At 39.4% G+C, this 50,419-nt stretch carries 61 protein-coding genes; 21 read left to right on the top strand and 40 right to left on the bottom strand.

The annotated features are described in order from the left end of the window. On the top strand, window positions 1–308 hold a 308-nt coding region (locus CL181_RS15525; RefSeq protein WP_217993196.1), incomplete at its 5' end, for a hypothetical protein. A gap of 257 nt (window positions 309–565) precedes the next feature. On the opposite strand, the gene CL181_RS15520 is transcribed toward CL181_RS15525, so the two are convergent. The 7 genes from CL181_RS15520 to CL181_RS15490 form a co-directional block, all read right to left on the bottom strand. Beyond that, the gene (locus tag CL181_RS15520; RefSeq protein WP_097300232.1) at window positions 566–937 is read right to left on the bottom strand and encodes a VOC family protein; all 372 of its coding nucleotides are present in this window, start codon (window positions 935–937) and stop codon (window positions 566–568) included. A 336-nt stretch (window positions 938–1,273) separates the two neighbouring features. Then, window positions 1,274–2,869, bottom strand: coding sequence for an Eco57I restriction-modification methylase domain-containing protein (locus CL181_RS15515; RefSeq protein ID WP_097300231.1), 1,596 nt, complete (start codon window positions 2,867–2,869; stop codon window positions 1,274–1,276). A gap of 25 nt (window positions 2,870–2,894) precedes the next feature. Further along, window positions 2,895–3,488, bottom strand: a complete 594-nt coding sequence (locus CL181_RS15510; protein WP_097300230.1) for a hypothetical protein — start codon at window positions 3,486–3,488, stop codon at window positions 2,895–2,897. Window positions 3,489–3,503: 15 nt separating this feature from the next. Beyond that, window positions 3,504–4,580: a response regulator gene (locus tag CL181_RS15505; protein WP_097300229.1), complete on the bottom strand. Its 1,077-nt coding sequence runs from the start codon at window positions 4,578–4,580 to the stop codon at window positions 3,504–3,506. A 1-nt stretch (window position 4,581) separates the two neighbouring features. After that, window positions 4,582–7,116, bottom strand: coding sequence for a sensor histidine kinase (locus CL181_RS21385; RefSeq protein ID WP_097300228.1), 2,535 nt, complete (start codon window positions 7,114–7,116; stop codon window positions 4,582–4,584). A gap of 342 nt (window positions 7,117–7,458) precedes the next feature. Next, the gene (locus tag CL181_RS15495) at window positions 7,459–7,833 is read right to left on the bottom strand and encodes a type II toxin-antitoxin system VapC family toxin (RefSeq protein ID WP_097300227.1); all 375 of its coding nucleotides are present in this window, start codon (window positions 7,831–7,833) and stop codon (window positions 7,459–7,461) included. Beyond that, window positions 7,830–8,033, bottom strand: a complete 204-nt coding sequence (locus CL181_RS15490) for a hypothetical protein (RefSeq protein WP_097300226.1) — start codon at window positions 8,031–8,033, stop codon at window positions 7,830–7,832. The genes CL181_RS15495 and CL181_RS15490 overlap by 4 nt, the downstream gene beginning before the upstream one ends. 167 nt (window positions 8,034–8,200) lie before the next feature. On the opposite strand from CL181_RS15490, the gene CL181_RS15485 reads away from it, so the two are divergent. Continuing rightward, window positions 8,201–8,470 (top strand): AbrB/MazE/SpoVT family DNA-binding domain-containing protein, encoded by a 270-nt coding sequence (locus tag CL181_RS15485; RefSeq protein ID WP_097300225.1) that lies wholly within the window; start codon window positions 8,201–8,203, stop codon window positions 8,468–8,470. Beyond that, on the top strand, window positions 8,457–8,906 hold the full coding sequence (locus CL181_RS15480) for a PIN domain-containing protein (RefSeq protein WP_097300224.1): 450 nt from the start codon (window positions 8,457–8,459) through the stop codon (window positions 8,904–8,906). Before CL181_RS15485 ends, CL181_RS15480 begins: the two co-directional genes overlap by 14 nt. A gap of 71 nt (window positions 8,907–8,977) precedes the next feature. Here CL181_RS15480 and CL181_RS15475 read toward each other — a convergent pair whose 3' ends face one another. From CL181_RS15475 to CL181_RS15455, 5 genes are all read right to left on the bottom strand, one after another. Continuing rightward, complete coding sequence (locus CL181_RS15475; RefSeq protein WP_217993195.1) at window positions 8,978–9,772, bottom strand: NAD(P)H-dependent oxidoreductase; 795 nt, start codon at window positions 9,770–9,772, stop codon at window positions 8,978–8,980. Beyond that, window positions 9,759–9,986 carry a DUF2769 domain-containing protein gene (locus CL181_RS15470; RefSeq protein ID WP_097300223.1) on the bottom strand — a complete coding sequence of 76 codons (228 nt, stop codon included), beginning with the start codon at window positions 9,984–9,986 and terminating at the stop codon, window positions 9,759–9,761. The genes CL181_RS15475 and CL181_RS15470 overlap by 14 nt, the downstream gene beginning before the upstream one ends. Before the next feature lie 218 nt (window positions 9,987–10,204). Continuing rightward, window positions 10,205–11,374 (bottom strand): hypothetical protein, encoded by a 1,170-nt coding sequence (locus tag CL181_RS15465; protein WP_097300222.1) that lies wholly within the window; start codon window positions 11,372–11,374, stop codon window positions 10,205–10,207. Window positions 11,375–11,982: 608 nt separating this feature from the next. After that, window positions 11,983–13,110, bottom strand: a complete 1,128-nt coding sequence (locus tag CL181_RS15460) for an acyltransferase family protein (protein WP_097300221.1) — start codon at window positions 13,108–13,110, stop codon at window positions 11,983–11,985. 228 nt (window positions 13,111–13,338) lie between these two features. After that, entirely contained in the window at window positions 13,339–13,605 is a 267-nt protein-coding gene (locus tag CL181_RS15455) for a hypothetical protein (protein WP_097300220.1), read from the bottom strand. A 127-nt stretch (window positions 13,606–13,732) separates the two neighbouring features. Between CL181_RS15455 and CL181_RS15450 the strand changes: the two genes are divergently transcribed. The 5 genes from CL181_RS15450 to CL181_RS15440 all read left to right on the top strand — a co-directional run bounded on the left by CL181_RS15450 (window position 13,733) and on the right by CL181_RS15440 (window position 16,486). After that, on the top strand, window positions 13,733–14,470 hold the full coding sequence (locus CL181_RS15450) for an SIMPL domain-containing protein (RefSeq protein WP_097300219.1): 738 nt from the start codon (window positions 13,733–13,735) through the stop codon (window positions 14,468–14,470). Window positions 14,471–14,588: 118 nt separating this feature from the next. Next, the gene (locus tag CL181_RS20590) at window positions 14,589–14,726 is read left to right on the top strand and encodes a hypothetical protein (protein ID WP_176505263.1); all 138 of its coding nucleotides are present in this window, start codon (window positions 14,589–14,591) and stop codon (window positions 14,724–14,726) included. 156 nt (window positions 14,727–14,882) lie between these two features. Continuing rightward, a complete protein-coding gene (locus CL181_RS20585) occupies window positions 14,883–15,020 on the top strand; it encodes a DUF5371 family protein (RefSeq protein WP_176505262.1) in 138 nt (45 codons plus the stop codon). Window positions 15,021–15,175: 155 nt separating this feature from the next. After that, window positions 15,176–15,688 (top strand): DUF3106 domain-containing protein, encoded by a 513-nt coding sequence (locus tag CL181_RS15445; RefSeq protein ID WP_097300218.1) that lies wholly within the window; start codon window positions 15,176–15,178, stop codon window positions 15,686–15,688. A 12-nt stretch (window positions 15,689–15,700) separates the two neighbouring features. Beyond that, window positions 15,701–16,486: a DUF166 domain-containing protein gene (locus tag CL181_RS15440; RefSeq protein ID WP_097300217.1), complete on the top strand. Its 786-nt coding sequence runs from the start codon at window positions 15,701–15,703 to the stop codon at window positions 16,484–16,486. On the opposite strand, the gene CL181_RS15435 is transcribed toward CL181_RS15440, so the two are convergent. From CL181_RS15435 to CL181_RS15395, 11 genes are all read right to left on the bottom strand, one after another. Continuing rightward, window positions 16,476–16,913, bottom strand: coding sequence for a pyridoxamine 5'-phosphate oxidase family protein (locus tag CL181_RS15435; protein WP_097300216.1), 438 nt, complete (start codon window positions 16,911–16,913; stop codon window positions 16,476–16,478). The two genes, CL181_RS15440 and CL181_RS15435, sit on opposite strands and share 11 nt — an antisense overlap. A gap of 56 nt (window positions 16,914–16,969) precedes the next feature. Further along, window positions 16,970–17,962, bottom strand: a complete 993-nt coding sequence (locus CL181_RS15430) for a class I SAM-dependent methyltransferase family protein (RefSeq protein ID WP_097300215.1) — start codon at window positions 17,960–17,962, stop codon at window positions 16,970–16,972. Then, entirely contained in the window at window positions 17,959–18,951 is a 993-nt protein-coding gene (locus tag CL181_RS15425) for a homoserine dehydrogenase (RefSeq protein WP_097300214.1), read from the bottom strand. Before CL181_RS15425 ends, CL181_RS15430 begins: the two co-directional genes overlap by 4 nt. Continuing rightward, window positions 18,948–19,460 (bottom strand): amino acid-binding protein, encoded by a 513-nt coding sequence (locus CL181_RS15420; RefSeq protein WP_097300213.1) that lies wholly within the window; start codon window positions 19,458–19,460, stop codon window positions 18,948–18,950. Before CL181_RS15420 ends, CL181_RS15425 begins: the two co-directional genes overlap by 4 nt. Before the next feature lie 35 nt (window positions 19,461–19,495). Further along, complete coding sequence (locus CL181_RS21225; protein WP_255251601.1) at window positions 19,496–19,630, bottom strand: hypothetical protein; 135 nt, start codon at window positions 19,628–19,630, stop codon at window positions 19,496–19,498. Window positions 19,631–19,812: 182 nt separating this feature from the next. Next, window positions 19,813–20,289, bottom strand: a complete 477-nt coding sequence (locus CL181_RS15415; protein ID WP_097300212.1) for a hypothetical protein — start codon at window positions 20,287–20,289, stop codon at window positions 19,813–19,815. Between the two features lie 66 nt (window positions 20,290–20,355). Further along, the gene (locus CL181_RS20580; protein WP_176505261.1) at window positions 20,356–20,520 is read right to left on the bottom strand and encodes a hypothetical protein; all 165 of its coding nucleotides are present in this window, start codon (window positions 20,518–20,520) and stop codon (window positions 20,356–20,358) included. A 227-nt stretch (window positions 20,521–20,747) separates the two neighbouring features. Further along, window positions 20,748–21,494 (bottom strand): ABC transporter permease, encoded by a 747-nt coding sequence (locus CL181_RS15410; protein ID WP_097300211.1) that lies wholly within the window; start codon window positions 21,492–21,494, stop codon window positions 20,748–20,750. After that, entirely contained in the window at window positions 21,491–22,444 is a 954-nt protein-coding gene (locus CL181_RS15405) for an ATP-binding cassette domain-containing protein (protein WP_097300210.1), read from the bottom strand. Before CL181_RS15405 ends, CL181_RS15410 begins: the two co-directional genes overlap by 4 nt. A gap of 44 nt (window positions 22,445–22,488) precedes the next feature. Further along, window positions 22,489–22,851 carry an OB-fold nucleic acid binding domain-containing protein gene (locus CL181_RS15400; protein ID WP_097300209.1) on the bottom strand — a complete coding sequence of 121 codons (363 nt, stop codon included), beginning with the start codon at window positions 22,849–22,851 and terminating at the stop codon, window positions 22,489–22,491. 1 nt (window position 22,852) lies between these two features. Further along, the gene (locus tag CL181_RS15395; RefSeq protein WP_176505260.1) at window positions 22,853–23,725 is read right to left on the bottom strand and encodes an FKBP-type peptidyl-prolyl cis-trans isomerase; all 873 of its coding nucleotides are present in this window, start codon (window positions 23,723–23,725) and stop codon (window positions 22,853–22,855) included. A gap of 89 nt (window positions 23,726–23,814) precedes the next feature. On the opposite strand from CL181_RS15395, the gene CL181_RS15390 reads away from it, so the two are divergent. After that, the gene (locus CL181_RS15390) at window positions 23,815–24,843 is read left to right on the top strand and encodes a mechanosensitive ion channel family protein (protein ID WP_097300207.1); all 1,029 of its coding nucleotides are present in this window, start codon (window positions 23,815–23,817) and stop codon (window positions 24,841–24,843) included. Between the two features lie 73 nt (window positions 24,844–24,916). Here the strand turns inward: CL181_RS15390 and CL181_RS19845 are convergent, their stop codons facing one another. The 5 genes from CL181_RS19845 to CL181_RS15370 all read right to left on the bottom strand — a co-directional run bounded on the left by CL181_RS19845 (window position 24,917) and on the right by CL181_RS15370 (window position 30,261). Further along, window positions 24,917–25,291 (bottom strand): hypothetical protein, encoded by a 375-nt coding sequence (locus CL181_RS19845; RefSeq protein WP_141398941.1) that lies wholly within the window; start codon window positions 25,289–25,291, stop codon window positions 24,917–24,919. Between the two features lie 299 nt (window positions 25,292–25,590). Then, complete coding sequence (locus tag CL181_RS15385; RefSeq protein WP_217993194.1) at window positions 25,591–26,625, bottom strand: glycosyltransferase; 1,035 nt, start codon at window positions 26,623–26,625, stop codon at window positions 25,591–25,593. Between the two features lie 21 nt (window positions 26,626–26,646). Further along, window positions 26,647–28,086, bottom strand: a complete 1,440-nt coding sequence (locus tag CL181_RS15380; protein ID WP_097300206.1) for a lipopolysaccharide biosynthesis protein — start codon at window positions 28,084–28,086, stop codon at window positions 26,647–26,649. A 43-nt stretch (window positions 28,087–28,129) separates the two neighbouring features. Beyond that, window positions 28,130–29,188, bottom strand: a complete 1,059-nt coding sequence (locus tag CL181_RS15375) for a hypothetical protein (protein ID WP_097300205.1) — start codon at window positions 29,186–29,188, stop codon at window positions 28,130–28,132. Continuing rightward, complete coding sequence (locus CL181_RS15370; RefSeq protein WP_097300204.1) at window positions 29,185–30,261, bottom strand: DegT/DnrJ/EryC1/StrS aminotransferase family protein; 1,077 nt, start codon at window positions 30,259–30,261, stop codon at window positions 29,185–29,187. The genes CL181_RS15375 and CL181_RS15370 overlap by 4 nt, the downstream gene beginning before the upstream one ends. A 495-nt stretch (window positions 30,262–30,756) precedes the next feature. On the opposite strand from CL181_RS15370, the gene CL181_RS15365 reads away from it, so the two are divergent. Next, window positions 30,757–31,176, top strand: a complete 420-nt coding sequence (locus CL181_RS15365) for a hypothetical protein (protein WP_097300203.1) — start codon at window positions 30,757–30,759, stop codon at window positions 31,174–31,176. Between the two features lie 35 nt (window positions 31,177–31,211). Continuing rightward, window positions 31,212–31,553: a thioredoxin family protein gene (locus CL181_RS15360; protein WP_097300202.1), complete on the top strand. Its 342-nt coding sequence runs from the start codon at window positions 31,212–31,214 to the stop codon at window positions 31,551–31,553. On the opposite strand, the gene CL181_RS15355 is transcribed toward CL181_RS15360, so the two are convergent. The 5 genes from CL181_RS15355 to CL181_RS15340 all read right to left on the bottom strand — a co-directional run bounded on the left by CL181_RS15355 (window position 31,550) and on the right by CL181_RS15340 (window position 35,038). Further along, window positions 31,550–32,050, bottom strand: a complete 501-nt coding sequence (locus CL181_RS15355) for a hypothetical protein (protein WP_255251600.1) — start codon at window positions 32,048–32,050, stop codon at window positions 31,550–31,552. The genes CL181_RS15360 and CL181_RS15355 overlap by 4 nt on opposite strands. After that, window positions 32,008–32,169 (bottom strand): hypothetical protein, encoded by a 162-nt coding sequence (locus tag CL181_RS20575; RefSeq protein ID WP_176505259.1) that lies wholly within the window; start codon window positions 32,167–32,169, stop codon window positions 32,008–32,010. Before CL181_RS20575 ends, CL181_RS15355 begins: the two co-directional genes overlap by 43 nt. 46 nt (window positions 32,170–32,215) lie before the next feature. Beyond that, window positions 32,216–32,713: a hypothetical protein gene (locus tag CL181_RS15350; RefSeq protein WP_097300200.1), complete on the bottom strand. Its 498-nt coding sequence runs from the start codon at window positions 32,711–32,713 to the stop codon at window positions 32,216–32,218. Window positions 32,714–32,796: 83 nt separating this feature from the next. Further along, a complete protein-coding gene (locus CL181_RS15345) occupies window positions 32,797–34,230 on the bottom strand; it encodes a (Fe-S)-binding protein (RefSeq protein WP_097300199.1) in 1,434 nt (477 codons plus the stop codon). A gap of 1 nt (window position 34,231) precedes the next feature. Beyond that, window positions 34,232–35,038 carry a respiratory nitrate reductase subunit gamma gene (locus CL181_RS15340; RefSeq protein WP_097300198.1) on the bottom strand — a complete coding sequence of 269 codons (807 nt, stop codon included), beginning with the start codon at window positions 35,036–35,038 and terminating at the stop codon, window positions 34,232–34,234. A gap of 166 nt (window positions 35,039–35,204) precedes the next feature. Between CL181_RS15340 and cysS the strand changes: the two genes are divergently transcribed. Next, window positions 35,205–36,470, top strand: a complete 1,266-nt coding sequence (gene cysS / locus CL181_RS15335; RefSeq protein ID WP_097300197.1) for a cysteine--tRNA ligase — start codon at window positions 35,205–35,207, stop codon at window positions 36,468–36,470. On the opposite strand, the gene CL181_RS15330 is transcribed toward cysS, so the two are convergent. The 7 genes from CL181_RS15330 to CL181_RS15300 form a co-directional block, all read right to left on the bottom strand. Next, on the bottom strand, window positions 36,409–36,765 hold the full coding sequence (locus CL181_RS15330) for a DNA-binding protein (protein ID WP_394336514.1): 357 nt from the start codon (window positions 36,763–36,765) through the stop codon (window positions 36,409–36,411). The genes cysS and CL181_RS15330 overlap by 62 nt on opposite strands. 14 nt (window positions 36,766–36,779) lie before the next feature. Beyond that, window positions 36,780–37,229 carry a 30S ribosomal protein S19e gene (locus tag CL181_RS15325; RefSeq protein ID WP_097300195.1) on the bottom strand — a complete coding sequence of 150 codons (450 nt, stop codon included), beginning with the start codon at window positions 37,227–37,229 and terminating at the stop codon, window positions 36,780–36,782. 86 nt (window positions 37,230–37,315) lie between these two features. Next, window positions 37,316–37,570, bottom strand: a complete 255-nt coding sequence (locus CL181_RS15320) for a YhbY family RNA-binding protein (RefSeq protein WP_097300194.1) — start codon at window positions 37,568–37,570, stop codon at window positions 37,316–37,318. Then, window positions 37,567–37,935: a roadblock/LC7 domain-containing protein gene (locus CL181_RS15315; RefSeq protein WP_097300193.1), complete on the bottom strand. Its 369-nt coding sequence runs from the start codon at window positions 37,933–37,935 to the stop codon at window positions 37,567–37,569. Before CL181_RS15315 ends, CL181_RS15320 begins: the two co-directional genes overlap by 4 nt. After that, a complete protein-coding gene (locus CL181_RS15310) occupies window positions 37,936–39,105 on the bottom strand; it encodes an ATPase domain-containing protein (RefSeq protein WP_097300192.1) in 1,170 nt (389 codons plus the stop codon). 1 nt (window position 39,106) lies between these two features. After that, on the bottom strand, window positions 39,107–39,811 hold the full coding sequence (locus CL181_RS15305) for an RAD55 family ATPase (protein WP_097300191.1): 705 nt from the start codon (window positions 39,809–39,811) through the stop codon (window positions 39,107–39,109). 96 nt (window positions 39,812–39,907) lie between these two features. After that, window positions 39,908–42,601 carry a bifunctional acetate--CoA ligase family protein/GNAT family N-acetyltransferase gene (locus tag CL181_RS15300; RefSeq protein ID WP_217993193.1) on the bottom strand — a complete coding sequence of 898 codons (2,694 nt, stop codon included), beginning with the start codon at window positions 42,599–42,601 and terminating at the stop codon, window positions 39,908–39,910. A 173-nt stretch (window positions 42,602–42,774) separates the two neighbouring features. Here CL181_RS15300 and CL181_RS15295 point away from each other — a divergent pair, with 173 nt between their 5' ends. From CL181_RS15295 to CL181_RS15255, 9 genes are all read left to right on the top strand, one after another. Next, window positions 42,775–43,545: an ATPase domain-containing protein gene (locus tag CL181_RS15295; RefSeq protein WP_097300189.1), complete on the top strand. Its 771-nt coding sequence runs from the start codon at window positions 42,775–42,777 to the stop codon at window positions 43,543–43,545. Window positions 43,546–43,565: 20 nt separating this feature from the next. Next, on the top strand, window positions 43,566–44,237 hold the full coding sequence (tpiA, locus tag CL181_RS15290) for a triose-phosphate isomerase (RefSeq protein ID WP_097300188.1): 672 nt from the start codon (window positions 43,566–43,568) through the stop codon (window positions 44,235–44,237). Between the two features lie 39 nt (window positions 44,238–44,276). Continuing rightward, window positions 44,277–45,884, top strand: a complete 1,608-nt coding sequence (locus CL181_RS15285; protein ID WP_097300187.1) for a tRNA uridine(34) 5-carboxymethylaminomethyl modification radical SAM/GNAT enzyme Elp3 — start codon at window positions 44,277–44,279, stop codon at window positions 45,882–45,884. Window positions 45,885–45,928: 44 nt separating this feature from the next. Further along, window positions 45,929–46,867, top strand: coding sequence for a 2-hydroxyacyl-CoA dehydratase family protein (locus tag CL181_RS15280; protein WP_141398940.1), 939 nt, complete (start codon window positions 45,929–45,931; stop codon window positions 46,865–46,867). Beyond that, on the top strand, window positions 46,864–47,550 hold the full coding sequence (locus tag CL181_RS15275) for an acyl-CoA dehydratase activase (protein WP_097300185.1): 687 nt from the start codon (window positions 46,864–46,866) through the stop codon (window positions 47,548–47,550). Before CL181_RS15280 ends, CL181_RS15275 begins: the two co-directional genes overlap by 4 nt. Window positions 47,551–47,605: 55 nt before the next feature. Next, entirely contained in the window at window positions 47,606–47,857 is a 252-nt protein-coding gene (locus tag CL181_RS15270; RefSeq protein WP_141398939.1) for a hypothetical protein, read from the top strand. Window positions 47,858–48,212: 355 nt separating this feature from the next. Beyond that, the gene (locus CL181_RS15265; protein ID WP_141398938.1) at window positions 48,213–48,809 is read left to right on the top strand and encodes a hypothetical protein; all 597 of its coding nucleotides are present in this window, start codon (window positions 48,213–48,215) and stop codon (window positions 48,807–48,809) included. Window positions 48,810–48,821: 12 nt separating this feature from the next. Beyond that, window positions 48,822–49,481, top strand: coding sequence for a hypothetical protein (locus tag CL181_RS15260; RefSeq protein WP_097300182.1), 660 nt, complete (start codon window positions 48,822–48,824; stop codon window positions 49,479–49,481). 19 nt (window positions 49,482–49,500) lie between these two features. Continuing rightward, complete coding sequence (locus CL181_RS15255; protein ID WP_097300181.1) at window positions 49,501–50,052, top strand: hypothetical protein; 552 nt, start codon at window positions 49,501–49,503, stop codon at window positions 50,050–50,052. Window positions 50,053–50,419 lie beyond the last annotated feature (367 nt).

The following is a 50,419-nucleotide window of genomic DNA, read 5'->3' as shown; positions in this document are numbered from 1 at the left end:
ATGCAAAGGCTGTACATATGGATTTACAGGTCAAGCAGAGGGAAGGAGAAGCCAGGAAGTCCATAAGAAAAATAGCACGTATACGTTTTGACAAGAAGAAATATAGAAAGAGAAAACTTGGAGAAAGACCGTTTGGAAATATTGAAGTCAGAAGAAGTAAATGCTATTATAAGAAGGAAGAAAATAAATTAAAAGGGTCTATCCTTATCGCTTGTGACCATAACATCACGGCTTATTTCAATAACAAAGCCTGGTGCTATCTGTTCGTAAAGGTGCAAAACAATGATGGAATGGGAGGAATTAATTAATGGATGGGCTCTTGTCTACCGAGCCCATCCATTAATTCCAACTTTCTGAGTTGCACGCTATTTTTAAAGGCTATGACCAGCTAATAGACAGGATTAACAGGATTGACATGATAGATTTCTGGCAATTCATCCCGTCAATCCTGTTATCCTGTCCATTTATTGGATGGGCTCGGAAAGAGGAACAGAAAAAAACAGTAGCGGATTATACTCTAAATTGCCCGATAGGGCTTTCTTGATCCTGATGCTTTCATGGAATGTTACTTCGCATTCCTGTCTTCTTCCCACAGCCCGAATGTATTGTTCTCGGTATCAACGCATATCGCAAGATACCCCCAGCCCGACACTGCTGTTTTTTGCATGATGATATTGCCGCCCAGATTCTTTACTTTTGCCAGGTAATCATCTACCGAAGGGACACCGATATAATTCGACACCTGCTGTCCGGGCAGCCCTCTTTTTCCCATCCCGCCCCTGACTCCGGGATTTCCTTCCAGGTCTGAGGTCTCTATGAGATAATACGGCGTCGGCATCGGTACTTTTTCAAATTTCCAATCAAACAACTTTTCGTAGAATTTTTTGGCGCGTTCAGGATCATCCGCCGGCAGGTCAAAATGGACTATTGCTGGCATTACACTCACCTTGGTTGATATTGGGTGGTCGGGAGGGATATAGGTTTGGATGGGGGATGGCTCAAGAAAAATCCTGGGGCGAACAAATTTGGGCGCTAAGCTGTTTCCATGGATTGGTCGGGAATAGATGTTGTTGAGAAATAAATCCATACACAAGATAAGAATCATACAAAACCGATTGCTGTAGGTTTCGTACATTAAGTCCAGGATTTAGTGATTGCATCCACGCTTGTTATCATGCTCTCGAAAGGCGAGATGAAGCCTAAATAATATTCCTGTAATGCAAGAAATCGGCGCCTATAAAGAATAATTGTTACGAATAAGCAGTCTTAAATTCTAATTATCATTTTTTAGTAATTCGCTTGATATTTTTTCTTCAATTTTTAGGGTGTTAATTATAATGCTTTCTTTTTTAACATCACTCAATTTTAAATTTCGTATTAAAGTCCCAATCTCTTTTACTATTTCTAAGGAGGGAAAAGGAAAATTTCTTATTTCAGAAACATTAACCTGAGTGCTTCCATTTGTAATTTGGAAATACTGGTTATATAACTTTGAATTTAATAAGGTTGCAATGCCATAAGCTTCGTCTATAGTCAATTCGCCACCTTTTTTATATATATAATTTACATGGTTTTCAATACCAATATAATCTGAATTTGAACATTTTTTCAAATAAATCCCTACGTTAATTCGTTGTTTTCCTTCTTTGGCGCTAAACCGTTTAATTAATACGTAATTTTTATTGGGTATTAATATCTTGAATGATTCTTTTGTCATTTTTAATCCAATAGGGATCCCTTTGTTTTCAAGAGGCCATTTTATCATTCCATCGACAAGATTATGCATCCAAACTAAAGGAATAAAATCATTGCGTTCATTTATCTTTTTTAAAAGAAAGTTCTTTGCTCTAAAAGGAACAACAGGACCAGTTGATACCTTGAATCCTAAACTCTCTAAATTATCCTCAAATTTATCAATATAAACTGCTATTAATTCATCTATTTCAGAAGTTGGTATTCGCATTACAATATCATTATTATTTTCAATAATAATTTTATCATAACTTATATTTCTTATCATTAACGTTTCTTCATCAGTGGGTATTCCTTTACTTACGCTAATTTGGATATTTTCTGGTGTTTTTGATGTTTTTATTGCATTTAAAATTACATTTTCTTGAAGCACACTGTATTTTTTAAAAATTTCTTTTCGAGAATCAAACAGATGTATCTTTTGTGGTTTGACTGTTTTGAAAAACCATTCTCTAAAAGCTTTAAAATATGATCCGGAACAGTAACTCCTTGGAGTTAATGCTGTCATTTGTCCACCATTTTTCAATAATTTTGCCGATATTGCCATAAAAAGTGTATAGATGTTAGGTTGTCCACTCACAATATTTTTCATTCCAATTACTTGCGGAGATTCTTTATTAAGTTTATAATAAGGTGGATTTAATATAATTAAATCATATCCATTTTTATTGCAATCGAATTTTTCTATATTATTAAAAATTTGCGTATTTGATAAAATAAAATCATCTGTAAATATTTTATAATCAATCTCAAATCCTTTTGCAGCCATATAATCCTTACAGGTTTGCATATTTTGTTCAAGAAGAGGTATTATATTTGTATCATTTTCGTATAGGTCGAATGATATCTTCACTTTCTTCTTAACTGATTTTAAATAATCACAAAAAGTACTTTCAAAAATTCCAATTCCAGCGCCCGGATCAAGAATTCTTATTTTTTTTATTTTTCCAATATTTTCAAACAGACTCACCATTAATTCACTTATTTTATTGGGGGTGAAATATTGTCCCCTCTTTTTTCTGTAATCAATAGGTATTTTGTCGACATACCAATCCGTAAGGCATTCAGTATAATCTACAAGTGTTTGATTTGCAGTTTTTTCAGGTAGAAATTTCATATTTTGTATAATCAAAATTTCACCCTCACGGATAATTAAATAAATGTTCCATCAATGTAGCATCAGAATTGTTGTCAATGCAGTTATTGCACATATGATAATATTCTTTTTGAAATAGATGTTGGCTATTGATTACAATGTTTCTCCATCCACCATCTCGTCTCAAATCTTCTGATTTTTTATGGAAAAAATTGACAAGTACAAATTCGCAAAGTAAAATTATGTCCATTGGTGGAAAAGGAAAACGTGGTGAATCCTCCATTTGCAGATGATACCATGGATGATCTTTTAATTTTGGATCTTTTTGATCGATATGAAATTTGAATTTTACTTTCGGATTATCTTCTATAGATAATACACGGAGCTCTATATTATGTTTTTTTATGCTATTTTCATGTACTACAATCATACAAGTTATATCAATCTGCAGATTTGAATCATTTTTTATAAAAGTTAAGGGATGGTCTCTTGGGATTACAAATGTCCAATCCTCTTTTAGTATGTGGTTCTTTAATGATCTTACTTTATCCAATAGAGTTGAATATGAGCCAGGCTCTAAATATTCCTTCATATATGCCAAAGTGAATCTTTGCAGTTGGATAGCGTATTTATCGTCCAATTTTTTAATCCCTCTTTACTTTTTACGAATATTTGGTAACATATCGTATTCTATTGGATCAAATTTTTCATCATTTACTTCATTAGACGTTCTTATTGCGTTATATGACACTCTAGCTTCATCCATAACCGAGGGTCGAGAGTCGGGTTTATAACGTAATGAACATTTAATCATTACAGGTTTTTTAAGAATGTGACATACCCACTCAGCAGGCTCCTTACCACAAAATACGCACTTTGATCTATCTATATTCGTTTTATTAATTCTGTCCCATGCTAATGGAAACCCTTCTCGAATTATTAAATCTTTTTCTTTTTCATCCATAATTGATTCAGCAATTTCTTGTAGCCTTGATTTCCACCACCGACCTTCAATAGGCACGAATATTTTCGAATATTTAGCTTCAGAGAATAACTTTTGGACAGATTCAGATAGAAATGCGTCTCTTGAAAGACCTAAGAAAGCTGCAGAATGAATCGGATCATAAAGGATACCCGGATATTTTATTAAAGTATTGCGTATCCAATATGCTGCGTCAAATACAGACCATACATTTTCAGAAATTGTTGGTGGGTCTGAGACTTTTAGAGAATCATAATCGTTTTTGGGCGCTTCAATTATCTCTAATAATTCTATCCAAGTTTTTGATTTTTCATTACGAAGTTGTTTGTAACCATTTGCTAATTTATCCAAGCAATCTAAATTTGCATCTCCTTTAAATAGATCACTTTTGTAAATAGTTTCATCCAAACTAGATAATACTTTAGGATTTACCTTTTGAATTTTAAGAAAGTCAGTTTTTGTAAAAAGTATTATGGGAACCTCTGGAAATTCCTCTCTTAACGCAGTTGATAGAGCTGCTCCAGATACTCCCAATAATAAACCTTCTTTAGGTATGGTCAGATCAAGGTCTACTAAAATTAGTTCAGGTTTTTCGTTTTTTACTTCATTTATGAGATCTCCTATTTGCTTTTGGGAATTGGCCGCAATAATTTCAAATTGATTTTTAGCCCTTACATCATTTTCAAATATTCTTTGGTATTTTCTTAACTCTTCATCTTCATCGTCAATATAAATGGTCTTTATTTTCATTCTATTCCCTCTTGGGTAACATTACTTCCACACAAGTTTTCCAACCTTCTGGCGGATTTATAAATTGCACGCTTCCTCCGCATGCGTTAATTATATCACGGACAATTTTTAAACCTAAACCAGTACCTACACCAAATTTTAAGTCAGGTTCACTATAACTTATAAAAGGTTCAAAAACTTCCTCCCAAAGACTTTTATCAAGACCTCTTCCAGAATCAAGAAACCAAATATGAACATAGTCGTTTTCTTCAAACCCTTTTACTTCAATATGTCTATCATTCATGCCTATAACAGCTTTAGCAGAGTTTGACATAAGGTTGATTAATACAGAAACTAATTCCGACCGATACATTTTGCGCGTTCTCAGATTATTGGGCATATTTATGTAATAATCCACTCCAGACTTACTAAAATACCAATTAAAAGGATGAAAAATACTTTCTACTATTGGTAGTATAATCCATTCTCTCTTTTCTCTGCCCTCTACACCAACTGTCAGCCCAAGTAATGAACCTAATTCCTTTACCATTTCTATACGATTACTAAAAGGTTCTTGAATTTCGTTATATTTCAACTGCTCCTCTTCTGGCATCTTTTTTATTATTGATAAAAAATTGTTATTCATTTCTTCCATAGCATCTACTAGAGCCCGTAATTCATGATTTAGAATTAGAACTAAAGTTCCCGTAGAGGCAAGTACCCTTAATTGCGCGGTTTCTCTTTCTAACTTTTCTTCTTTTCGTTTGAATTCTTCATCTCTTAAATTCCTTAATTCATCTTCGGTTTTTATTAATTTCTCAATTTCCTGCAATCGAATTTCTTCTGATTTTTTCCGCTCTCGATCAATCTTTGACCTGATTTCTTCTTCTTCTCTTCTTCGTTCCTTTTCTTTTTTTCTTGCTTCCCCTTCGACTTTAATATATTCCTCTTCTTTTCTTAAAGCTTCTATGAGATGTTTTTTGGTAAGCTCATCCACTTTTTTGCGTTGTTCTTCTTCAGCTTTTCGTCGTTCAATTTCTGATTTTCTTCGTTCCTCTTCGGCTTTTTTTAGTTCTTCTTCAGCCCTTTTTCGATCTAGATCTGCCTTTTTTGCCTTTTCTTCAGCTTTTTTTCTCTCTTCTTCAGCTTTTTTGGCCTGTTCTTCTGCTATTATTCTTGCAGCCTCAGCTTTCTTCCTTAATTCTTGCTCAGCTTTTTTCCGTGCCTCTTCTTCCACTTCCTTTTTTTGGTCTTCTAATTTCATCTTTTTGGTAACTTCATTAGAATACAAAACTGTAGCAAAATCAACTCCCAATCGAACAAATTTTCTTAATTCTTCAAAAGCTACATTGTCAACCAATCTTTCCCGATTCACTGTTATTTCCAGCATTGGATTACTATTTTTTACAAACTTTAAATGTCCAAACAATGCATGATTCTTAAAAAGACGTAATCCTGGCCTATCATCTTTCTTTTCTAGATAATCACTTACCTCTTCATCAACTCCACCAATTGATCTACCCCTATCATAATCAACTTTTAGCCAATCGTCGCCCTTTTCACCGTATCCAAAAACTCTAAACATATCAGAATATACTTTAATGCCGCCTCTTGATTGACCTATTTCTTCAGCGTCACGTAATCCCCAATCTGAATCCTTAAAAAAATTAGAAAGATAAACAAAGAAATAAATTTCTAATTGTGCATTTCTCAAATTTTGAAATGCTTCAATCCGTGTATGATTCTTGGTAATATAGTTTATTACCTTATTTAATACTTTTATCTCATAAGTTGCAATCCCATTCTCATCGACATTTCCAGAAAGCTTAGCCCAAGCACTCCTTAAGAATGTTTCTTCAAGCCTTTCTTCTTTTGTCGGGAACTCAGGACATTCAAAATCTATATTAAATCCTGGATCATATTTACCAGTTGCTTCTTCAAATTCTTGTCCATCTTTAAATGTTGTCGGGGAGATTAAATCGGTTAGTTCATTTCTCAGGCGTCTAATATCCCAACCATCCCATGAATCCTTAGTATCTTCTAAAATTAAGATAGTACCTGTCCGGATTTTGTCATCAACAAGTTTTGTAGTATATTTTACAGGTATCTTATCCACATCAGAACCGGGTGAAAATGCAGTCCAATCAAAAAAAGCGCTTAATTCTTCTTTATGTCCATCTTCTGTTATGGCAATAGATTTAATTCTTAGTCTTTTGGATATTCTCCTGCAAGCAAATCTTCCAATACCTTTTTCACCGGCTTTTTGTCTTTTATATTTTTGAGAGATTGGATTCTTTTCTTTATCGATTGTGGCGATCCTCATCCAAGTATTCCTAAAAGCTGGCAATAGCATTCCAGAACCGTTGTCTTCAACTATTATTGTACCGCCAGTATTTTTGATATTCTTTAGACTCACTCGGACTTGAGTAGCATCAGCATCATATGAATTTTTAACAAGTTCGGCTAATGCCACAGCCCTATTTGTTACTAGTTTTTTGCCTAATTGTAGTAATAACCGCGAGTCTATATTGAAGTACAGATCATCTTCTTGTGTCATTTTTTATCCATACCAATTAATAATTCCATAAATTTTTAAACCTTATTATTAGTTATAGTATTATCTACCTTTAAATATTTATTAGTACTCTTTGGGAATTTTCATAAATTGTATCCCTGAATAATACATAAGGTTATCAATTATGTATTAATGCTTTTGCCCAACTTCTATAGATGGTGCTTTTGACTTAATCTTAAGTTTCTGGACTCCGTGGATAATGTCAATCTGAAACCGGCACTATTTGGGAATAAACAGGATCAAGATGCAACAGTTACTTCGGGCATGTTTTTAATGTTGGCCGTGCAGGAGCGCATAAGCTTGATGCGTTCAGCTCTTTAAAGATCACAACATAACAGCATCTTTGAAATTTTTAAAATGAGGGTCTCCGGTCAATACTTTTGTTTTCCTGCTCCGGGCTGATGCGAGTATTATGGCATCAGCAAGACCGAAATCGTGGATCTTAACTCTATTCTGCGCATGTATTTTTGCAGCCTCAACTGCGATTTTCACATCAAATGCTACCACAGCACATCGTTTTATTATGAAATCATTTCTCTCTTCGGCCTTTCCATCAGTTCTGAGAGATTTGGAGTATATTTCTGCTATTATTATCGGGGAAGTGTATAATTGCGAATCATCATCGACTAATTTTTGGACTTTTTCACCCTTTGGGGTCCCCATGAAATATTCCATCCATGCGAAAGAATCCAGCATCATTCCAATCGATCCTCATGGTCCCTGAGGTCTGATAGATCGGTTTTTTGCATTGTCCCGAAAAGGCTTTTCTTTTCTTTGAAAAGCGTTTTGACCAAAATTTCATTTATTTTTTCTGATATATTTTTAGCTCCGGCTTCCTTAAGGGTTTGATAAACATCTTCTCTTAATTTAATTGTAGTTCGGACATATTCTGTCATCATTAACACCTGCATGTATGATATCATCTACATCAACATAAGATTTATGGTTCATGTTTTGAAAAACCGGATCACAGTCTGGAGATGAACAGGATCGAGGTTCAATAAGCAAAATCTTAAAATAAGAATATACTAATATACGATTATCTTAAAATAAGGTGAATCAATTGATGGAAAAAGTTCTATTTGGAAAAGTAACAAAAGCAGGAACTATAACCATACCTAAGAAGCTGAGGATCAAATATCATATTAAAATCGGCGATGTTGTGAGATATTCTGATACAAATGATGGGATAAAAATCATGCCATCTGAGACCTCAATAGTTCCTCCTAAGATAAAAGCGATATGGGAAGAAGCTGATAATAAGAAAATCAGCATAAAAGAGATAGTGGAAACTGTGAAAAAAGAACGTAAAAAAGTGTACGATGAAGAATATTGAATTGAAATTTTTTATTGATACAACCGTTGTTGTTTCTGCTGTAACTGGACGAAATAAAAAGGCATGGGTACTGCTTGAATCCGGCAGGAAGAAAGTTATCTCTCTGTATGTGAATGAATTCATCATAAAAGAGACACGAAGAACATTGAAAGTGCTGCAAATTTCACAGGAAAAAACAAATTATGCTGTTGAATATATTCTGGAATGCTGCACTGTAAGGGGGAATGTTCCAAAAAAAGAGTTTTCAGGATTCAATATCAGGGATAGGAGTGATATTCCGATCCTTGCCGGGGCTGTGGAAGAATCGGCTATCCTGGTGACTGAAGATAATGTATTGAGAAAGGATGCAATGGAGTATATCGAAAGTATTACGCCGGAAGAGGCTTTGAGGAAATTGGGCGATCTGGGCAAAAAAAGGAAGGACAGCGGGAATTGATATTAATTTTGATTAACCTGGGGTTCCTTAAAAAATCAGATCCTGATACGGGCATTATAAGGATGGAATAGCTATTCGCTAACAGGAACTATCTTATCTTTCAGTTTAGTCTCTAAATCCTGGTTCATCGTTTCAATAACATTGATAACAATGCCTTCGATTTCCGTTTTCAGTATTTCGTCATCTTTGAAAAAATCATTGTCAGTTTTTGCATTATATTGTGATCCATGGGTCCTATATGCAAAACCAAATGGCGCCAGAATAAAACCCATTTGCTGGAAGTAAAGAAAAATATCCATTGCAGTTTTCATTCCTCCATCTTCATGACCGTTGACCAAAATCCCAACAACTTTTCCGGTAGTTAAGCCTTCTTTTTTCAGTAAGTAAAGATTTTGAAGGCATGTAAGCCTGTCCAGGAAATCCTTTAATCGCGCAGACATATTATTCCAATTTATGGGGGAAGCGACAATCACTGCCCTGGAATTAACTACCATTTCATGGAGTGCTGGCACATCATCAAGCTGGTTCCTGCATGGGTATGTGCATGCTGAATCCCTCATACTGTAGCAGCACCAGCAGTGCTGGATATCCAGCTCGTTCAAATTAAACCGCCTGGAACTAATGCCTTTTCTATTAAGGGTCTGTTCTGCCGTTTCCACCAAAACACCGGTATTGTGAGATCTGTGGGAACTTCCATTGATCAATAATACATCAAATTTTTCTCCATCGAACTTAAGTTTTTGTTTATCCTTTAGTTCCGAATATTCTTTGGAAGAACTGCTGCATTGTGGGCATTCTTCCGGAGGCTCATTTCCCCTATGAATATAACCACATACACTGCATTTCCATTCTTTACTTTTTTGCAAGTTGATCCTTTTCGTTTCCGCGGATACAATAGTAAACATTTTTAAATCCCATTATTTCGTGAACCTGGCAGCCCGGACACAAACATCCTTTTTCCTCTTTAATACATTTACTTTTTCCGGTCGTTGAAAGACAAAATGCTATTTCTTCTTTGCATTCGATATATGTGGGACATATCCTGCATAGGCATAACTTAATGGCTTCTTTTTTTTCCATATTAAACTCCTAAACCGCAATATATTGATTTTATTGCATTTTAATGTATTTAGCTATTCGGTTTAATAAATAATAAAATAGCACTCCTGCAAAACATTATATTTCATTAACCTGAACATGAAATTCCTAAAATCCTGCTCACCAATCTTATGACTGATTCCCGGAGGGATGAAATTTTGAGTGTTTGAGTGGCCTTAAACGGTATTCTGCCAGTCGATTTAACAATCAAGCTTCCTTCTCCAGGTTCCTGATATTGATGAATGGGGCATGATCCAGCCATTATATTTCAATTTGGAATTCGATTTGATCGGAGGATTTGGAACGCCGATAAGGACTTCCTCGATCTTTGTCTCAAAATCATCCCCCAGCTGCAATTCAAATGTTGCTCCCTTTGTATATGAAATGAATTCATAAGTCCATAGATCAAAAACAGGCACAATTCCTTTTACTTCAAAAAAAAGCTCGATGAACTCTTTTGGAGGGATCTCGATATTAAAATATGCATTCAATTTCATGATCTTATTCCCATCGCTCTGGCTTATTATATCATAAACAACGAATAGTCTGGGCTTGATCTCCATTTCATTTTTTGAATTATGCGGTCTGCAATTTTCAAGATCAAAATCATCTCTCCTTATGTAAACTGGCTCAAGAGGCGTAAGATTTTTATTGCACATGTACCCGCTTATTTCAAATGAAGTAGAAAATTTGAAGGAAATATCCTGGTATTTGTGAATATTCTTCAGGATCTCTTCCTCCCCCTCTTCCCCGGTTGTTAATCCCTGGACAGCAAAATCGAAAAATGCAACAAGACCATCCCTGTTTATCAATTTTGAAGCACTCCCTTCTTTTGCCTCATTTTTTACCATATAATCATATATCCTGCTCAGGATGATCTTATCATTTTCACCTTCCACTTCACCTTCTTTCTTGAAGATTATTGAAAGATTGGACGTTCTGGGTTCTTCGGACAATTCGAGCAAACCATGTTTTTCATACAAAGAATATATTTCATCATCTACTTGTTCATATTTATTTAAATTCCGTGTTCCTTTTAAAATAAATCCTATCAATTCATTCCTCGTAAAATGCCTGTCTATTATTTCATCTATGATGGATTTTGACACATCTTTAACCATCATTGTAAGAGGATGTTCTTCCAGGACAAAAACAACAAAACCAGAAAGTATAAAGGCTTCACCCACTTTGCCAAAAAGCTCAATAATAACATTCAGGATATGTAAAATACCAGTTGGCTGTGAAACAGGGATCAATTCCTTTGCAAGTAAAGAAAAAAGCAAGAAGATAATACCGGTCAGCCCTATTTTGACAGCTAAACTCCTGCGTTTTTCAAACAGGTCTTTGAATATCGATTTTTTGTAAGTCATAGTAAGAATGTTATATGAAATGATATATATATTTTTGGTTCATTTATTGTCGATTCAATATACATCGCGGTATTTTTTAATAGATATAATATTTGATTTAATTGAATGACTCAACTTTGCCTGAAGCTCAGGATTTGATGCCGTGTGGTGTTTACTTCGGCATAATTTATTGAGAGAATGTGGAGGTCTCAATGTTGAGGTCAGTTGTGTCGTAAGTTATGAATATAACCATCACAAATGTTAATATAACTGCAAATTTGATAAGGTTATCGATAGTTTAATAGGTTTTTTTTGGTTTTAAACGTATTTAACGATTTATTTTATGGTTATAAAGTCTATTATTGGTTTTTCAAGATTATTAATCACAATAAGGGTTCGCCGTAGTATATCCACGCCTGCCAGTAATCCATTGTACCCACAGGTAAGAACAGCATCGGAGGCATTGAATTCATCGAATTTCTAAAAGATCCAAATCAACAACGAACACAAACGAACACGAACGAACTCTGGAGTTCGTATCAGTTCTTACGAGTTGGTTGTTCTTTTTTTTTAAACAAGATTTCAATATGTTTTACCTCCAAAATATGCTTCCTGTCGAATAAGTGAAACTAAAGAACACGCGGTTTCATTCCAAACAGAAATCGCAGGACTTTGACTCTTTTGATCACAAGATCATACAGGGCAATGATCAAGGCAAATGATGCCGTACTTAATATGAGATATTTCATAATAACACCGACATCCCAACTGGCGATATAAAAACCAATTACGACGATTATTGTTTGATGCAATATATAGAATGGCAAAACAGCTTCATTCGAATATTTCAGTAAGGCGTTGTTGAAATTAAGGTATTTGCTCCCGAAGCCAAGTATTGCGACCAGCCAGAACCATGAATTGAATGCACGCAGGAACGAAAAAAAGTATGCGCGGGAGGAGTAACCTGCTTCAAGAAAGAAAAATCCGGATATTGTTGTAAGTACACCGAGCAGCAGCGCGATCTTCCTGTGCCTCTCAATGCTCGCCCTGAATTGCATATCTGATGCGATCAGGTAGCCCAGGGAAAAGAAGATCAGATACGTCAATGGACTCCAGCCGCCAAAATCTCTTATACCAATGCCGTCCGGCTGAAGATTGACAAAAAGCTCCATGAAAAAGATGGGGAGAGCAAGCAAAAATATGATTCCAGGCTTTTTGAAAGAAATAGCCATACTGGAGATTAAATTTTGCATTGTCTCTTTTCTAAGGTAGCGGAAAATTGGTAATGTAAGCAATGAGAAGATGAATAGAATTTCCAGATACCACAGGTGCAGCCCCATCCAGGCAAAGTTTCCACCAAAGCCGTATAGGCCATCAAAGTAATGAGGAAAGAACCGGAAAAACGATCCTGCAAACTGTGAATGGCTCACTCGCTCAATGTAAACCTGTGGCGGCACGACTACGAATATGCCAAATACCAGTGGTATCACAAGTCTCTTGAACTTTTCATTAATAAATAACCGGTTGTTCCTGTAATCCAGGGCATAGTATACGCTTATTGCAGAAAGTATGAAGAAAAGAGGCATGATCCACTGGCTCACTATTTCAACAAATACGCTCATGCCAAAATCCAGCTGGTTGTTCTTTACATGCCAATCTTCGTAATTGAAAAATCTTGCACAATGAAAAAGAAAAATCATAAGCATTGCCAGTACCCTTAACCAATCAATATCGTAATGCCTTTCAATGTTGCCCATTATCGGATTCTCCCTGTAATGATAGAACTTAACGGCATGCGCATCAGCTACTTCTAAGCACTGTATATATCGGTTTAGTGACTTGTCAGATGGGTTTCTGCCAATTACTGTTTGTCCTTTTACCCTTATTAATGAAACCTTAATAGTTATTATGGTTTTTAAGGAGAGATTCAACTATTCCATTAAAATGCGAGTCAAAACCAAAGTATTTCTCTATATTAAACTCTTTCAAGTCTCAGTATAAATATATTCATCTATTTTGCTGGCATCTGTATTTACTCCCCAATCGATAGGCTTCTTCATTGCAGGGTCTTTCTCAAGGGGTGGTAATTTCTCAGTCTCAAGGAGTTCGTTCTCATGCTTTAAGGCAAGTCTTACTATTGTGTCAAGAAGCTCAGTAAGAGTTTTCTTCCTGCGAAATGTAAGGGTCATCTTTGCCTGTAGCATATCAAGAAGCTGTTTTGTCTCATCTGAAACTTTGATTGTGGTAGTCATAGGTAGATATGTTTCTTTTTATACTAAAAATACTTTTCTACTTTGAATAGAGCGCACAAAAGATCATTTATGCTTTCCATGCTAAGATTTATGATGAAACAAGTTGATATTTAAGAGTAGTGGGAAAATGACACAGGAAATATCCAGCAATAAATTATATTCAGTCCTTTTTGTTCTTTCTATAGCTATAGTATTAATGGCAGTTTTACTATTTGCAAGACCTGCGGCCATATCCGTGCAAAAAGAGGAGCACACCCTCGTTATCTCAGGCTCAGCGGATAAAAATGTAGCCCCTGATACTACTTCATTGAGTATTGGTGTTGTTGTTCAGGCACAAACTGCAAAAGAAGCATCGGATAAGAATGCAGTCTCAATGAATGCGGTAATTAATGAACTCAAGAATCTCGGACTGGAGGATAAAGACATTCAAACGTCCTTTCTTTCCATCCAGCCTGTTTACAAGAATAATGGTGCACAAACTATAGAAGCTTACTCTGCCTCCAATAATATACAGGTTACAACAAGGATGTTAGACAGACTGAGCGATATCATTGACAGATCTGCAGCTATGGGATCCAATCAAATTGGAGGAATATCATTTTCCGTATCCGATGAAAAACAAAAGGAACTTCAGGATGAGTTGCTGACAGAAGCGGTATCGAATGCATCATCAAAGGCCAATGATCTTGCTAAAAAGCTGGATGTCAGGATAGTCGGTGTGAAGACATCTTCCATAAGTGATGGCGGGATCGTTCAACCATTTTTTAGGGAAGTATCAATCGCGCAAGAAAAAGTTGCTACACCAATCAAGCCCGGAGAGACAAAAGTTTCGTTAACTGTCCAGGTGACATATATAATTGAGTAACCAATCATGAAAAGGGTCTGGTCAAGACCATAAAAGTAACTTCATAATAATAACAATTATTTTGAGCATTAAAATATTATGGCACCTATATAAGCAATTAAATACATTTTTATTATTGATGAACATTCTTGAAATTACAGAAGATAAGATCTTCCAGACATTAGGTAAAGGAAGAAATCCGAAATATAAACCAGTAGACAAAACCCGATGGACAAGAACATTTGAACCTTTTGATTATACTTGCCTCGTAAAGTAAAATCATTAATTCAATCGTAAATAATTTTCATTCCGGATTAAGATAGTTGCGATCAATTTTTGACCCGATGTTCCAAACTTCACACCTTCCTTTATATTCATGTGAACTCTAAATATAAATAAATAATAATCATATATTTAATTTCAGGAGATAAATATGAGATATGTCCATATTCAGTCAGTACTACCCCAGGAAGATGTGATCGCTTTGAAAGTGAAGTCCGGGGAGTCTTCAGTAAAAGATGCTATTGCCAAGGCAATCTACCATTATTTAAAATGCGAACTGGCTGAATAAGATTAATATATGAATCAGCATTGATGCTGCTAATACACAAAATTCATTGAAGATGGTTTTTGCGACTTAAATTATAGCATATAAATTGATCGTGTAAAACTCTCAAGTAACTATATATCTGAGAAAATGCCTATTTTTGATTGGTGAATTTTTTTATGAGTCAGAGGGAAGAATTAGAAAAGTTGGCAAAAGCATGCGAAGAGTGTTCGGGCAAAGATATAGCATCACTGGATGAACATCTTGAAAAGTGTCCTGTATGCCAGGAGTACAAGATGAAGGCTGAGAAAATCAATCAGATGATGGAAGCCGTACACATGCTTGCATTAAAACCGGACGAAGAACGGCGCAGGATATTGAGCGCACGCATGGAGCAATTCGCAAGCATGCCGGAAGATAAGAGAATGACAGCAATAAGCGATATGCTCGATTCAATTGCAGAACTTCCTGAGGAAGACAGAATAAAGATCGTAAAATCAAGAACAGATATCATCACAAGTTTACCTGAACAAAAAAAAGATGTTTTAATGGGAACCCTGAAAAAAGTAATGGCTGGATGGACCCATGACAGGAAGATGATGGAAAAACAGGCTGTGATGGCGGCTACCCAGGATTATTTCATATTGAAACGAATGATGGTCAGGAGGATGTTTGAGAAGATGCTTGAATAATGCGGTTACATTATGCGAATATTTGTAGCATATAATGGCAAATTTGGGGAACGCATAATAGGGAACCTGTTAAATTACAGGAATTTCTGTATCTCCTGTGATAAATTGTGCATTTTTTGCAGGGACGATAAAAGTCTTGATTTTTCAAAAAACATTATCGGGATGTATACACAACCTCCGGGTCTGCCTGGTTATATTGAAGAGCCAAAAAAGTATCTGCCTCCTGTTCTTCTGGAAAACGATGTATTGTTAGCAATAAATCTTCATCCTGATATTATCACCGAACTTCCCGCCATGGCAAAGGATGCCGGAACACGTTTGATAATAGCTCCCATTGAAGAACCGAATTGGCTGTCGCCAGGATTAAGGAACCAGTTAAAAGAGAAATGCGAAAAAGCCGGAATTGTATTTGCTGCTCCAAAACCATTCTGCTCCCTTAAGAAAGGTGATGATCCCTTAATTGACAATTTTATAGAGCAATTTAGAATTGGCTTTCCCGGATTTAAGATCGGGGTCAAGAATAACAATATTGTATCCGTACAAATCCTGAGCAGCCAGCCATGCGGGTGCGCTTATTACGTAGCACAGAAACTTAAGAACACTCCGGTGGATAGCAAACTCGATGAGGTCATATCAGGTGCGCATCATGCATATCCCTGCACTGCGGGGATGGAAAGAGATGCTGAACTCAAAGATACGATCCTGCATAAAGCAGGATATATTATCAGGGAAGCAGTTCATGATGCCCTATCCATTGAAAATAAAGATAAGTTAAGGGAAAATACTTCTAAAACTTGATCTTCTCGATTTCTGACTCCCTCATGTTGCTTTCCATCGTCCAGAAATGTGCTTCCCCGGCATATATTTTAAATACTGCAAGCATCGGGTCATCAGGCTTTCCTGTTCCAATAGCTTTCAAGAAAGGTCTCTCCTCAAGTAATCTCGCCTTGAGCTTGAGATCATCAAGAAACTCTACTTTTCCCGCTAACCTCATCATTTTCATTTTCGCCGGGTCCTGGGATGGGGCCATAAAGCAAACTTCAATTTTTGGATTCTTCTGTAATTGTTTGCATACATTCTTCGGAGTTCCTGTATGGAAATAAAATCCGCTTTCATCAGCATACCACATCAGGAACCCCCTTACTCTGGGCTGGTCACTGTCTGCGGTCGCAAGATAACATGCCGGATTTTTATTTGCAAATTCAATATAGTCTTTTAAATCCATAATTTCCACCGCCACTTGATTGATTTGAATATATAAATCAGTTATGGATACTATAACTAATCCACCCTCGCATCCACAACCACATGCCAGACCCCTGGCGCATATTTCTTGATCCTGTGCAACCCGATTATCTGCGCACTTCTTCCATGCTCTTTAGAAACTTCCAGTATCCTCTCCACTGGACGCTGCTCGATAGCCTCCGGCACAGCCTCATGATAATGCAGGGTACCACCAGGTGACAGGGCGCTGATCCCTTGCTGGAGATATTCATGGCCATCCAGATATCCCATAATAACACGGTCTGCTATTCCGCAGGGAGTTACTCTTGCGCAGTCCCCTGCTATGGGTTCAATGATATTTCCTGCCTTGTTGAGGGTTATATTTTCCTTCAAATAAACAAACGAAACAGGATTTATTTCAATGGAAATTATTTTTCTGGGTTTTGAGTGAACAGCCATTGGTATTGAAAAATATCCGATCCCTGCGAACATATCAACGACAGTTTCATCCTTTCCCAGTTTGCTCATTCGTTTTTTTTCAGCAAGATTTCCCTGCGAGAACATAACCCGCATGGCATCAAGCTTGAAAAAGCAACCGTTTTCTTTATGGATCGTTTCAGTACGACTCCCGGCTATGATCTCGCGGTCAGGTTCTCTCATCCGGCCGCGTATGCCCCTGTCAAGAAGCACTGTTTTACATCCGGGATAAAGTGAGAGTAGTGCTTCCCCTATCTCTTTTTTTCGATGCTCCAGATTTTCATTAAGCGTTACAATTATTATTTCCCCAAGGATCTGCCATCCCCGTGGCAATAATTTTTTCTCACTTTCAGGAATATTAAGGATACTGCTGATTGTTTTTTCCTTTGAATAATACCGGGCTTTCTCCTGCAAAACAAAAGTAAATTCATCTGAATTAAAAGATCCGGTAACCGGAATCTCAATAAAACCATTCTTTTTCACTAACTTCCTGGTCTTATCAAGAGCCGACCCGGAAAGTAGTTTTTGGCGGACTGATTCTGATTCCCCTGCACTTACGCGGACAGCTCTCATGAATTTCGGACAATATACAGGATATCGCTAAGGATCGAGCTTGCTGTTTCAATCGAACCAGCACCCCTGCCGCTGATAGTGATCCTTCCTGCAAGATCTGTTAATATTGATGCTACGTTCAACGTCCCTCCTACTGCAAGGGGATGGCGCTTCGGAACAAGCCGCGGTGCTACTGTGAGTTTTCCTTCCCGTGCCTCACAGATGAGTTTGACGACGTAATTATTCCTGTTAGCCAGTTCAAGCGCTTCAGGCGTTATTTTTGTGATGCCCGTAACATCAACATCTTTGTAAGTAGAATCAAGCCCGAAAATGGAGTTTGCAATTATTACAAGCTTGATCGCAGAGTCAATACCTTCAACATCATATGCAGGGTCGGTTTCAGCTATCCCCAGTTCCTGCGCTTCCTTAAGAACAAGATCATACGGCATTCTTTCTTCGGACATCCTCGTCAGGATGTAATTACATGTGCCGTTTAAGATTCCTTCCATTCCAAAGACAGTGTTTCCTGCGAGGGTTTCATGAACAAGGTTAAAGATCGGGACTGCTCCACCTACAGTTGCTTCGTACCTGAAGAAAAGCCCGTTATCCTCTGCTGCCTCTTTCAATTCGTTAAAATGCAATGCTAAAGGCCCTTTATTAGATGTTACAACATGTTTTCCAGATTTGAATGCCAGGCGCATATTACTGAGTCCGGGTTCCCCATTATTTATATTTGTAGGAGTAGCTTCAACAACAATGTCATGTTCCACATCGCCAATGATATCAAGTGCATTATTCGAACCAACTGAGCCTTTTTGTTTTTTTCTTAAAAGTGCGCTCTTAAGATCAATTCCTGTGGTATTTATTTCACTGCCTTTTGAATCGGATATCCCCACAACGCGAAGGTCAATTCCTTCTTTTTTAAGGTATTCCTGCTTTGACAAAATGGAACGTGCGACACCCTGGCCTACTGCGCCAAATCCGATGATAGAAATATTGACTATTCTCATGATCCCACCGAATTCAAGCGGATAGGCTCTATCAAAAGAAGGTCTTTCTTACCTGCAACTTCTCTCATTATATCAAGTGCCTTGCCCAATTCTTTTTCACCAATTGCATTGATCACAAGATAAGCTGATGAGGTTTTTTCAATAGCTGGCATTGAAAGCGACATATCCACAACTTCGGCAAATCCTGTTGAATCAATTTTATCAATAGTATCCCCCATATCAGAATGAACGATATGCCCGATGAGAATAACAGAAACCGTTGACCTCAGTCTTTCTTCCCCGACCCTTGCTACTTTTACACCGCTTTTTTCAAGCCGGTCAATAAGCTTGTTCAATACGCTGTGTTCTATCTCAAATGTTATCTGTACCGGTATTGTCCCGCGTGGTGTTTTCTCGTCATGCTGGTGGACTACGCTCATGATATTCCCCTGGAATTCCGATATTGGCGAGAGCGCCAGCACCAGTTGTCCGGGAATATCCTTAAGCTCCAGGGTCATCGAAACGATCATGTCCCCAAGTATGCACAGGTAATTAATAAGTTTTTTTAGTCTTTTTGTTGATGAGGAACTTTATAGGAATCCATACACCCCAGCGTACAGAACATTTTATCCCTGACTTGTTCACGGTTTATATATATTTCTTTGCTGCAATTCTTGCATTTGACTTCGATTATTTCCATGCTGCATTCTCCTTTTAATTTATGTTTGGATGCATTTTAGTATACAGGAAATTTAGACAACTCCCGTTTCCTGTATTCCAGAAATACCAAGCTAACACCACCTGTCAGCTCACTCCAATACCACTAAATAATTCATTATGATGTCAAGGTTTAAATGATTTTGCTTGCCAGATGAAAAGATATCATTCTGTAACGTCTCTCCATGCAAGCAATCCTCCGGCTGCAACCATGGCGCCTGCAAGTGCAACTATATACAGGCCGTAACCCGCACCTGATTGCATGGATGCGTCCATAAACTCACCGGAGAATTCCCAGATGCTTCTAATATTTACTGCCCAGCCACCGATTATCAGGATGCCGCATATGAACATCGCCATACTCCGGATTTTTTCCCGGAGTAATACAGCAACCGCTATGCTGACGATCCCCAGGGCAAGAACACCCAGTCCCTGGAATTCCCAGGTTGCATTTTCTCTCCACAGCCCAAGCAGAAGCCCGTTTCCACTGATAGAGCCAAGACCATTTACAGATATGCTTGACGCCACGCCAAACATGCTTGCTTTTGCGCTGTACCATGGTAAAAAGACACTTATTATAGATACAATTCCACCAGCCAAAGCAAGAATTTGTGCATTTCCAGATCCATTTTTAGTTCCCATGCTGGCATTTCATGTATTTATAATATAAATTCGTTACCCCACATCGAAACTGTCTGGATTTATAATTTATGAGATTATTTTTTTCCCGGATATTTTATAAGCCCATCTGTTGGAGCTGTTTATATAATATATTTCTTCAGAATTCCCCTTTTCAATAAATTGTATATTTCCTTCCTGTACTTCGCCTGATTCAAGTCTGAATTTTACAGCATCCCCGATAGTATGTTTCATACTCTCACCCTGCCAGGTTAACAATGATCCGAACTTATTTCGTTCATCAGATCATTCTTAGTTCTCATCGGGCAATCCGGACATAGCCGTCTGCATCTTCTCTCTTCATCATTTTGTGTCTCATTATTCATATCTATTCGACCTCAGACCTATCTAATAATATATTGTATTATATTAAATATCCGGTTAGAAAATGAGCATTAAATTCCGATTTTATGCAAAAAATATCACATTCTCCTGAAACTCAGGATACCGATCTCCATCATGATAGCCGCAAACAACACCAACACTCCGGCATCCAGCAGGATTGGAAAATGGTTTATCCCCAGAATGATACCGCGCATGGCATCCACTCCGTAGGTCAGCGGATTGATATAAGTGACAGCAGAAAGCCAGGGCGCAAGATTGCTCACAGGGAAAAGTGCGCCGCTGAAGAAGAACATTGGCCACATTACAAAGTTTATAACAAGGCTGAAACCCTCGGGGCTTTTCAGGTTCGCTCCTATCACAAGACCGATGCTTACCATCGCTATTGAGATAAGGAGAAGCATCAGGAACGCTTCGAGGATCACAAGAGGGGTGAAGGGAATACTTATAAAAAATCCTATAATTATGAGATATACCACCTGTACCATTGCATCAGTTGCCCCGCCCAGCATCTTTCCAGCAAATACGCTTGCCCTTGATATTGGCGCAACAAGCACTTCCTTTAAGAAATCAAGTTTCCTGTCCCAGATAATGTACACTCCATAAAAAAGCGAAGTGAACAATACTGTCATGACCATTATCCCTGGATAGATAAATATCTGATACGGATATCCGCTGATCTTTTCGACTGTTGAGCCAAGGCCTGCCCCGAATCCGAATATCCAGAGAAGCGGCGAAATGACCGAAGAAATAAGCCTTTCTTTCTCACGAATATAGATTTTTGCTTCCCGAAGCCAGACTGCATATATACCTTCTATCTCGCTCATCTTTTCATCACCCTTTCCCAGAAACCGCCTTCTGCCTCAGCTTCACGGATATCCCTGCCTGTATAATGCAAGAACACATCATTTAGAGTACCTCTTCTTACCTCCACAAAATCAATAGGACCAGTGTTTAAAAGCAAATCCTGGAGATGTTTGCCTGCGTCCTTTATGGAAATAAGAAGCACACCTTCTTTCTCCTCAACTTTAATGACATAATCAAGTTTCCTGATTCTTTCGATATCAGATGTTTTTTGTTTGAGACTGACCACATCCCCTATTATCTTTTTCTTCAGGGCAACAGGTGAATCTAACGCGACAATCTTTCCATAATCGATGATCGCAACCCTGTCGCAAAGCTGTTCTGCTTCGTCCATATAATGAGTTGTAAGTAAGATCGTCATGCATTCCTTTTGCGCAAGGTCTTTTATATAATCCCATATGTGATCTCTTGTCTGGGGATCAAGACCAAGTGTAGGCTCATCAAGGAAAAGGATTTTGGGATGGTGCATTATCCCGCGGGCAAGTTCCAGGCGCCTGCGCATCCCGCCTGAATAAGTATTTACAAAGTCATCAGCCCTTTTTTCAAGGTTCACGATAGACAGGACTTCATCAATACGCTGCGACCTTACAGCTTTTGGGACTTCAAAAAGGAGATTATGAAGGGCGAGATTTTCCCGGCCGGTCAGGAGGTCGTCAACGCTTGCCTGCTGAAATACTATGCCTATTGATTTTCTCACCTTTCCCTGTTCTTTGACTATATCAAAACCATTGACCCAGGCTCTTCCTGATGTGGGTTTTAAAATAGTGCACAGCATTGAAATAAGAGTTGTTTTCCCCGCGCCGTTGGGGCCAAGAAGCCCGAATATCTCCCCCTCATTTACTTCGAGGTTCAGTTCGTTAACAGCGGTTATTTTACCGAATGTTTTGGTGAGAGCCTCGGTTTTAATGACCATACCAGTTAATATGGTTTTACATACTAAAAAATTGATTGCCCGGATTACAGGTTTGTTATGTCACTTGCGTTTTCAACTACGATCTCCCGGACATTCTTATATTGCGCGACTTTACCATTAATGCGTACTTTGTCACCGGTTTTCAAATTATCATACACTTCTTTTGCCCCATTGTCTTTTGAAATGAATACTTTGATGTTGAGATTTGAAATTGAGAGGATCAGGTTATCCCCTTTTGCTGTCATCTGTTTTGAAAGGATAGTCCCTTCTACATATATTTTCTCCCCTATCTTGGAATCCTCTGAATATGCGGCAACCTGCGGAATAAAACCAAAATAACCGATAATAAGTGAAAGGACTGCCATTATCAGCAGTACAATCACTATTTTTTCTTCTTTTTGCATCATCTCATTTATCTATCGATATCAATGTTACATTAAAGATAAGGGTTTTTCCTGCAACTTCAGGGTTCTGGTCAAAAATTACAGATGTCTCATTAAAACTGATCTTTGTGGGGATCATCTGGCCGAACCTGTCAGGAAGTGGCACTGTCGTATCAGGAACCGGGTTACGTTTTAAAGTGATATTCTTATCACCTACATCAATAACTGTCGTGGTAAAAGGATAACCAGGCTCCTGAATAACCTGGTTTTTCGTAACATTTGATCTTAATGTAACATTTTTTTCGTCAATTTTTATTACGGTTTCATTCCATGGCGCTCTTGCATCCCATACATTGGATCCCAATTTAAAGTCATAGGTAAATGACACTTCTTCAGACGTGACATTATTGATTGTTATATTGATGTTTGTATTCGGAATTTGTACGGATTCGCCAGCAGTGTGATTTTCACCGAAGTATTGCTCAAATTGAGCTAAGGGAAGTACCTCTCCTTTATTAACGGTATTATTTACCGGGACCTCCAATACTATTGGACTTGCATGGATTTGTCTTGGATCTATCGGATAAGCTTTTTCCGGCGGGATCGTTAATTTTCTGGTCTCTCCCTTTTTCATTCCGATAACTCCATCATCAAATCCTTCTATGACCTGTCTCTTTCCTACAGTGAAATTCAGCGGCTCATAAGTCGCACCGGGAGTAAATAAATCGTTAGCCATAGCCACACTTTCATTAGAAGTATCAAAAACTTTCCCGTCCTCGAAACTGCCAACATAATCAACGGAAATATTATCCCCCTTTTTTACTGTTTGTACTGTGTTATCCACGCAGCCACTGAATAATATTGCAGCTGCTAATATTAGAATTAATAATTTTTTCATGATATCGCTCATCCAGAGTGATGATAACATATAAGTAATTTGTGATTATTCTGGGGAACATATTTTAACTGTTCATCCAGGAAATCAATATGGAAATTCCGTCATTATTTATGCCTTTAATAATATTGAGTGCCAGTCTAATAATAGCTGCTGCAATAAGTGTTATAATAAAGGTCCTGCAAAAAAGAGTTGAAAAGACGAATACAAAACTTGATGATATTATTCTTCATTCTATTGGAAGACCGCTTTACATACTTGTTATTGTTGCAGGTATTTATTATGCCATCCACCAGACTCCCTATCTGGCAGGCCTGATAAATACATTTGACAAGGATTACATATACAGGCGCTTCATTATCACTATTTTTGTAACATGGGTCGTAGCATCGCTGGCAAAGAAGATCATCAAGGAATATGGCTATAATATTTCAGCAAAGACAGAAGGAAGCATAGATTACAGGCTCGTGGCTCTTGCAGATATGTCAGCAACTTATATTATCTGGCTGTTTGGTATTATGACCGCCCTGTTGAATATCGGATATAATATAACAGCGTTCATCACAGGCATGGGGATTCTGGGCCTGGCTATCGCGCTTGCAGCCCAGAACCTGCTTTCAAATGTGTTCGGAGGCGTCACCATTACCCTTGACCATCTTTACAAAGTGGGGGACAGGGTAGAAATGGGTGGGGTCTATGGTGATGTCTACGAAATAAAGCCCAGATATACAAATATAAAAACACTTAATAATACAATTATCACAATTCCCAACTCCAAAGTGATCAATGAGCAGATAATTAATTATGCAGTGCCTGATGCTTCGGTAAGAGTAAAAATACCTGTTAGTGTTGCATATGGTACAGATCCAGAACAAGTGGAGAAAATCCTTCTTGAAATTGCAGATAAAACGCCGCTTATCCTGAAAGAACCTGAGGCTTCTGTCCGCTTTATTGAATATGCTTCGTCGTCCCAGAACTTCGAACTGATCGTCTGGGTCAGGCATTATGATGACAGGCATCCCATCATTGACCATGTTTTAAGGGAGATGTTCATCCGATTTAAAGATAAAGGCATAGAGATACCCTTTAACCAGATGGATGTGCATATTAAGAAAGAATGATAATATGACTGAGAAAAAGATTCATAAGGAGGAGAATAAGGGTAGAGCACTTACTGATGAAGATAATAATCTTTTAGATGCCAGTATGAACTATAACGACAAGTTGCTTAAACGACTTGCCCATATGTAATATCTTTTTCGAAACATTCGTATTACCCGATTCCGCCCGCAGGCGGTCAAACATTCCCGCAGGGCAAACCTTGGGCGCACCGCATTTGATAAAAGGCAGGCGACGGATTTCTTTTTGCGTGAACGGAAGGGCGGTATTTGTTTTGCGCATCCCCTGTAGGAAAAAGGAATATTTGTATAGGTAATCAACCACAGAGCACTCAGAGAGCACAGAGCGTTGCCATTTTTCTCTGTGTTCTCTGTGCTCTCTGTGGTTTTCAAACCAGAAAATAATAGGAAGTCTCAAACCGCGACTGTCCGGCGCAGGACTGTCGCCCAACCTCCCGCATTAAGTACGCCGTCCGCCCGCAGGCGGATTCGGGCAGTGCCCGAACCCATTGGGAGGCGTGCTTAGTGCGGCGCTCATCACCCATCATATTAAACGATTGCGTTCAAATGCCGTTAAGTTATTAGGGATTTCTGAGGATATTCATAAGCGCGTCCGCGTTTGTGCGGCGCACCTTGGCTAATATGGAATAAAGCCGAAAGTGAAAAGGGAGGATTTTTATTTCGTGGGGTAATAAAGATTTACGGCTGAATAAAATCACAAAATCCCTGGCTTTGTTTTTGAGATTTTCTTTAATAATCCACAAGCCTTATCACGCTTGATCTAACAGCAATCAAGTTAATCACAAGCATGCACCAAAAAATCAATAAATCCAATTTCTTTAGGTTAATCTTTGCCAAAATCCTCTTTGTAAAAGAGTATAATTTTTTCAATGGCAACCACCTGATGAGCAACTCTTTTAGCAGTACGCTGCTTGGCGCCCGGGTAACGACATTCGCCAAATACTTGAACCAAAAGTGCATGGCATATTTTTCTTCTCCTATGCGAGTATAATAGCGATACATCCAAAACCAGGTGTTGATTTTCGAGTCTCTCTTGTCTTTATCGGAAAGTTTCGACCACACTCCTCCGGAATGGACACGATAGCATGCGGGTTTTATCTCAGGGTGGTACTTGCTTTTGCCATAATGGCCAATAATTGATATAAAAAAGTTATCGCCATTTTTGACCATGTTGCGTTCCGGGGCATAATTGTTAATCAGATTACGATATACCCAAGATAGGGTTAAAATCCATGCCTCATCCATAATCAACTCTTCGCTTGAATAATCACGCTTATATCTGTTTGGTAGTTTAGAATCCTTAATATGATTTCCATCTTCGTCGATAATAAATGCATCATGACCCGATATTACATAATCTTGATTTGCTTCTAGAAAATCCACCTGTATTTGTAGCTTTTTTTTATCAGTCCAGAAATCGTCACCTTCACAAACAGCGATATATTTTCCTTTGCATTGTGGCTCTACTATAGATCTTGGTTTTTTGCCTTGAGAATATTGGTTCTCATTTTGAAATATTGGTCTAATTATTTTAGGGTATTTATTAGTAGCATATTCACGCACAATTTCGGATGTTTTGTCTGTTGAAGCATCATCATGAATGATAATCTCAAAAGGGAAATCCGTTTCCTGAATCAAAAAACCCTGAATAGTTTTCTCGATATAGTGTTCGTGATTAAACGTAATACATATTACGCTAACCAGCGGTTTATCCGCCGGGTTCCATGCCTGCATAATCTCTTTTTCAGATCTTAGGTTTTGCATATTGATTCCTTCATTATTTATTTATACATTTATACGTTCTTTGACCATTTGTAAAGTCATGGTAAAGGCTTGCAGTTTCAACGCACGAGCACCCAGTAAATACAGCATAGTCGCCGCGATGCCAAACACGATTAATTCCGCCAAGGCGGGCAAGGTGGACACCGACACGGCAACATACACCATCACTGCAATTGCACCCGACAACACCAGGCCCGGGAGAAAATCACCGATTTGTTCACGCACCGAATAGCCAATAAGCTCATTAGAGAAATAGCTGTTGGGCAGGTAGGCCAGCACAGATCCGATAATCTGTCCGATCAAAATTCCGATCACGCCGTACTGTACGCTGACAAACAGAATCAACACACTGCTGATCTTTTTGAGAATTTCCAGATTCAAAAACAGATCAGAACGGCCTTTGACTTTAAGAATATTCAAATTAATTGAATGTAAGGGGTACAACAACCCTGCGATGCACATCAACTGTAAATATGGCACCGCCGGAAGCCATCGTTCGTGCAGTATCAAACGAAAAAGAGGTTCGGCCAGGGCCGCCATAAACACCATCGCGGGAAACAACAAGAAAGTGGTCATTTGGATGACTTTGCGATACCCTGCTTTTAAGATCACATTGTCGTGTTGCATGGTCGCCAACGCGGGATAGGTGACCGTTGATATGGAACTGACGAGCTGATCAATGATCAAGTTCTTGATATTATTAGCAAAAAAGTAATATCCTGCAACAGTGGCACTAAATATTTTTGCAATCACCACCACATACATATTCTTAAACACGGTATCGAGCAAACCCGATAAGAACAACTTGGAGCCAAAACCGAACATGTCATTCAGAGATTGGCGGCTAAAGGTAAGCGTGGGCTGCCAAAGTTTCATGCTCCATATAAACACCGTGACCAAAAATGCTGAGATCAGCATTTTCGCAACCAGTGCCCATACGCCCCAGCCGATATATGCAAGCAAGACGGCGATAAAGCCTGAAACAACGCTAGCTGGTACGGTCGCTTTCAGCTGGACCTTAAAGTTTAAAGTACGATTGAGAATGGCACTTTGCACTACCTGAAACGAACCGATAAGAATCGCAATCCCTGCAACGCGAATCAGACCGGTCAGCCTTTTTTCTTCGTAAAAATCTGCGATAAACGGCGCAGCGCTGAACAACAACAGATAAGCCAAACAACCCAATGCCAGGTTGGTGTAAAACACGGTATTGAAATCATCCTGACTTGCGCCTTGCTTACGAATAAGTGCTTGCTTGAAGCCTGAATCCATCAAAGTGCCAGCCACGGCGATAAAGATTTCCATCATCGCCACTAAACCAAAATCTGCAGGAACTAAAAAACGCGCCAACAGCAGGCTAATAACGATCCCGATACCGCGCGTACTCATCTGTTCAGTGAAGTTCCAAAGGATTCCAGTGGTGGTTTTATTAGCAAGGCTCATTGTTCAGGCATGGTTTGTTCTTAGTGAATTTTTAATTTTCTCCTCAATATTTTTGAGAAAGGTTAATTGTGTCGCGCTTTGAATAGACATCATTTTCAAAAAGTAAACGCTTGACATTTCTTAATTTATTTATTGCCGGATACTTTTTAAGGTTTTGACATTGTGCTCCATGATTCCAGGCATAATATCCACTTGCGTTTGTTTTAATGCTTGTAACACTTCTCCCAAACCATTCCTCTAAATAAGCATCTAAAATTTGTGGATTTACATCATTAGCTAATTGAAGTGGGCCCCAAAAACGTGGATTAATTTCTATATAATAAAAATTATCATGCTCTAAGATAAACTCAATCATTAATGGACCAAAGTAGCCGGCTTTGTATATTATATTCATCAACGCGTCCTCATTTAAGCCTGGATTATTACAGGCTTTAGCCAAAACAATCGATTTACCATCAGGCTGCTGAAGAATATTTTCTTGCCAATATCCTTCAAAGCTACCATTTCTAGATAAGTACGCACAAAAATAATAACTTTGACCACATATAAATCTTTGACCAAAATATTCATTCCTGTTAATTTTTTCTTTGACTTCTTTGAGGAAATCCTGGCTATAGCAAATAAACGGATAAAGGACTCGATTTAGAATTACATTTTTGTATGGCTTGATAACACAGGGAACCTGTGCTTTGTCTAATTCAACTGTTTCTATTATTTTGATATAATCCAAATCTTTGAATAATTCCTGGCTTGACCACTTGCTCGTAATTTTTTCGTATGGCTCTTTTGGCGGCATGCCAGAGGCTATGCCTCTTTTTTGAAACGAATCAACATTTTCAAGTACAAACATATTCAAGAATTCAGACGTTGGACAATAAACAAGCTCATCGTCATACAGACTTGAAATTTTAAAAAATAATTCTCTAGTTAAAGTTTTATCCGTCCGCTCTAGAATTACATTATTTTTATAATCAGTTAAGTAAATAAGATCTTCAACCCCAGAAGACACAATAACAAACTGCTGATCAATGCTCTTAAAATATCTACATAGTGCTATAACTGCACGCTGATTGTAACCAGAAAATATGAGTGCAGTTCTCATTTAGTTGACTCAATAATTATATTTGTAATTTCAGTTTGCTTTTCCTTAGTGAGACCTGGATAAATCGGCAAACAGAGAATGCGGCTAGCGATGTCACGGGAGTTGGCGCAGACCTGGTCGGTTTGCAGGTAGTCGAGCATGTCCAGGCTGGGGTAATAGTAACGCCGTGGAAAAATGCCATTATCATTAAGGGCTATTTGCACTTTGAGCAACTGGGCTTCGCTTTTTAATAACACGGGCATGTAGCCGTAGTTGTTATTGGCGTGGGAGTGTAACGCTTGAAATTCTACCAAACCTTCAAGCTGTGTTTGGTAAGTTTGCCAGATGTGTTTTCTTTGTGCGCTGATGGTTTCGATTTCATCGAGCACGCACAAACCCATGGCGGCTTCAAATTCGTTCATTTTGGCATTGGTGCCGAGGCCTTCGATTGTTATAGGTCCGGTAATACCAAAGTTGATGAACAGGCGGATTTTTTTGGCCAGTTCATCATCGTTGGTGATGACTGCGCCACCTTCAATGGTATGAAAGAGTTTGGTGGCGTGGAAGCTGAGTATAGAGATGTCGCCGTAATTAAAGACGCTTTGGCCTTTGTAGTTGACACCAAACGCATGTGCGCCGTCATAGACAACTTTGAGGTTGTGCTTTTGGGCGATGTGCTGAATAGCCTCAATATCACAGGGGTTGCAAAATACATGCACGGGCACGATAGCACTGGTGTGCGGGGTAATGTGCTGTTCTATTTGTACAGGATCAAGGTTGAAGCTCCTGGGATTTATGTCCGCAAATACGGGTTTTAGCCCTTCCCATACCAGGGTGCTGGTGGTAGCGACAAAACTGAACGGTGTGGTAATCACTTCTCCTTTAAGATCAAGCGCTTTGTAGGCGAGTTGCAGCGCAAGACTGCCATTAGCAACGAGAATTAGGTGTTTTACACCCAGATGCGCTTGCAGACGCACTTCAAGCTCTTTAAGCAAGTCGCCGTTATTGGTGAGCCAGCCAGATTCATAAATACTGTCGATGTAAGCCTTATATTTAGCTTTGTTGGGCAAATAGGCTTTAGTAACATTGATCATAATTCCTCATGTATACAGAACAAAAATATTCAATCAGTATTTCGATTTTTTCCCCTACTTCTCAATTATAATATTTACATCTATTATCTAAATCTCACCTTGCCTGAAGGTTTTTATGTCTTATCACACATCTCTGTAGTTAGACATATTATTGATATTAATATATAAACCCATACTTTAATAATATATCTCACCAGCTTTATAATTATATTTATAAAAAGATAAGCAAATTCTTATTTGGAAGATGGTCTGCCAAATATGCCCCTGAAAATAAAGAACAAATTTTGAAAATTTGCACACCTACCAACATGATTTGAAAAGACCTACAAAATTTTTTCTTTTATCAAGAATGTAGGATTAGTTTCATAATGTTAATTATCAATATACCTAACATGACAAATGAAAATCCTCTATAAGTGTTGAATTAGAACTAATTACACCTATTAAAAAAATGTCAAAAAATATGGACAAAACATAACATTAAGAAAGATTGAAATGGATTTAACACGAAAATCAATACTCACAGCAGGATGCGCGGTTGTATTAACATCAGGACTGATCATTCTTCTTGTTCTTCTAACCGCATTCCCGATGTCCTATTTCTCAATTTCTGTTCAAAAACTTATTCTGATCCTGGTTTTTATTTTTCCACTAATTGTTGCAATGCCTCTTATTTTTAAAAAATTAAACCGGCTTCATGATGAGAAAAAGATACTCGGCTGGACTTTTATGGGACTTGGGGCGGAATTTATCTTATTTCCGTTCATGCTTTTGATCTATATTTTTAATTTTTCATCAGTATTTAGCATAATTATTGGAGGAACAATTATAATATTTTCTTTAATATTTGGATTATCTGCCGGCTTAATAAGTATTATAACAGGGATCTCATTGGTCAATAGAAGGAAAGGGTAAATGCTTAAGTAAAGTAAAATATAACGAGGAAAAATATGTCCGAAGATGATGAACTTGCACAGATAAAAAAGAAGAAACTCGATGAATTGATGAAGCGCCAGCATGACGCTGTAACCCCAAAACGTCAGATCGTGATTGAAGTATTCACATCCCCAACATGTCCCCACTGCCCCACCGCTGTTGCGATGGCAAAGGAAGTTGCTTCACAGACCCAGGGTGTACAGGCATTTGAGATTTCAACAGGTACACCGCAGGGTTTTGCTAAAGCTGCGCTTTATGGTGTTAAGGCTGTTCCAACAGTATTCATTGATCACAAATGCGCTTTTGTTGGAGCGCCGCCATCTGTCGAAGCATTGCGAAAGGCATTGAAAAGTTAGATATCAAACTGGATTTTCTCAAAATTCCCATTTTTTAGATTCTTAAACTCAACCCCGCCTTTAACTCCTGATATCTCCACGCCATCAAACTCACCGGAGCCGCATAAGACGTCCTGTTCAGGATGTGTTCCCGGTGTTATGCTGCAACTTACCCGCGTCCTGTCACCAGCAGAAACAACGATCTTTAAGCGCTTTGATGCCGGATGCTTTTTAGAAAGGGCAATAAAAGGCGACCCCACCTCGCGTATCATAAAAAGAATGCATTTCAAACCTTTTATTATGGTGTCATCGGTCCCAAAACCCGATGCTACGAGCAAATCCTCGGGTTCAAGAGCAAGTATTATTTCTTCTTTATCAGTTTCCAGGAAGAATTGTTTATTTTCTCCTACTTTGACTATTCCGAGTGTCCCTTCTTTTCCCCGGACAAGGAGCAATTCCTGAGTATTTAAAGGGATCATTCTTCCGGGAACATAAGACTGGTATTTCTTGACTGGCATGACGGGCACATCACTTTTTTCCCGACACCTCTGAACTCGTTTTTGCAATCATTGCACTTATAGAATTTTGCATTTAACTGCTGGACCTCAACATTGAACGCATCACCGACACTGCACATGCTTTTTCACCTCCTAATTTTATACATGTTTAATCCTGTTCTTATATTAACTTTTTGCAAGATATTTGTTGATATAGCGCTCATAAACCGCTGCATCCACTGTTTTTCCTGCCCAGAATTTTATTAATTCTCCCCGATTGATTATTGCAGTTAAGGGAAGCTTCTTCTCTTCCGCTTCTTCGTAAAAGATTATCTGGTAGAGTAAACCTTCCGGCCTATCCTCGATCACTTCAAATATCTCTATCCTGTTTCCGTATTTTTCTTTGATTTCAAGTATATTTGGCTCATTGCCTTCACATATCTTGCATTTATCCTCTCTCATCCTGTCACGCCTGATATTCAGGAAAACAGGGATTTCTATTTCATTTATCCTTTTGACAACCTGTGAAACCTCATTGTACTTTTCACCTGCAAATTGTTCAATAAAAGACTTGAAATCGACCCTTACCTCATCAGCTGTCATTGAATTCTTTTTTGCCAGCGCTTCGATAAATTTCTCTTTGAAGGATTCTTTATGGGCTGTTAAGAGGTCTGTCAGGTTCATGGTAATTCATTAAGAAATATATGTCCAATGATTAAAGGATTTTGATGAATAAAAAAGAAGAAAAGAAAAAAAGCAGGTAAAACCTACTTCTTACTGACTGGTGCAGCCTTTGGCTCTTCCTTTGCCGGAGCTTTGGGCGATTCCGCCTTCGGAGCCGGTGCTGCCACCGGTGCTTCCGCAGGTTTTGGAACTTCCTTCTTCGGTTCAGCCGGGGGTTTGGGCGGGATCGTCTGCGTCCTGAAAAGGTCGCTTATGGATTCCATTGGAGCGCCCGGTGCGGGTGGTTTGACATCGGTGCTCAGACCCATCAGATTAGCTGTGAGAACTACAAGGTCGTCCACGCTCATGTCAAGTTTAAGTTCATTCCTGCCGTCAAGAAGGTTTCGCCTGCAAAAAGGGCATGTGCTTATCAAAGCTTGCGCGCCTGTTTCTTTTGCGTCAGTGACACGTGCTTTTGCCACGCCGAGTGCAAGGTCGGGGATACCTGCTTTTACGCCTCCGCCTGCGCCGCAGCATCTCTGTTCCTTGCGGTTTCGTTTCATTTCCACAAGTTTGATGCCAGGCATGCTTTTTAGGACTTTCCTGGGCTCTTCGAACACACCAACATGTCTTCCAAGGTGGCATGGGTCATGGTAAGTGACGGTCTTGTTAAGGCTCTTTTCCCACTTTATCTTCCCGGCCTCAACTTGCTCTGCTAGGAACTGGGACATATGGATCGCTTCAAACGGCAGCGCTTTTCCATAAGCACGCGGCCAGTCGATCTTTGCCGCCCTGAAACATCCGGCGCAGGCAAATATGACTCTCTTTGCACCTCTTGCTTTCAGTGCTTCAACATTGTGGATAGCGGCTTTCTTCGGGGTATCATTTATATGCTGCTGGCCTGTCCTTATAAGGGCCGAACTGCAGCACCATTCATCTTCTCCAAGGACCATGAACGGTACATTGAGCTTATTCAATATCCTGGCAGTGCTGACGCCCAGAACCTGCTGGTTGTATCCTGCTGTGCATCCTATGAAATATGCAATGTCGGATTTATCTGCTATCTTGATATCAGGTGTCATCCATGCAAGGCGGTCTTTTTGCTGCTTCATGTATGGATTATGCCCTTCTTCGATGAGCTTCGGGAAAAGGCTCTGCTTGCCAAAAGGACCGGTTCCGTATTTTACAAGGTTTGCTCTTGTGGATTCCCAGAGTTCGATCGTATTGATACCGGCCGGACATACTGTTCCGCACATACCGCATGTGGTACAATTATACAGGTCATCTGTGAACTTCTTGATTTCCTCAGGGGGAATTTTTTCCGGCCCGAAAAGCCTTGCTTTCAGACCATAACATTTGTTCATAAAACTCCGCCATCGCAGGATCTTATCTCTTGGTTCTATGTCCTGGTTCTTATCCCTTGCATCGTAGGTCGGGCAGTACTTTACACACTCGCCGCACCGCGTGCATGCGTCAAATTCCATCAACTGGGCTGCGGTGAAATTTACCGTATTTAATGAAGGTTTCTCTTTAGCCAATTTACTCGCCTCCCTGGTTGACCAGTATGGTCAGGGGCGCTGTTAACATATGGAAAGACTTGCTAAATGGGATGTAAGCAACACAGAACAGCAGGGTAAAGACCTCATGGAATAATACGGTGATATTGTTAAAGAATCCCGGAGCTTCAGCTTCATATACAGGGATAACAGCCCTTTCAATATCAGCTGCTTCGCGGATACCCTGTGCATAAAATCCGGTGATTACAACAATTAGCAAACCAATTATTAATATCCAGTCAATATCTGCATTGCGTGCCTGGACATCCTTGCCTGTTGAAAAAAGCCTTCTTGCCATAGCGATAATAATACCTGCAACGAGCATATAACCGAAAATATCATTGGGAAGTTCCAGGGATTTCCACATGTTGATGAAGAATTCAGGCCCTGCTCCAAGGGCAAAAGGCCCGTAGAATTCAGCAATCGCCGCAATAATAGTCAATATCAGTAATCCGACCCAGCCCCAGAAGATCAGGATATGCATGAGCCATTCAAGTTTCCTGCGCCTGTATGTCCTGCGCTGGAATGCCACATCAAGCACCAATACTTCAAGGGCATGTCCTAAACCTTTTTCAAATATCCTGCTGATTATCATCTTGAGAGCGCCCCATGCACCATATGGTTTTGTAGCGCCTTCGGGGATTCCTCGCCCCCATTTATCTAATTGTATGTATATTCCAACAATGAACAGGATGATAGATATTATCGCTGCGATAACCATAATCCTGTAATCGATGAAAAGCGTATCGAATACCGTTTTACCAAATATTGTAAGGCCTTCTGTTGCCATTTTTATCCTCCTATTATAGCCTGACGGCTTTCAATCTCCTAAGAATCGATGTAATATTAAGCTTTCTATATGAAGGCAGGATGTTGAGTCCTGATGTTTTCGGATTTGGACAATATGAGGTCATGACACATGTTTTATTATCATACAAAATAAATAGAAACTCATAATGCTGAAACTCTTTAATTCTCTTACCAGAAAAAAAGAAACATTTGAACCTTCAGGAAAGATAGTCGGGATCTATACATGCGGCCCCTCTGTTTACCAGTACGCACATATCGGGAATTTCAGGACTTTTGTATTTGAAGATGTGCTTGTAAGGTATCTCAAGTTTAAAGATTACGCAGTAAAAAGAGTAATGAATCTTACTGACATTGAGGATAAAGCAATAACCACTGCAAAAAAGGAGGGAAAGCAGCTTTCTGAATTGACAAAATATTACTCAAAGATTTTTTTTGAGGATATGGAAGCCCTGGAACTATTACCTGCCGATGTTTTCCCAAGAGCCACAGAACATGTGCCTGAGATAATCGATATTCTAAAAAAGATAATGAAGAACGGTTACGCTTATATTGGCAAGGACGGATCGGTTTATTATGATGTCTCAAAGTTCAAAGATTATGGTAAACTCTCGCACCTTAAGCTCAGGGCAGGAAAGAAAAAAATAAAAAGGGACGAATGGGGTGAAGATACCTCAATTATTTCGGATTTTGCTCTCTGGAAGTCATATGAGAAAAAAGATGGAGATGTTTTCTGGGAAACTGAATTTGGAAAAGGCCGCCCTGGATGGCATATAGAATGCTCTGCCATGTGTACAAAGCATCTTGGCAAACGTTTTGATATTCATGTTGGAGGGATTGATAATATATTTCCGCATCATGAGAATGTAATAGCGCAAAATTTCGGGGCATTCGGTATTAATCCTTCCAGATACTGGCTTCACTGCAGGCACCTCATGGTTGACGGCAAAAAAATGTCAAAATCCGGCGGTAATTTCTATACGCTCCATGACCTGATCCGGAAAGGATGGGGACCAATGGCGATAAAGTATCTGCTGCTTTCCAGCAACTACAGGCGCAGGCTAAATTTTACACTTGAAGGACTTGAGGAATCCGCCGAAAAAATTGACAGGATTTGTGCTGTGATAAAACGCCTGAAGATAAAAAATGGTAATGATAATATTCAAAAAATCGTAATCAAAGCAAGAAAAAAATTTGAAAATGCGATGGAAGATAACCTCAATACAGGAAAAGCGCTAAAAATCATGGAAGAGTTCTCAGAGGAGGTCGGCAAAATGAATCCTGACAAGAAATCCTCTGAAAATATTCTTAGACTATTCAGGGATTTCGACCTTGTGCTCGGATTACAGTTATTTACATCCGCCGAATCTGCATTTCATGCTTCTTGGGCTGAAGCTGCATCAGGAGAGCTTTAAGTTTTGCATCATCGATTTTTCCTGCAAGCCTTCCGCTCTGGGCAAGTGACACAAGCTGCGCCTCGACATTTGCCACAAGCTCAGGCTTTGTCATCTTAAGAGTATTCAATCTCTCTCTTGCTTCAGGTGTAAGGATCTGGCGCATGATAGACTGCTTTTTAGCTTCATACTCCGCACGCGCCTGCTCCTGCTGTGCAGCCTGTGCCTGAGCCGAATACTGTTGCTGCTGTAATTGCTCAAGCCTGCGTCTTTTTATTTCGTCTAGATCCTCATCCATATTGATCAATCTCCGTATTCAGTACGGAATCCTTAATATTTGGCAAGTGCCGGATTGGTTTTTACAAGTTCGGATTTGACTTCATTTGCTGAATTATCCATGAATGCCTGGCCTGATGGTGAGATTATCCTTCCAGTCTTCTGGTTTTTTACAAATCCTGCTTTTTCAAGCTGCTGCAAGGCTTCTCTTGCAATAGAGCCGCTTCCTTTGGCATGATGGATCGGTTTATTTCCGTTCCTGTGGCGTCCGCCATAGAAACTCCTTAGTCTTGAAACCCCGACCGGCCCGTCGATATAGATACGTCTTAAAATTGAAGCGCATCTTACATACCACCAGTCAGCATTATCCGGCGAAAGCTCTTTGTAAGCGCCTGTTTTAACAAAACCTGCCCACTCGGGCGGTTTGGCTTTCTCGTTCGTTTTCAGTTTCTGCGCCACATTGTTTATGAGCATCTCTGCGGGCACATCATATATTGTTGTCAAGTTAGTCCTCCATAAAATTATCTTTATATGTAATCAAGATAGTCCCTTGAATGATTCAAGGGTCTTATTTAATTATCGTATAGTATTTACCTTTTTCGGCATAAAACCGCCGTATTACCCCTGACCTCAATAAGTTCTGAGTTTGAAAGGTCGGCAAGTTTTTGGGCCAGTTCTTTTTTTCCGGTTTCAGCAAAAGCAGATTTAAGAATTTTAATTTTTACCATATTCCTGTTCTTCAATTGGATTTTTAACTCTTCAACCACGCTCTCAATACCTGATTTTCCTACATGTAACGTGGGTTCAATCGAAGCGGCTTCTGTTTTTTTTTCCTGTTTGTTCATGTCAATATCTCTTTTAACTTTTTCGCTGATTTATCAAGTTCCAGAAGGATCAAACCTAAACCGACATCCGGGCTTGTAAGAAGGATTAACAAAGCCTTGGGTCCTGCTCCGACAACTATTAATTTTCCATGATCCGATTCAACAATTACTCTTGTAGGTATGCCCATTTCAACATGAGTTGTTGCAGTCTCAGCTGCTCCGAGTATCGTGGCGGACATCGCAGCCAGGGATTCTACAATTTGTTCTTTCTGCATAATAGCCCGGATGAGCAATCCGTCACGGCTTGCGGCAGCACACGCAATCACACCGCCTACATTTTTCAGATCTGCCAATAACTTATCTACCATTTCTATTGTATCGGACAATCAGATCCCTCCCGTGACCCTATCCAGTAATACTTCAAATGCTTCATATACCCCGATCTTATCTTTTGCTACTGCACGAACGATAGGTATGTCCTCTGGTAGATGGAATTGTTCCCTTATTTCTTCAGGAGTTAATGCTCCCGGCAAATCCTGTTTATTTGCGACCACAACATACGGAAGTCCATAGGACTTTGTAATATCAAGCATATGCTTTGCCCGAATAAAATCAGAAGGATTTGTTGAATCCACAATAAGAAAAACACCCATTGATTCACCGCTGAGCAATTTTATGATCGGGTCAAACCGTTCCTGCCCTGGTGTTCCGAATATATCGGCACTAAAACCCTTATATTCCACATGACCGTGGTCCATGGCAACAGTTGTACCAAGCCTGTCAACTGATATCGCCCGCGTGGACAGCGCATGGACAAATGTGCTCTTTCCTGCATCAAAAGGACCTGTGACAAGTATTTTAGGTATGAATATCTTTATACCGCCTGGCCTTAAAACCCTGAAAAGCATTGATTTCCTGGATACCTCTGCCCAGTCTGATTTCATTATTCCGAAATACTGCCCGAAGATAACACGTTCAGCTATTCCGCCGATAGAAATAACCGAATTGAAAAGGTCTCCCTTGATCAGATTTAATGTTTCATCAGAATAAGGCCATGCCGTGAAATTATAAACGATGGTATGATCATACAGCATCGCCATCTTATTCCATGTCCTGACCGCTTCAATTGTTTCTTTCTCCCCACATAGGTCCATGATTGTTGAAAGAGAACCGAAAACGATAGTACTTGGTGGTAATTCTTTTATAATATCCATTATTGTCTTGTGAAAATCTTCTATCCTATCCGGATTTGAAACAACATACTTTTCATTAGATGGGGCACCGATTAAAGGATTATAGGAATCTACAAAGAATAATTTATCTTTAAATGAGCTAATATCCCAGCCAAACTCGTCAAATTGGCCTTTTACAATATCAGGTATAGTGCTTGATACGACAAAAACGCATGTTCCGCCCGTCTTAAGTGTGCCATAAACTGTCTGTAATCCAAATATCTCACCTTCAACGCCCGGCTGGCTGTAATAAACAAGACTCTTCCCTCTTGGGATACCCCCCCCAAGGAATTTATCAAGCTTGGGGATTCCTGTCTCTATCATATTAATTTCCCCTTATGATCTTTATATTATGGCCATCGATCTCATATTCAAACCATGGTGTTGGTTTTTGAGATATTCCGACCACTCGTATAAAATTTTTATCCTCCACAGATTTTATCTCGATCATGCCGTCAAATAATTGTTTTAAAGTTGCAACCGCCTGGTCGTCGTGCATACCGCTCTCTATGACATAAATCCCCAGAGCACCCGCTGCTTTAATACGACCGGTAAAAACATGAAGGAACCTGAAAACAGTCTGAATATTTGAATACATCAATATTGTTGAGAGTGAATTTATATATAACTGGATCTTCTGAGTATTCTTTTTCATAAAGAATTCCTCAAAAAACTGGCTGATCTTAACACCGATACCCGTAAGATCAACAGGACTACTTGCGATTTTTATATTCTCATTTTCAATCGAAGCGCCTCCAAGAGTTTTTGTAACACAGTCGATTATCCCGATTCTTGACATGGGAAGATTCAAATCGTGTTCCTTGAACCATTCAAGAATATGTACGGCGGATTCACGCGTACTGACTGTAATAATTGCATTTTCATTTTTTACAGCGCCATTGTACATGATGTGGTTCAGAATGGCTTCCTTCCCACTCATAGGTGGTCCTATAAGCATTATATTCGATCCTTTTCTTATGCCTCCAATCGCATCATCCAGTTCCTTAATACCTAATGTATAGTCGCTCATTGTAATCGTGCTTATGATGCTATTAGGATTTTGGTGTATATAAATCCTAACAAAGCTTTTGAAAATTCATAATCATCATGGAGTTAATAGGCATATTCAAGATATCTCCTCTTTCAGGTCAAGAACTGCTCTTTGTGTACCATCATCCAGTGATTCAATTGTAAATCCCATTTCCTGAAACAGTTTTATTGCCCTGTAATTATCTGATAACATCACCGCACTGATTTTCTCAAGCTGCTTATCCCTGCAAATTTCTATCATATAATCCACCATTTTTGAACCAAGACCCTGGCCCTGCCATGGGTCAGCAACAATAAAAGAGAGTTCGCCTGCATTCTCAGCAGGGTCGATATTAAGTCTGACAACTCCGAGCATTTTCCTTTTCCCTTCGTCCTCTATTTCTGCCACAATGGCAAGTTCCCTGTCATAGTCGATATTACAATACCTTGCACTGTACTCATGTGCTACTGGCCCAATTACAGTTTGAAATAACCTGAAGTGTATGGACTCCTGGGAAAAGTTACGGAACATCTCAATCCATAAAGGTTCATCTTCAGGTTTTATTGGCCTCAGGATCACTGTTCGCCCATCCCGGAGCTTCCATAAGGACCTGTATTTTTCAGGATAAGGGCTAATGACAAGATGCTCGTGAGGTTTTGCTCTGAGCAGTTCTTTATCGATCACTCCGCGTGCATCAAGAGCAAAAGCATCATTTTCATTAATCAACAGTGGATTTATCTCAAATTCTTTCAATTGCGGGAAATCCACAAGCATCTGGGAAAAACGAACAACTATTTCTTCTAAAAGATTGATATTGGCAGGTGGAAGATTTCTGTAGCCTTTGAGAAGACGATATACTTTTGTTTCTTCCAGCATTCTTCTTGCAAGAGTCTGATTAAGCGGCAAAAGCCCGATAGCAACATCTTTGTATATTTCCACATCAATCCCGCCCCTCCCGAACATAACTACAGGGCCAAAAAGGGAATCAGTTTTTGCGCCAAGAATTATTTCAATACCCTTTTTCCGGACCATCTTCTGTACCGTTATCCCCTGGATTTGTGCATCCGGATTATGCTCTTTTACACTTTTCATGATTTCTTCATAAGCCGATCGAAGTTCAGGTTCGGAATTGATATCAAGTCTAACGCCCCCCACATCTGTTTTATGAGATATTTGAGGTGAGAGGATCTTAAGGGCTACAGGATAACCTGTTTGAAGCGCGTAAGTTATGGCTTCATCGACAGTTTTTGCCACCCGTGTTTTAACAATTGGAATATTATAATATTCAAGGAAACGTTTTGATTCGGTTTCCGTCAGGATTTTTCGATTCTCCTTTGCAGCATTTCTAATAATAGAGGCCAGAGGCTGTTTTGGCGGAGTGCTTTCCACAGGCAACTCTACCGGGGTTTCGTACAGCAGCTCAAGGTTGCGCTTATACTGGTACATATACATGTACGTCGAAACCGCCTGTTCCGGAGTGGAATAAGTCGGTACGCCATTATCAGTCAAAATACGATTTGCTTTTTCCACGTCTTCGTAACCCATAAAAGAAGTGAAATATGGTTTAGAAAACTTTTTATTTTTATAAAGATCCAAAATTTCTACTGCTATTTCAGATGGATCAGAACTTCCCTGCGGAGTATAGATTATCAAAACACAATCAACATTTTCATCACTAAAACATGCTTCTGCTGCAGCTACATATCTGAGGGCATTTGCATCCCCAAGCAGGTCAATGGGATTACCTTTACTCCAGTGAGAAGGAAGAACGCTATTTAGCTTCTCAATCGTTTCGCTGCTTAATTGGGCAAGTTTCCCGCCAAGAGATACTATCGAATCTGAAGCCATTACACCAGGGCCGCCCGCATTTGTAATTATGGCCAGGTTCGGTCCTTTGGGAAGCGGCTGCTTCCCTATAGCTTCGGCACAGTTGAACAGGTCTGCAATATCCTTTACGCGCACAATGCCTGCCCGCTTAAATGCAGCATCATATACCATGTCTTCGCCTGTTATAGCCCCTGTGTGCGAAGCGGCTGCCTTTGCACTTTCAATAGATCTTCCTGATTTCACGACAATTATTGGTTTTGTTCTTGAAAAGTGCCGTGCTGCGCTCATGAATTTCCTGGCATCGGTAATACCTTCGATATACATCAAAATGCTTCTTGTTTTGGGATCAGTGCCAAAATAGTCGATCAGATCTCCGAAATTCACATCGATCATTGAACCTACTGAAACGAAATTGCTGAAATTAATGTTCTCATGGGCGGCAAGGTCAAGAATTGCTGACCCCAGCGCCCCGCTTTGAGATATGAAGGCAATACTGCCTGTTTTTTGCTTCTTGGAAATAAAAGTTGCGTTAAGACCGATATCAGGATGGATTATACCAAGGCAATTTGGACCTATTATTCTCATGCCGTACTTCTTTTTTATTTCAATGATCTTTTCTTCCAGTAGTTTTCCGAATTTTCCTACTTCCTTAAATCCTGCTGAAATGATGATCAGTCCCCTGATTCCGGCTATTCCGCACTGCTCCACTATATCGGGAACGGTTGCTGCCGGGGTGGCAATTATAGCAAGGTCAACGGTCTGAGGAAGCTGGGGAATCCCAGGGTATGCTTTTTTCCCAAGTATCTCGGGTTTATGAATGTTAACAGGATAAACGATTCCGTTATATCCCATTTCGGTTAAATTTTTCATCAAGATGTATCCAACCGAACCTTCTTCATCACTTGCTCCTACCAGTGCTATACTTTTTGGATTGAAAATACTATCCAGATTTGATGATACCAAGATATACCCCCGAAATAATAACTATACAGGACTCCGGAAAAATAAATCTTTGCTTTTTTGGCCAGACTTTATTCACCGCTTATACTATTTAATAGACAAAAGCCTCATAATTATAACTATAAGACGAATAAGTATTTATATAGTAAAAGAATATTATATCAAGGTTGAATTTCATGGTTGATAAGAAAAAGATTAAGACAGAAAAAGGTGACTCAAAGCGTGTTCCTACAGGGATAGAAGGTTTTGACGAATTGTGTGGCGGTGGATTACTAAGAAACAGATCATATCTGTTATCGGGAGCAGCAGGTTGTGGAAAGACCATATTTGGGCTCCAGTACCTCTATAACGGCATAACAAAATATGGAGAAAATGGTATATATATAGCGACAGAGGAACGACCTGATCAGGTCAGGGAAAATGTCCTGAAGTTCGGATGGGATTTTGAGGCCCTTGAGGATGAAGGAAAACTTGCGATAATTGATGCATGTTCAACCAAGATAGGCATTCCATCCCATGAAAAATACGTTGATGTAAGACCTTTTGATCTTCGCTCCATGATGGACCAGATAATTGCCATACAGGATACGATCGATGCCAAGAGGGCGCTTGTTGATGGAACAACATCTATCGGTTTTTACTTGCAGGATCCTTCAAAAATAAGAGTCGAGCTTTTAAAATTGAGCACAACTCTTGAAGTACTGGGATTAACTTCGTTTATGACCTGTGAAATAATAGATGAAAATTCAACCAGCAGGTTCGGGGTTGAAACATTCGTAACCGAAGGTACAATAGTAATGTATAACAAACGGGTTAACGATGTCAGGATTAGAAGTGTCGAGGTTTTCAAGATGAGGGGATCGGACCATAGCAAAGGCATCCATCCGTATGAAATCACACCAACAGGAATAGTTGTGCATCCTGGAGAAGGAGTTTATACTTCTTAATTTTTTTATATCCTATTTCCATGGGTCAAAAACCACTTATAGTATTGAATTTCAAAACCTATGCAGAAAGCATGGGCGAGAAAGCAGTACTGATGGCGAAATACTGCGAAGAAGTCAGTATTGAGTCAGGCATAGAGATAATTGCCTGCCCGCAGACACCTGATGTTTTCAGGGTTGCAGGCGTTGTAAAAATACCTGTGTTCGCCCAGCATATCGATAGCGTTAGCGCTGGAAGTTATACCGGTCACATAACTGCGGATTGCGTCCTGTCAGCCGGAGCAAAGGGAACACTTATCAACCATTCGGAGCGCCGTATCCTGCTGTCTGAGATCGATTCAGCAATTCAATCAGCAAAAAAAGCAGGATTGGTGACAATTGTCTGCACGAATAATATTTCAGTAACATCAGCAGCAGCAGCGCTTTCTCCGGATTTTGTGGCAGTCGAACCACCTGAGCTCATTGGTTCAGGGATTCCTGTCTCTAAAGCAAATCCCGAAATCGTTAGCGGCTCAGTGAACGCTGTGAAAAAAATAAACCCAATGGTCAAAGTGCTTTGCGGCGCCGGGATTTCTACAGGAGATGATGTGGCTGCGGCAATTGAACTGGGGACCGGAGGCGTGCTTCTGGCATCAGGAGTTATCAAGGCAAAAGATCCGAGGGCGGCGCTGTTTGACCTGGTGAAGAAGATTTAATGTAACGTTTATAGCAATACAAGTTGTTTTGATTTCTGAATGACCTCTACCGAATCAGCAGCCAGGGATATCATAGAACAGCTCCTTCGAAATGAGATCCCTGATGAAAAAGCCCTCAATGCAGCGAAAAAAGCAGCCAGCATTCGCTATAAACTTTCATCCCTTCCTGGTAATTCCCAGATCCTTGCCGCTGCCCGCAACAATGAGGAGAAACAATACGTCCTTGAACATCTCCAGTTAAAACCCGTAAGAACGATATCAGGAGTCGCTGTGATAGCAGCCATGACATCTCCTGCGCCATGTCCTCACGGCCTGTGCATTCCCTGTCCGGGAGGCGCTGATTCCAAATTCCACTCGCCGCAGAGTTACATGGGAGCTGAACCCGCGGCCAAGCGGGCTTTTGAGAATAATTTTGATCCCTATTTGCAGGTCTTGTCGCGCTTAAAACAGCTTTCACAAATTGGCCATCCTGTTGAGAAAGCGGAACTTATCGTAATGGGTGGAACTTATACCTCGCGTACATTGTGCTACCAGGAATGGTTCGTAAAACGCTGTATCGAGGCCATGAATGATTTTTATGGAACAGAATGGCGAAAAGACATGACCTATATTCCAGTAGAAGAAGTCCAATCCGCAAACGAGAGCGCCGAGGTACGAAATGTCGGGATAACCATTGAGACAAGACCCGACTGGACAAAAAAAGAGCATATTGATACTATTCTTGAACTTGGTGCGACAAAGGTGGAGATAGGTGTCCAGAACACGTATGATTTCATCCTCGCAGGCATACAGCGCGGGCATACAGTTGCAGCAAGTGCCGATGCCAATATGAGACTCAGGGACAGCGGACTGAAAGTCGGATTCCATATGATGCCCGGACTTCCGGGTGCAACAGTGGATTCTGATCTTCGGATGTTCAAAAGATTATTCGAAGACGAGCGCTTTATGCCGGATTATCTCAAAATATATCCCACACTTGTCACAGAAGGCACAAGGCTTCACGGGATGTGGGAAATCGGGAATTATGCGCCTCTTGAAGTGCTTGAAGCTGTCGAGTTGCTTGCAAAGATAAAAGCCCTGCTGCCCAAATGGGTACGCCTGCAAAGGATCCAGCGCGATATTCCAGCATACCAGGTGCTTGCGGGTATAAGGAAAAGCAATATCAGACAGCTTGCCCAGGAGCGGTTGAAGGAAATGGGAGGAAAATGCAGGTGCATCAGGTGCCGTGAAGTCGGGCATAAGGAGCTTTCAGGAGTAAAACCTGAGAATATTGAACTGACAAGCGAAAAATACAGGGCTTGCGGCGGTCTGGAACATTTCATTTCATTTGAAGATGCAGCAATGGATGTATTGATCGGCTTCCTGAGGCTGCGCTTCCCGGCGTCGCCCCACAGGGCAGAACTTAAAGGCGCAGCACTTATACGTGAACTGCATGTCTACGGCTCGATGGTAGCGCCGGGTGAGGATGCGGGTAAATCGCAGTGGCAGCACAAGGGCTATGGCGAAGAACTCCTGGCACACGCCGAAGAAACCGCAAGAGCCTCCGGATATAAGAAAATTGCGGTAACAAGCGGTATAGGTGTAAGGGATTACTACAGGAAATTCGGATATGAGCGAGAAGGACCATACATGACAAAAAGATTGTGAAACTCATACAAAAATATAAATTAACGGTAAATAATTGGTGCATTGTGCAAAAAAAGACCGCAATTACTGCTCTTGTTCCGCCGGAATTGATATTTGCTTGCAATAGTGAGCCTTTCGATGTCAATAATGTCATCCCCGGATCAAAAAAATACCCACGCAATAAATTATGCGCCTGGACTGCCATCTGGCAGGAGATGCTCTCGAAAAGAGAGATCGATATTGACTCTCTTATCGTGGTTGCAGGCGGGGATTGCCATAATGCGCTTGTGGACGGCCAGAAAGTTGCTATGAGCGGCATTCCCACCCACTTTTTCTTTTATCCTTTTGACGGGGATCCCGATTATCTGGAATCACAATTGTATAAACTCAGTGATTTCCTGGGAAATGTTGGATCACCCGAAAAACCCGGACAGATCAGGGAGCTTAAAAAATTAGGGCAAAAAATTGATAAAAAAAGAGCGGATGGAAAGATTTCGGCAGGTGATGCTTTTCGGATCATGATCTCTTTTTCAGACCTGATGGGCAATCTTGATAAATTCAAGGAAGTTATTTCCTCAACAAAAGAGCGAAAAATTGACCTGAAGAACAGGGTTGCATTGATTGGTGTTCCTCCTATATTTCATGATTTCCATGATGTTGCCCGGGCTCTGGGACTTGCTGTAGTATTTGATGAGCTTCCTTTTGAATTTATCAGGCACTCCGGGAATGATATTCCCGGGATCGCCCGTGATTACTGCAACTACACCTTTGCCAGGCCGCTTGATTTCAGGATAAAATTCCTCCAGGAGGAACTTGAAAAAAGAAAAGTTGACGGAATAATACATTATACGCAATTTGCCTGTCATCACATGCTTGAAGATGAGATCATGAGGTCAAATCTTGATTACCCGATGCTGACAATCCAGGGAGACCTTCCGGGTAATACTCCTGAGCAGATAAAATTGAGGCTTGAAGCCTTCAGGGAGTTACTTGAAAGATCATGATAGGGCTTGACGTGGGCAGTACGACTGCAAAAAAAGTTTCAATTGAAGATGGCGAGATAAAATACCAGATAGCAGGGACGCACAACTGGAAAGACCTGATAACTGGAATTGACGGGAATGATATTATTTCAACCGGGTATTTTCGAAAGTCAATCCCTCATCGCGCCTCTGTCACTGAAATAACAGCTGCCATTTATGGCGTCCGGCATTATTTTCCAGATGCTGATGTGATCGTTGATATCGGGGGACAGGACACAAAGGTCATCGATGTCAAAAAAAATAATTTCATAATAAACGACAAATGCAGCGCAGGAACAGGCGCTTTCCTTGAATTCGTTGCAAATTATTTCAAGATCGAACTAAAAGAGATGGGTTCATTTCACAGCAGGGCAAAACGAATTCCTGCGATAAATAACACATGCGGAGTATTTGCTCTTTCCGAGATGATCTCACAGCTTGTTGCAGGATATACACAGGAAGAAGTTATTGCAGGGATGCATTATGCATTTGCGCGCAGGATCTCGTTTATGATACCAGAGGCGCAAAAACTTGTTCTTATTGGCGGGACAGTAAAGAATAAAGGAATGCTGTCAGCACTTGAGGATATCCTCCAAAAAGAAGTCCTGGTGCCGGATGAACCCCAGATTGTGAATGCCCTGGGAGCGCTTAAGTATTATTGCTAATAAATCGGGTGCGTTTGGAGGTAGCCGTGCAGTATATGAAAGAAAAAGGTATTTATTGAATATTTGGAAGAAAATTACAAAGGAGTTTATTGAAATACTGGAAATTTGGCCTGTTTTCAGAGAACTTAGATCAAATATTGAACTTTTTTTCAATGTGGCAAAAAATTGCATAAGATTGAATAAAGTTCATCAATTCACCAGGGAAAGTGTAGGAAAAAAGGTTATTCGAGCCTTCCATTTAACTTCCGAGCTTATTGGAACCTATAAATTGTTCAATATAGGTGTCAGAGAGCTCGCAGAGATGTGAGTTCAGTGGGGGGTAATACCGTATATATCACCAAGCCTCCGCCTATAGAAGCTAAAACGCTGGGTTTTGCTCCAAAGAAAAGAAAGGCTATGTAAAGCCTGAATGCTCCAGAAATTCCCACCAATAAAGAAGCATTTACAAGATTGATTGTTGCCCCGAAGCCCACACCCAATAAATTTTAGAAACCCTCTAATATTAGTAAAGTAATGTCAAATTATACGATTCAACTAATGTTATAGAATTGATTTGATATTATATAAAGGTACTAATATATACTTGGAATCCATAAGATAAAGGCTAGCTTGTAACAGTGGGAAAAACGCTTAAAAAACTGGACTTAAAAATATTGCAAGCTATGAACAAAAGAGGTGGAAACTTGAAAAAAAAATATAATTGGGAAAAATATTTGAAAATTGTAGTATCAGCTATGGTAATATTACTGATGGCTGATGGGGTATTAGCAGTTGCTTCATGGGCACCAAATCAATTTACATATCCTGATAGGATATATGACGATGGCACTTATGTGGAATACTTCCAGTGGTTTGCTTGGGATCAAGCTCATGCGAACGATCTTCATAGTAAAACAGGAAGTAATGGAAAGTATCAGCATGAGTTTTCTAGAGATGTGGATAAGTGGGATTTCCAGAGCTCATTATGTATAGATTACGGATGGTGGACTAATCTTCCCGACGTACATGAAGCAAGTGAAGAAGCGACATATCCATGGTGCGACCTTCCATTTCTTCAAAATGATGAAGAGGCAGAACTCGTAACTTACAGCCCACAGAACATTCAAGCCAATACATGGTACTATATGGACGTAATATTCAAGAAGAGAACTACGAGCGGGACATTGGAACTATTAACACAGGCTGAATATGCTGACTACCGATATGATTTTGGTCCCGATAGTTATTCAGACTTAACCAGGACAACTGAAGTTCCATGAGGAGGTAGGAAAATGAAGACGATTTTTAAGACAGTACTTCTAATAGGAGTGCTAATAATAGGTATCACAGCTGTTTCAGGCATTAATGATATATTAAATAAGGGAAATATAGTATCCCAAGAACTCAAGAAGAATGAAATTGAATCTTACAAAACTACACATTTCAAGGATGATAAAGTATTCATAAGAGTACATCCGGAAATATCAGACGGAAGCACCTTAACAAAGTACGTAAATCAGAGAACTGCAACTCTCAAATATCTTTCTAATACACATGGTGATACTATAGTAGATGCAGTGATAACATTCAACGATAAGTATCCTATAGAAGCATACAGGAGTTTTATGAATAGTTATGGATTGGAAGAACTTAGCTATATGTATAACTCCTATCCAGAAGGCATGGGAGTTCTCTCTAATGAGACACCAACGAAGTTGATCAAGCAAACGGAGGAAAATATTGGACGCAATTACACTGATTTCAAGCTAATTGATAAGATTGTTTCAGTGAAAACTCGGATACATGCTAAAGACTTGCTGAGAATACAAAGCGATAAAAGAGTGTTCCTTGTTGATGCCGGCCCGGAAGATGTATATAGAGAGAATTCAAATAAAGAAATACGTACTACCATAGATTATATATATCCAGTATATATCAAATTCGGGAGGTGACAAATATTTTTATTTTTTTATGAAGAACCATAAACTGCAGAGAGATTCAGAGAATTATCAATTTATGGAATATCTAAAAAAACAACACACCAAAAGGAATATTCTACTGAAAAGGACTATCTTAATTTTAATTTTAATCTGGATTTATCTACCTGTATTTTTGCCTGATAACTACTCAGGATTAGAGGATGAAAAGAGGCTTGTATCTGAGATTGCAATTGATGATGCAGATAGCGAAGCACCTTTAACTTGGTGGTATAAAGTAAAAGCCATACAAGAGATAGATATGTTAAATAAACCGTTACCGTTGGGGGTTGAACCTGCTGAAAAAGCTTGGAAGGTTGGTCTTGTTGGGTATACATACTTCAACATACCTGTTTACAAGATTGAAATAGAAGTTATAAAAGATTCAAACGGCTATCATGCCATTGCAGGTAGCTTTAGAGAGTACTTTCCAGACGTAACATGGTTTATTATATTGGTGGGTATATCGATTCAATTTATAGGCTTTATTATATTATTCACAATTCCAATCCTTATTCTCTATTACATTGTAAAGAAAAGATGGTGAATAACAATACCACCAAGATAGATGGTTCAACACCAATAAAGAAGGCTCTAAGCTACCTTAGCTTTTGTAAAATACATTTTTAGGAAAATAAAGAGGGTTTAATTACGCATACTGTGGAAAGGCACTAAAGCAAGAAAAGCTGATGAGAATACTTAATAAGCACTTTGAACTCCCTTTCGTTCATACCATGATATACTCCTTTAACAATCTGATTTTAGCTAATAAGTTGGCACAGTTCTTAAATTCGGTAGATTTGATATGCGCTGAATATTAGTAAGGAATCGATAAAATTATAGTACTTAAATACACCTTCACAGGCTGTCCCAAAACTTCCTATTTTTAAAAAAAATCACTAGTTCTACATTTT

Source organism: Candidatus Methanoperedens sp. BLZ2 (assembly GCF_002487355.1).
Taxonomy (GTDB): domain Archaea; phylum Halobacteriota; class Methanosarcinia; order Methanosarcinales; family Methanoperedenaceae; genus Methanoperedens.
The sequence above is the reverse complement of the archived record's forward strand: the minus strand, read 5'-3'. Positions and strand labels throughout refer to the sequence as shown.

Coding starts and splice junctions, on each gene's coding strand:
- CL181_RS15520 (WP_097300232.1), bottom strand. CDS start 937: ATGCCAGCAATAGTCCATTTTGACCTGCCGGCGGATGATCCTGAACGC.
- CL181_RS15515 (WP_097300231.1), bottom strand. CDS start 2,869: ATGAAATTTCTACCTGAAAAAACTGCAAATCAAACACTTGTAGATTAT.
- CL181_RS15505 (WP_097300229.1), bottom strand. CDS start 4,580: ATGAAAATAAAGACCATTTATATTGACGATGAAGATGAAGAGTTAAGA.
- CL181_RS21385 (WP_097300228.1), bottom strand. CDS start 7,116: ATGACACAAGAAGATGATCTGTACTTCAATATAGACTCGCGGTTATTA.
- CL181_RS15495 (WP_097300227.1), bottom strand. CDS start 7,833: ATGATGCTGGATTCTTTCGCATGGATGGAATATTTCATGGGGACCCCA.
- CL181_RS15490 (WP_097300226.1), bottom strand. CDS start 8,033: ATGATGACAGAATATGTCCGAACTACAATTAAATTAAGAGAAGATGTT.
- CL181_RS15485 (WP_097300225.1), top strand. CDS start 8,201: ATGGAAAAAGTTCTATTTGGAAAAGTAACAAAAGCAGGAACTATAACC.
- CL181_RS15480 (WP_097300224.1), top strand. CDS start 8,457: ATGAAGAATATTGAATTGAAATTTTTTATTGATACAACCGTTGTTGTT.
- CL181_RS15470 (WP_097300223.1), bottom strand. CDS start 9,986: ATGGAAAAAAAAGAAGCCATTAAGTTATGCCTATGCAGGATATGTCCC.
- CL181_RS15465 (WP_097300222.1), bottom strand. CDS start 11,374: ATGACTTACAAAAAATCGATATTCAAAGACCTGTTTGAAAAACGCAGG.
- CL181_RS15460 (WP_097300221.1), bottom strand. CDS start 13,110: ATGGGCAACATTGAAAGGCATTACGATATTGATTGGTTAAGGGTACTG.
- CL181_RS15455 (WP_097300220.1), bottom strand. CDS start 13,605: ATGACTACCACAATCAAAGTTTCAGATGAGACAAAACAGCTTCTTGAT.
- CL181_RS15450 (WP_097300219.1), top strand. CDS start 13,733: ATGACACAGGAAATATCCAGCAATAAATTATATTCAGTCCTTTTTGTT.
- CL181_RS20590 (WP_176505263.1), top strand. CDS start 14,589: ATGAACATTCTTGAAATTACAGAAGATAAGATCTTCCAGACATTAGGT.
- CL181_RS20585 (WP_176505262.1), top strand. CDS start 14,883: ATGAGATATGTCCATATTCAGTCAGTACTACCCCAGGAAGATGTGATC.
- CL181_RS15445 (WP_097300218.1), top strand. CDS start 15,176: ATGAGTCAGAGGGAAGAATTAGAAAAGTTGGCAAAAGCATGCGAAGAG.
- CL181_RS15440 (WP_097300217.1), top strand. CDS start 15,701: ATGCGAATATTTGTAGCATATAATGGCAAATTTGGGGAACGCATAATA.
- CL181_RS15435 (WP_097300216.1), bottom strand. CDS start 16,913: ATGGATTTAAAAGACTATATTGAATTTGCAAATAAAAATCCGGCATGT.
- CL181_RS15430 (WP_097300215.1), bottom strand. CDS start 17,962: ATGAGAGCTGTCCGCGTAAGTGCAGGGGAATCAGAATCAGTCCGCCAA.
- CL181_RS15425 (WP_097300214.1), bottom strand. CDS start 18,951: ATGAGAATAGTCAATATTTCTATCATCGGATTTGGCGCAGTAGGCCAG.
- CL181_RS15420 (WP_097300213.1), bottom strand. CDS start 19,460: ATGATCGTTTCGATGACCCTGGAGCTTAAGGATATTCCCGGACAACTG.
- CL181_RS21225 (WP_255251601.1), bottom strand. CDS start 19,630: ATGGAAATAATCGAAGTCAAATGCAAGAATTGCAGCAAAGAAATATAT.
- CL181_RS15415 (WP_097300212.1), bottom strand. CDS start 20,289: ATGGGAACTAAAAATGGATCTGGAAATGCACAAATTCTTGCTTTGGCT.
- CL181_RS20580 (WP_176505261.1), bottom strand. CDS start 20,520: ATGAAACATACTATCGGGGATGCTGTAAAATTCAGACTTGAATCAGGC.
- CL181_RS15410 (WP_097300211.1), bottom strand. CDS start 21,494: ATGAGCGAGATAGAAGGTATATATGCAGTCTGGCTTCGGGAAGCAAAA.
- CL181_RS15405 (WP_097300210.1), bottom strand. CDS start 22,444: ATGGTCATTAAAACCGAGGCTCTCACCAAAACATTCGGTAAAATAACC.
- CL181_RS15400 (WP_097300209.1), bottom strand. CDS start 22,851: ATGATGCAAAAAGAAGAAAAAATAGTGATTGTACTGCTGATAATGGCA.
- CL181_RS15395 (WP_176505260.1), bottom strand. CDS start 23,725: ATGAAAAAATTATTAATTCTAATATTAGCAGCTGCAATATTATTCAGT.
- CL181_RS15390 (WP_097300207.1), top strand. CDS start 23,815: ATGGAAATTCCGTCATTATTTATGCCTTTAATAATATTGAGTGCCAGT.
- CL181_RS15385 (WP_217993194.1), bottom strand. CDS start 26,625: ATGCAAAACCTAAGATCTGAAAAAGAGATTATGCAGGCATGGAACCCG.
- CL181_RS15380 (WP_097300206.1), bottom strand. CDS start 28,086: ATGAGCCTTGCTAATAAAACCACCACTGGAATCCTTTGGAACTTCACT.
- CL181_RS15375 (WP_097300205.1), bottom strand. CDS start 29,188: ATGAGAACTGCACTCATATTTTCTGGTTACAATCAGCGTGCAGTTATA.
- CL181_RS15370 (WP_097300204.1), bottom strand. CDS start 30,261: ATGATCAATGTTACTAAAGCCTATTTGCCCAACAAAGCTAAATATAAG.
- CL181_RS15365 (WP_097300203.1), top strand. CDS start 30,757: ATGGATTTAACACGAAAATCAATACTCACAGCAGGATGCGCGGTTGTA.
- CL181_RS15360 (WP_097300202.1), top strand. CDS start 31,212: ATGTCCGAAGATGATGAACTTGCACAGATAAAAAAGAAGAAACTCGAT.
- CL181_RS15355 (WP_255251600.1), bottom strand. CDS start 32,050: ATGCCAGTCAAGAAATACCAGTCTTATGTTCCCGGAAGAATGATCCCT.
- CL181_RS20575 (WP_176505259.1), bottom strand. CDS start 32,169: ATGTGCAGTGTCGGTGATGCGTTCAATGTTGAGGTCCAGCAGTTAAAT.
- CL181_RS15350 (WP_097300200.1), bottom strand. CDS start 32,713: ATGAACCTGACAGACCTCTTAACAGCCCATAAAGAATCCTTCAAAGAG.
- CL181_RS15340 (WP_097300198.1), bottom strand. CDS start 35,038: ATGGCAACAGAAGGCCTTACAATATTTGGTAAAACGGTATTCGATACG.
- cysS (WP_097300197.1), top strand. CDS start 35,205: ATGCTGAAACTCTTTAATTCTCTTACCAGAAAAAAAGAAACATTTGAA.
- CL181_RS15320 (WP_097300194.1), bottom strand. CDS start 37,570: ATGAACAAACAGGAAAAAAAAACAGAAGCCGCTTCGATTGAACCCACG.
- CL181_RS15310 (WP_097300192.1), bottom strand. CDS start 39,105: ATGATAGAGACAGGAATCCCCAAGCTTGATAAATTCCTTGGGGGGGGT.
- CL181_RS15305 (WP_097300191.1), bottom strand. CDS start 39,811: ATGAGCGACTATACATTAGGTATTAAGGAACTGGATGATGCGATTGGA.
- CL181_RS15295 (WP_097300189.1), top strand. CDS start 42,775: ATGGTTGATAAGAAAAAGATTAAGACAGAAAAAGGTGACTCAAAGCGT.
- tpiA (WP_097300188.1), top strand. CDS start 43,566: ATGGGTCAAAAACCACTTATAGTATTGAATTTCAAAACCTATGCAGAA.
- CL181_RS15285 (WP_097300187.1), top strand. CDS start 44,277: ATGACCTCTACCGAATCAGCAGCCAGGGATATCATAGAACAGCTCCTT.
- CL181_RS15275 (WP_097300185.1), top strand. CDS start 46,864: ATGATAGGGCTTGACGTGGGCAGTACGACTGCAAAAAAAGTTTCAATT.
- CL181_RS15265 (WP_141398938.1), top strand. CDS start 48,213: ATGAACAAAAGAGGTGGAAACTTGAAAAAAAAATATAATTGGGAAAAA.
- CL181_RS15260 (WP_097300182.1), top strand. CDS start 48,822: ATGAAGACGATTTTTAAGACAGTACTTCTAATAGGAGTGCTAATAATA.
- CL181_RS15255 (WP_097300181.1), top strand. CDS start 49,501: ATGAAGAACCATAAACTGCAGAGAGATTCAGAGAATTATCAATTTATG.